Origin of the sequence: Achromobacter sp. UBA4530 (genome assembly GCF_002388205.1) — a bacterium.
Classification (GTDB): Bacteria; Pseudomonadota; Gammaproteobacteria; order Burkholderiales; family Burkholderiaceae_B; genus Achromobacter; species Achromobacter animicus.
Genome location: NZ_DGMA01000028.1, coordinates 1 through 54,157, shown reverse-complemented (window position 1 = coordinate 54,157; position 54,157 = coordinate 1). Strand labels below are relative to the sequence as shown.

General features: G+C 64.6%; 55 protein-coding genes and 2 pseudogenes. 33 read left to right on the top strand and 24 right to left on the bottom strand.

All coding sequences use genetic code 11. The annotated features are described in order from the left end of the window. Window positions 1-162: 162 nt before the first annotated feature. The 7 genes and pseudogenes from B2W22_RS20370 (at window position 163) to B2W22_RS20340 (ending at window position 3,877) form a co-directional block, all read left to right on the top strand. A complete protein-coding gene (locus B2W22_RS20370; protein WP_218343347.1) occupies window positions 163-561 on the top strand; it encodes a hypothetical protein in 399 nt (132 codons plus the stop codon). Beyond that, window positions 558-818: a hypothetical protein gene (locus tag B2W22_RS20365; RefSeq protein WP_286939364.1), complete on the top strand. Its 261-nt coding sequence runs from the start codon at window positions 558-560 to the stop codon at window positions 816-818. Before B2W22_RS20370 ends, B2W22_RS20365 begins: the two co-directional genes overlap by 4 nt. After that, window positions 805-2,358, top strand: coding sequence for an LPD38 domain-containing protein (locus B2W22_RS20360; RefSeq protein WP_218343349.1), 1,554 nt, complete (start codon window positions 805-807; stop codon window positions 2,356-2,358). The genes B2W22_RS20365 and B2W22_RS20360 overlap by 14 nt, the downstream gene beginning before the upstream one ends. A 58-nt stretch (window positions 2,359-2,416) precedes the next feature. Then, entirely contained in the window at window positions 2,417-2,629 is a 213-nt protein-coding gene (locus tag B2W22_RS20355) for a hypothetical protein (protein WP_286939363.1), read from the top strand. 12 nt (window positions 2,630-2,641) lie between these two features. Further along, window positions 2,642-2,827, top strand: a pseudogene (locus tag B2W22_RS20350) (M15 family metallopeptidase); the annotation flags it as partial. Then, window positions 2,824-3,309: an Rz1 family lipoprotein gene (locus B2W22_RS20345; RefSeq protein ID WP_255595388.1), complete on the top strand. Its 486-nt coding sequence runs from the start codon at window positions 2,824-2,826 to the stop codon at window positions 3,307-3,309. The pseudogene B2W22_RS20350 and the gene B2W22_RS20345, both read left to right, overlap by 4 nt. Window positions 3,310-3,514: 205 nt before the next feature. Then, a complete protein-coding gene (locus tag B2W22_RS20340; RefSeq protein ID WP_286939362.1) occupies window positions 3,515-3,877 on the top strand; it encodes a hypothetical protein in 363 nt (120 codons plus the stop codon). Between the two features lie 876 nt (window positions 3,878-4,753). Here the strand turns inward: B2W22_RS20340 and B2W22_RS20335 are convergent. The 3 genes and pseudogenes from B2W22_RS20335 to B2W22_RS20325 all read right to left on the bottom strand — a co-directional run bounded on the left by B2W22_RS20335 (window position 4,754) and on the right by B2W22_RS20325 (window position 7,153). After that, on the bottom strand, window positions 4,754-6,010 hold the full coding sequence (locus B2W22_RS20335; protein WP_218343352.1) for an ATP-binding protein: 1,257 nt from the start codon (window positions 6,008-6,010) through the stop codon (window positions 4,754-4,756). A 114-nt stretch (window positions 6,011-6,124) separates the two neighbouring features. After that, window positions 6,125-6,937, bottom strand: a pseudogene (locus tag B2W22_RS20330) (SOS response-associated peptidase). Window positions 6,938-6,976: 39 nt separating this feature from the next. Continuing rightward, the gene (locus tag B2W22_RS20325; RefSeq protein WP_255595390.1) at window positions 6,977-7,153 is read right to left on the bottom strand and encodes a hypothetical protein; all 177 of its coding nucleotides are present in this window, start codon (window positions 7,151-7,153) and stop codon (window positions 6,977-6,979) included. Window positions 7,154-7,291: 138 nt separating this feature from the next. Here B2W22_RS20325 and B2W22_RS20320 point away from each other — a divergent pair, with 138 nt between their 5' ends. Next, on the top strand, window positions 7,292-8,242 hold the full coding sequence (locus B2W22_RS20320; RefSeq protein WP_286939361.1) for a hypothetical protein: 951 nt from the start codon (window positions 7,292-7,294) through the stop codon (window positions 8,240-8,242). Between the two features lie 337 nt (window positions 8,243-8,579). Here B2W22_RS20320 and B2W22_RS20315 read toward each other — a convergent pair whose 3' ends face one another. The 4 genes from B2W22_RS20315 to B2W22_RS20300 form a co-directional block, all read right to left on the bottom strand. Further along, complete coding sequence (locus tag B2W22_RS20315) at window positions 8,580-9,851, bottom strand: putative Na+/H+ antiporter (protein WP_218343354.1); 1,272 nt, start codon at window positions 9,849-9,851, stop codon at window positions 8,580-8,582. A 171-nt stretch (window positions 9,852-10,022) separates the two neighbouring features. Then, the gene (locus B2W22_RS20310; RefSeq protein WP_286939359.1) at window positions 10,023-10,544 is read right to left on the bottom strand and encodes an anti-virulence regulator CigR family protein; all 522 of its coding nucleotides are present in this window, start codon (window positions 10,542-10,544) and stop codon (window positions 10,023-10,025) included. A 247-nt stretch (window positions 10,545-10,791) separates the two neighbouring features. Beyond that, on the bottom strand, window positions 10,792-11,016 hold the full coding sequence (locus tag B2W22_RS20305; protein ID WP_175185015.1) for a CrpP-related protein: 225 nt from the start codon (window positions 11,014-11,016) through the stop codon (window positions 10,792-10,794). A gap of 164 nt (window positions 11,017-11,180) precedes the next feature. Continuing rightward, window positions 11,181-11,423, bottom strand: coding sequence for a CrpP-related protein (locus tag B2W22_RS20300; RefSeq protein WP_279973418.1), 243 nt, complete (start codon window positions 11,421-11,423; stop codon window positions 11,181-11,183). A gap of 249 nt (window positions 11,424-11,672) precedes the next feature. On the opposite strand from B2W22_RS20300, the gene B2W22_RS20295 reads away from it, so the two are divergent. After that, the gene (locus tag B2W22_RS20295; protein ID WP_286939358.1) at window positions 11,673-12,587 is read left to right on the top strand and encodes a PhzF family phenazine biosynthesis protein; all 915 of its coding nucleotides are present in this window, start codon (window positions 11,673-11,675) and stop codon (window positions 12,585-12,587) included. 258 nt (window positions 12,588-12,845) lie between these two features. Further along, window positions 12,846-13,280, top strand: a complete 435-nt coding sequence (locus B2W22_RS20290) for a GNAT family acetyltransferase (RefSeq protein WP_239213821.1) — start codon at window positions 12,846-12,848, stop codon at window positions 13,278-13,280. A gap of 39 nt (window positions 13,281-13,319) precedes the next feature. On the opposite strand, the gene B2W22_RS20285 is transcribed toward B2W22_RS20290, so the two are convergent. Next, window positions 13,320-14,273 (bottom strand): succinylglutamate desuccinylase/aspartoacylase domain-containing protein, encoded by a 954-nt coding sequence (locus B2W22_RS20285; protein WP_175138537.1) that lies wholly within the window; start codon window positions 14,271-14,273, stop codon window positions 13,320-13,322. Window positions 14,274-14,515: 242 nt separating this feature from the next. Here B2W22_RS20285 and B2W22_RS20280 point away from each other — a divergent pair, with 242 nt between their 5' ends. Together B2W22_RS20280 and B2W22_RS20275 are read left to right on the top strand one after the other, a co-directional pair. Beyond that, entirely contained in the window at window positions 14,516-14,716 is a 201-nt protein-coding gene (locus B2W22_RS20280; protein WP_286939357.1) for a hypothetical protein, read from the top strand. Window positions 14,717-14,816: 100 nt separating this feature from the next. Then, complete coding sequence (locus B2W22_RS20275) at window positions 14,817-15,413, top strand: BPSL1445 family SYLF domain-containing lipoprotein (RefSeq protein ID WP_175124033.1); 597 nt, start codon at window positions 14,817-14,819, stop codon at window positions 15,411-15,413. A gap of 96 nt (window positions 15,414-15,509) precedes the next feature. Here the strand turns inward: B2W22_RS20275 and B2W22_RS20270 are convergent, their stop codons facing one another. Both B2W22_RS20270 and B2W22_RS20265 read right to left on the bottom strand, forming a co-directional pair. Continuing rightward, the gene (locus B2W22_RS20270; RefSeq protein ID WP_175124034.1) at window positions 15,510-15,743 is read right to left on the bottom strand and encodes a hypothetical protein; all 234 of its coding nucleotides are present in this window, start codon (window positions 15,741-15,743) and stop codon (window positions 15,510-15,512) included. A 125-nt stretch (window positions 15,744-15,868) separates the two neighbouring features. Further along, on the bottom strand, window positions 15,869-16,339 hold the full coding sequence (locus B2W22_RS20265) for an Lrp/AsnC family transcriptional regulator (protein WP_006226939.1): 471 nt from the start codon (window positions 16,337-16,339) through the stop codon (window positions 15,869-15,871). 160 nt (window positions 16,340-16,499) lie between these two features. On the opposite strand from B2W22_RS20265, the gene B2W22_RS20260 reads away from it, so the two are divergent. The 6 genes from B2W22_RS20260 (at window position 16,500) to B2W22_RS28460 (ending at window position 20,627) form a co-directional block, all read left to right on the top strand. After that, a complete protein-coding gene (locus B2W22_RS20260) occupies window positions 16,500-17,411 on the top strand; it encodes a DMT family transporter (RefSeq protein WP_175124035.1) in 912 nt (303 codons plus the stop codon). A gap of 63 nt (window positions 17,412-17,474) precedes the next feature. Continuing rightward, complete coding sequence (locus B2W22_RS20255) at window positions 17,475-18,221, top strand: sulfite exporter TauE/SafE family protein (protein WP_175185020.1); 747 nt, start codon at window positions 17,475-17,477, stop codon at window positions 18,219-18,221. 72 nt (window positions 18,222-18,293) lie between these two features. Next, window positions 18,294-18,518, top strand: coding sequence for a hypothetical protein (locus B2W22_RS20250; protein ID WP_175138534.1), 225 nt, complete (start codon window positions 18,294-18,296; stop codon window positions 18,516-18,518). A 327-nt stretch (window positions 18,519-18,845) separates the two neighbouring features. After that, window positions 18,846-19,058: a hypothetical protein gene (locus B2W22_RS20245; RefSeq protein ID WP_006218759.1), complete on the top strand. Its 213-nt coding sequence runs from the start codon at window positions 18,846-18,848 to the stop codon at window positions 19,056-19,058. 147 nt (window positions 19,059-19,205) lie between these two features. Continuing rightward, window positions 19,206-20,312, top strand: a complete 1,107-nt coding sequence (locus B2W22_RS20240) for an AGE family epimerase/isomerase (RefSeq protein ID WP_286939388.1) — start codon at window positions 19,206-19,208, stop codon at window positions 20,310-20,312. Between the two features lie 99 nt (window positions 20,313-20,411). Continuing rightward, a complete protein-coding gene (locus B2W22_RS28460) occupies window positions 20,412-20,627 on the top strand; it encodes a hypothetical protein (RefSeq protein ID WP_006388022.1) in 216 nt (71 codons plus the stop codon). 120 nt (window positions 20,628-20,747) lie between these two features. On the opposite strand, the gene B2W22_RS20235 is transcribed toward B2W22_RS28460, so the two are convergent. Then, on the bottom strand, window positions 20,748-21,683 hold the full coding sequence (locus B2W22_RS20235; protein ID WP_175138533.1) for a LysR substrate-binding domain-containing protein: 936 nt from the start codon (window positions 21,681-21,683) through the stop codon (window positions 20,748-20,750). Window positions 21,684-21,788: 105 nt separating this feature from the next. Here B2W22_RS20235 and B2W22_RS20230 point away from each other — a divergent pair, with 105 nt between their 5' ends. The 8 genes from B2W22_RS20230 (at window position 21,789) to B2W22_RS20195 (ending at window position 29,114) form a co-directional block, all read left to right on the top strand. After that, on the top strand, window positions 21,789-22,778 hold the full coding sequence (locus tag B2W22_RS20230) for a Bug family tripartite tricarboxylate transporter substrate binding protein (protein WP_286939356.1): 990 nt from the start codon (window positions 21,789-21,791) through the stop codon (window positions 22,776-22,778). A 2-nt stretch (window positions 22,779-22,780) separates the two neighbouring features. Continuing rightward, window positions 22,781-23,659, top strand: coding sequence for an N-formylglutamate amidohydrolase (locus tag B2W22_RS20225; RefSeq protein ID WP_175138531.1), 879 nt, complete (start codon window positions 22,781-22,783; stop codon window positions 23,657-23,659). A gap of 122 nt (window positions 23,660-23,781) precedes the next feature. After that, window positions 23,782-24,108 (top strand): hypothetical protein, encoded by a 327-nt coding sequence (locus B2W22_RS20220; RefSeq protein WP_175138530.1) that lies wholly within the window; start codon window positions 23,782-23,784, stop codon window positions 24,106-24,108. Window positions 24,109-24,271: 163 nt separating this feature from the next. Next, a complete protein-coding gene (locus B2W22_RS20215; RefSeq protein ID WP_175138529.1) occupies window positions 24,272-25,303 on the top strand; it encodes an ABC transporter substrate-binding protein in 1,032 nt (343 codons plus the stop codon). After that, window positions 25,290-26,306, top strand: coding sequence for an ABC transporter permease (locus tag B2W22_RS20210; protein ID WP_286939354.1), 1,017 nt, complete (start codon window positions 25,290-25,292; stop codon window positions 26,304-26,306). Before B2W22_RS20215 ends, B2W22_RS20210 begins: the two co-directional genes overlap by 14 nt. Next, window positions 26,300-27,103 carry an ABC transporter ATP-binding protein gene (locus B2W22_RS20205; RefSeq protein WP_286939353.1) on the top strand — a complete coding sequence of 268 codons (804 nt, stop codon included), beginning with the start codon at window positions 26,300-26,302 and terminating at the stop codon, window positions 27,101-27,103. Before B2W22_RS20210 ends, B2W22_RS20205 begins: the two co-directional genes overlap by 7 nt. Before the next feature lie 17 nt (window positions 27,104-27,120). Next, a complete protein-coding gene (locus B2W22_RS20200; RefSeq protein ID WP_286939352.1) occupies window positions 27,121-28,533 on the top strand; it encodes a cytochrome c in 1,413 nt (470 codons plus the stop codon). Between the two features lie 47 nt (window positions 28,534-28,580). Next, the gene (locus tag B2W22_RS20195; RefSeq protein ID WP_286939350.1) at window positions 28,581-29,114 is read left to right on the top strand and encodes an OsmC family protein; all 534 of its coding nucleotides are present in this window, start codon (window positions 28,581-28,583) and stop codon (window positions 29,112-29,114) included. Window positions 29,115-29,119: 5 nt separating this feature from the next. Here B2W22_RS20195 and B2W22_RS20190 read toward each other — a convergent pair whose 3' ends face one another. Next, window positions 29,120-29,962 carry a LysR substrate-binding domain-containing protein gene (locus B2W22_RS20190; protein WP_286939349.1) on the bottom strand — a complete coding sequence of 281 codons (843 nt, stop codon included), beginning with the start codon at window positions 29,960-29,962 and terminating at the stop codon, window positions 29,120-29,122. 111 nt (window positions 29,963-30,073) lie between these two features. Between B2W22_RS20190 and B2W22_RS20185 the strand changes: the two genes are divergently transcribed. Then, on the top strand, window positions 30,074-31,057 hold the full coding sequence (locus tag B2W22_RS20185; RefSeq protein ID WP_286939348.1) for a bile acid:sodium symporter family protein: 984 nt from the start codon (window positions 30,074-30,076) through the stop codon (window positions 31,055-31,057). Between the two features lie 55 nt (window positions 31,058-31,112). On the opposite strand, the gene B2W22_RS20180 is transcribed toward B2W22_RS20185, so the two are convergent. Both B2W22_RS20180 and B2W22_RS20175 read right to left on the bottom strand, forming a co-directional pair. Next, complete coding sequence (locus B2W22_RS20180) at window positions 31,113-31,499, bottom strand: Rieske (2Fe-2S) protein (RefSeq protein ID WP_175138524.1); 387 nt, start codon at window positions 31,497-31,499, stop codon at window positions 31,113-31,115. A gap of 51 nt (window positions 31,500-31,550) precedes the next feature. Beyond that, window positions 31,551-33,356, bottom strand: coding sequence for an ABCB family ABC transporter ATP-binding protein/permease (locus B2W22_RS20175; RefSeq protein ID WP_286939347.1), 1,806 nt, complete (start codon window positions 33,354-33,356; stop codon window positions 31,551-31,553). A 270-nt stretch (window positions 33,357-33,626) separates the two neighbouring features. Here B2W22_RS20175 and B2W22_RS20170 point away from each other — a divergent pair, with 270 nt between their 5' ends. Continuing rightward, entirely contained in the window at window positions 33,627-34,451 is an 825-nt protein-coding gene (locus B2W22_RS20170) for an aldo/keto reductase (protein ID WP_175124046.1), read from the top strand. A gap of 164 nt (window positions 34,452-34,615) precedes the next feature. Here B2W22_RS20170 and B2W22_RS20165 read toward each other — a convergent pair whose 3' ends face one another. After that, the gene (locus B2W22_RS20165) at window positions 34,616-34,813 is read right to left on the bottom strand and encodes a hypothetical protein (RefSeq protein ID WP_175124047.1); all 198 of its coding nucleotides are present in this window, start codon (window positions 34,811-34,813) and stop codon (window positions 34,616-34,618) included. Next, window positions 34,810-35,982, bottom strand: a complete 1,173-nt coding sequence (locus B2W22_RS20160) for a PepSY-associated TM helix domain-containing protein (RefSeq protein ID WP_286939346.1) — start codon at window positions 35,980-35,982, stop codon at window positions 34,810-34,812. Before B2W22_RS20160 ends, B2W22_RS20165 begins: the two co-directional genes overlap by 4 nt. 191 nt (window positions 35,983-36,173) lie before the next feature. Between B2W22_RS20160 and B2W22_RS20155 the strand changes: the two genes are divergently transcribed. Next, window positions 36,174-36,887: a metallophosphoesterase gene (locus B2W22_RS20155; RefSeq protein ID WP_175185029.1), complete on the top strand. Its 714-nt coding sequence runs from the start codon at window positions 36,174-36,176 to the stop codon at window positions 36,885-36,887. A 60-nt stretch (window positions 36,888-36,947) separates the two neighbouring features. Here B2W22_RS20155 and B2W22_RS20150 read toward each other — a convergent pair whose 3' ends face one another. After that, complete coding sequence (locus B2W22_RS20150; RefSeq protein ID WP_286939345.1) at window positions 36,948-39,566, bottom strand: penicillin-binding protein 1A; 2,619 nt, start codon at window positions 39,564-39,566, stop codon at window positions 36,948-36,950. A 97-nt stretch (window positions 39,567-39,663) separates the two neighbouring features. Beyond that, a complete protein-coding gene (locus tag B2W22_RS20145; protein ID WP_286939344.1) occupies window positions 39,664-40,479 on the bottom strand; it encodes an AraC family transcriptional regulator in 816 nt (271 codons plus the stop codon). Between the two features lie 184 nt (window positions 40,480-40,663). Between B2W22_RS20145 and B2W22_RS20140 the strand changes: the two genes are divergently transcribed. After that, a complete protein-coding gene (locus B2W22_RS20140; protein WP_218343367.1) occupies window positions 40,664-41,911 on the top strand; it encodes an MFS transporter in 1,248 nt (415 codons plus the stop codon). Between the two features lie 13 nt (window positions 41,912-41,924). Here B2W22_RS20140 and pgaD read toward each other — a convergent pair whose 3' ends face one another. From pgaD to pgaA, 4 genes are read right to left on the bottom strand one after another with little or no spacing between them, the layout of a single operon-like run. Continuing rightward, window positions 41,925-42,371: a poly-beta-1,6-N-acetyl-D-glucosamine biosynthesis protein PgaD gene (pgaD, locus tag B2W22_RS20135; RefSeq protein WP_175124053.1), complete on the bottom strand. Its 447-nt coding sequence runs from the start codon at window positions 42,369-42,371 to the stop codon at window positions 41,925-41,927. After that, window positions 42,368-43,705 carry a poly-beta-1,6-N-acetyl-D-glucosamine synthase gene (gene pgaC / locus B2W22_RS20130; RefSeq protein ID WP_286890071.1) on the bottom strand — a complete coding sequence of 446 codons (1,338 nt, stop codon included), beginning with the start codon at window positions 43,703-43,705 and terminating at the stop codon, window positions 42,368-42,370. The genes pgaD and pgaC overlap by 4 nt, the downstream gene beginning before the upstream one ends. Next, on the bottom strand, window positions 43,702-45,735 hold the full coding sequence (gene pgaB / locus B2W22_RS20125) for a poly-beta-1,6-N-acetyl-D-glucosamine N-deacetylase PgaB (RefSeq protein WP_286939343.1): 2,034 nt from the start codon (window positions 45,733-45,735) through the stop codon (window positions 43,702-43,704). The genes pgaC and pgaB overlap by 4 nt, the downstream gene beginning before the upstream one ends. 21 nt (window positions 45,736-45,756) lie before the next feature. After that, a complete protein-coding gene (gene pgaA, locus B2W22_RS20120) occupies window positions 45,757-48,159 on the bottom strand; it encodes a poly-beta-1,6 N-acetyl-D-glucosamine export porin PgaA (protein ID WP_286939342.1) in 2,403 nt (800 codons plus the stop codon). Between the two features lie 613 nt (window positions 48,160-48,772). Between pgaA and B2W22_RS20115 the strand changes: the two genes are divergently transcribed. Then, window positions 48,773-50,002, top strand: coding sequence for a GGDEF domain-containing protein (locus B2W22_RS20115; RefSeq protein ID WP_286939340.1), 1,230 nt, complete (start codon window positions 48,773-48,775; stop codon window positions 50,000-50,002). Here the strand turns inward: B2W22_RS20115 and B2W22_RS20110 are convergent. After that, on the bottom strand, window positions 49,992-51,908 hold the full coding sequence (locus B2W22_RS20110; RefSeq protein ID WP_175185036.1) for a S9 family peptidase: 1,917 nt from the start codon (window positions 51,906-51,908) through the stop codon (window positions 49,992-49,994). The genes B2W22_RS20115 and B2W22_RS20110 overlap by 11 nt on opposite strands. 155 nt (window positions 51,909-52,063) lie before the next feature. Here B2W22_RS20110 and B2W22_RS20105 point away from each other — a divergent pair, with 155 nt between their 5' ends. Continuing rightward, window positions 52,064-52,519, top strand: coding sequence for a BPTD_2524 family lipoprotein (locus B2W22_RS20105; RefSeq protein ID WP_175124059.1), 456 nt, complete (start codon window positions 52,064-52,066; stop codon window positions 52,517-52,519). Between the two features lie 17 nt (window positions 52,520-52,536). On the opposite strand, the gene B2W22_RS20100 is transcribed toward B2W22_RS20105, so the two are convergent. Next, entirely contained in the window at window positions 52,537-52,959 is a 423-nt protein-coding gene (locus B2W22_RS20100) for a PaaI family thioesterase (protein ID WP_175124060.1), read from the bottom strand. A gap of 75 nt (window positions 52,960-53,034) precedes the next feature. Between B2W22_RS20100 and dinB the strand changes: the two genes are divergently transcribed. Further along, complete coding sequence (gene dinB / locus B2W22_RS20095; protein ID WP_175124061.1) at window positions 53,035-54,132, top strand: DNA polymerase IV; 1,098 nt, start codon at window positions 53,035-53,037, stop codon at window positions 54,130-54,132. Window positions 54,133-54,157 lie beyond the last annotated feature (25 nt).

The following is a 54,157-nucleotide window of genomic DNA, read 5'->3' as shown; positions in this document are numbered from 1 at the left end:
TACCTTGTCCTCCATAGTGCCATTAAGTTGCAGGGCGGCGCACCAGATACCGCCGGTGGAAAAGGCGCAACCGAGATCCTGGCCTGTCTGAATGGCGAGCACGATCATTTCAAGGCCTGGATTGCAGCCTACTGAGCCGAGCGCCTGGCTGCGGAATGGCAGGTGCGATTCGACAATGGCGTGGCCGATTGCTTTGCCAACGAAGGCGCGGCGCGTGCAGAAGCGGCGAAGTGGCCGGGCGCCAAGGCCGAAGCTGCGTCGCGCGAGCGCCTGTTCACTCCCGAAGATATCGCGGCTGGCAAACGGCTCGCCGCCGGCAAGATGGCCGACGGCCGCGACCGCGCGGCGGTTTACCGTGAGGCGCTGGCCGAGTTCAATGCCCTTCAGCGCTCAGGGCTGAACGTGGCGCAGGAGGCCGGCTTGGTCAATCCCACCGCCCGCCATCTGGGGGGGAGCGAGTTTTACGTCCCGTTCTACCGTGTTATGGAGGACGATGCCACCGGCACGATGGGGCCTGACCAAATCGGCGGCCTAGTCGCCAGCACGCCTACAAGCGGTTGAAGGGCGGCACCGACAAGCTGGGTGACTTGGTCGCCAACACGGTGTCGAACTGGTCCCACCTGCTTTCGGCCAGCATGAAGACCCTGGCCGCACAGGGCGCCCTGCAAGAGGCGGAAAAGCTTGGCATTGCCACGCGCGTGCGCCAGGCCGAGCGCGGGAGCGTGCGGGCCATGTTCAACGGCCAGGAGCGTCACTACCTCGTGGACGATCCCCTGGTGATGAACGCGCTCGGCGCTGCATTACGTGGGGTCCAGTGACCCATTCACCAAGGCGGCCCGCAAGTTCAAGCAGGCTCTGACGGTGGGCGTGACGATCAGTCCGACGTTCCGCGTTCGCAACCTGCTGCGCGACACCATCCAGGCCATGTCGATCGACATCAATCTGTCCGTCAACCCGCTGCGCAACTTGGCCGAAGGCTGGAAGGCGACGGGGGCCGAAAGCGACACCCGGCGCCGGCTGATGGCGGGCGGTGGTGCGGTCCGGTTCGGATCCTTCAATGACGGCAACGCCCGCAACGTGAAGCGCCTGGTGGACGAGCTGGGCGCCCACCCCGACGACGTCATCACGTCGCCCGTCGGTATGGGACGGGCGTTACGCAAGGCCTTCGACTGGTACCAGGAAACGGGCGACAGGGCGGAGACAATCAACCGCGCGGCCATCTACCAGCAGGCGCGCAAAGCCGGGCGCAGTCACCTGGAGGCCAGCTACGCCGCGCGGGACTTGATGGACTTTACCGCTGGCGGTACGTTCTCGGCGATCCGCCTGTTGTCCCAGGTAGTGCCGTTCTTCAACGCCCGTCTGCAAGGCGTGTACAAGCTGGGCCGCGGCGCGGCCGCTGACCCCGCGCGCTTTGCCGCCGTGACGGGCGCGGTCGCGATGGCGTCGGCGCTGCTCTACCTGGGCATGAAGGACGACGACGACTACAAACAGTTGCCGGACTGGGCACGCAACACGTTCTGGATCACCAAGCTGCCGGGCACCAATCAGTTCGTCTACATCCCCAAGCCGTTCGAAATCGGCGCCCTGGGCAGCGTGGTCGAGCGCGGCACCGAGCTGGCGTTTGGCGGCGATGACTTCCGCCTGGGCGACTTCGGCCGCACGGTGGGCGCCATCCTGACGGAGCAGCTATCCATGAACCCCGTGCCCCAACTGGTGAAGCCCGCCATGGAAGCGGCGTTCAACTACGACTCCTTCCGCGAGCGCGACATCGACAGCGTGGGCCAGCAGCGCCTGCCTGCCGGCGATCGCTTCATGGCATCGACTTCCGCCGGCGCGGTGGCGCTAGGCCAGGCGCTGGGTGTCTCGCCACAGCGGGTCGAGCACCTGGCGCGCGGGTACTTCGGCTGGCTGGGCACACAGGCGCTGAACGTCTCGGACTATCTGGCGCGGCCACTGTCGGGCTTGCCGGAGAACCCCCGCCGCGACCTTGGCCGCGTAGACAACTGGATCGTTGTGGGCGATTTCGTGAAGGAGGCTGACCCACGAAGCAGCAAATACATCCAGCGCTTCTACTATGAGCAGCGGGAAGTGAACCAGGTCTATGCGGCGTATTCGCAGGCCCGTGAGCTGGGCGGCCTGGAGCGCGCGCGCGAGCTGGCCGGCGATGACCGGCAACGCGTGCGCGCTCTGTTCAAGGCTGCGGATAGCCAACTGCGGGACGTGAACACCAGGATCAAAGCACTGGGGTGCGCCGACCTGCAGTCGGAGGAGAAGCGCGCTCAGCTGGATCTGCTGTACCGCGCGCGCAAGCGGCTGGCCATGCTGGCGGACGAGCGTGCGCGGGCCGCGCGCCCCTGATGGAACCCGCCATTTCTGAGCAACACCGCCCTTCGGGCGCGTTTTTTTGGGAGCAACTATGTCTGGATTTGCCTTGTCGGCGCGCAGTCTACAGCGCCTTGAGGGGGTATACGCCCAGCTTGTCGAAATCGTCAAACTGGCGATTCAACGAACGGCGGTGGATTTCACAGTGGTGGAAGGCCTGCGGACGTCCGAGCGCCAGCGCGATCTGGTGGCCGCAGGCAAAAGCCAAGCCGCGAACGGCCTGCGCCTTCGCCAGGCGGATGGCTAAGGCCATGCCGTCGATCTGGCGCCGCTTGTCGGTGGCGCCATTCCGTGGAACGAATGGGCCAGGTTCAAAGAGTTGGCCGACGTGGTAAAGGCCTGCGCCGCGGAGCTAGGCGTGCCGGTGGAGTGGGGCGGGGACTGGAGGACGCTCAAGGACGGACCGCATTTCCAACTGCCCCGCGGCTGGCAGGCAGCAGCATGATGGCCGCCGGTGGGAAGCTGGTAGGCATTCTGGTTGATTGGCGTGGCTACGCGGCCGCGGCGCTTGCTGGCGCGCTGGCAGCCGGCAGTGCGGCCTGGACCGCACAGGGCTGGCGCTATGGCGCGGACATTGCCACGATGCGCTCAGATGAGTCCGACCGCGTGTCGGAGGCGCAGCGCCAGGCGCGCGAGATCCTGCAGCGGCGCTACGCCGCGGTGGGCGTAATCAATGAACGAAACGCGATGGCCGAGTGGGCCGCATATGGAGGGCTGAGCAGTGCGCAATCGAAGATGACGGCCTGCGGGCTGATATTGATGCTGGGCGCCCAACGGCTGCGCGTCCACGCGACCAGCAGCCCCCCACCGGTGGTAGAGTGCCCGGAACCGGAATCGCCACCGGCGTGGATCATGGAACCCGCCCCGAACTTGATCCCACTGCTCGATCGGATTATTTCGCCTTACGAGCCGGTATCCGGAAGCTGACCGCGCAGCTACAGGCTTGCCAGGCGCGCCTTCTCCCGTCTGTGCCGAGACACTGACCGTGGTGTATAAGCCCAGTTGTTGCCGTCTAGGATATGGAGGAGTCATGGGTTGGCTGCGGAAGTTCACGGAAACCGCCCCAGTGCGAGATAGCAGGCGGGCAGCAGAGGGAGCGCTTCTTATCAGAGAGGCTAGTAGGAAAAAAGCCGTGATTGAGTTGCAACTCCTCGATATTGCGGCACAACGGGCGCGGTTGGAGCAGCGCGCCATTGACCGTCTAGGGAATGACAGTATCTTCCAACTGTACGGCGGTGTCTTGATCGACTACCAAGAGTTTGCGCAAAATGTTGATCGCGGGGGACGATCCGCGCAACGTGAAATTGCAAAGCTGCAGGCGCAAGCCAATGACGTTGCTGGGTATGTAGCGCTCAAAGAATTCGAGCTTGAGTTCGCCAAAGCGCTTGATGAGGTGCTGGTGCAGGCAAAAAGGCTGTTGGATAATATTGCCGCAGTCCAACTGCAAGCCTACGAATTTTTCCGGGCTAACGGAGTAAACCCCAATGACTCTTGAGCGTAGCGAAGCGCCCAAAATCTAACGACACTTTGGGCACTTCGTTTCGATCGAAGTTTGTCGCCAGGGCTAAGGGAACGCGCTGGTGGCGACCCTTCGATCTATTTACCTACATGCTCGGCCCGGATAGCAGCCGAGTTGGAGAACTTGCGGGAACTGCAGGCCGCGCACGCATCGCGGGACTGATAGGCGGGCGTTCATACGATGATGTGCGGGCTGGCAACTCGTGAGCCAGGTGTGGTCACTCCGCGAAATAGCACCGCCTTCGGCCGTCCGCTCGAGCGGACACGGGGCGTGCGAAAACGCCCCTTCCCTGGAAAGGAAGGGGCGAGTTACGCGGCGTCTACTTCTTGGGCTTGGCGGGTGCCGGGCGACGAACCGTTTCAATCACGGTTGTCCTAGGGCGTTGCTCAGCCTTTTTCACCGGGATGAATTTGCCGGTTCCGGCATCTCGGCCAATGCGAACAGTTTTAGTAGCCATGACGGCTCCTTTCAGTGTGGATTGAGTGATTAAGCAAAGCGCTTGATCGCTTGGGGCGGGCCAGTCGAAGCCGAGCCCGCGCCTTCACGACAATGCGCCTATCGCGGCGCGGAGCGCCAGTGTTGGCATACGAGCTCAGGCTTGCCGAAGCGCACCCGGGTGTATGTCCGAACACGGACGAGGCGTGGACGGTTCAGAAAATGAGCCATCTTGCCCTCCTTGTAAGGAGTGCCTTACGTAACAACTCAGTCGTTGACCGCGCGATCTCGAAAGACCTACAATCCACAGGTTTCTCGTTCGAAACATCTGAGAGAGCGACCGAAGGCTTTGGTGCTCTTTTCCCCTGGGCTTCACGGCGTTGGCGCGCTGCGAGGCCCTTTCTATTTTGGCGACCGTCATAGTCGGTCCTGTAAATCCGCTTGCCGCAGGATGAAGTGCGAAAGAAGCGGTACGGCAAAAGCATATCGGCCATATCGATTCTTAAAAACAAGCCCCGCAGTCACAAGTGAGCCGAGCATTTGGTTTACGTGGCTGTTAGAAAATGATTTCATTCCAGCGGTTTTTGAAGCCTCGACAATTTCTTGGACCGAGAATTCCATTTCGGCGTTGGGTAAGTTCGCGATTACAGTCATCAGGTCTCGTTGCCGATCTGTAGCACGCGCCCATCGTCCCGAGAAAAAATCGTTGTCCAATTTGGCCACGATTGACGTAAATCGCTCATCGTCCAATGTCTCTCCGCGCAATACCAAGTCATAGCACTCACGACATATGAATTGGATGAAATACGGATAACCTCCGGAGACTTCGACAATTTTTTCGATCCCAGCCTGTGTGAATTGCATCGGAGAGTTAGCAATCGGCTTCGTAATAGCTGCTTCGGAATCGGCTGGCTCGAGTCGATCAAGGGTAATCACGTGGAACATACGTTCTGAGTATGTTCGAGCTTCTACAAGCTTGGGGAAAAGGGTCGGCAGGCCGGTTAGCAATAGCATGTACGGCACGCCTTTCCTTTGAATGGACTGAAACGTGTCCAACAACATCGAGAGAGGGTACTGCTCCTTTTGAGCATGGTCTGCAAGGTTCTGTGCCTCGTCGTAGGCGAAGACGATTCCGCGTCCCCCGGCTGCTTTTATAGCCTCCCAGGACAATTCAAGCACAGCTTTAAGCTTGTCGCCGATAAGGCCCGGGGTGTTTTGATAAACGCTCAGGAGATGTTGGTGGTCGAGTCGTCGTACGATGGTCGACGCGGGAGACACCAAGCTCGATGCTGGTCGTTGTTCGATAACCTGATATCCAGACGTGGCAACAGAAAGGTCGGCTAGTAGGCGGGTCACCATATTTTCTTCGGATACCGATGCGGATTCGGAGAGATCCGTGGAGACCCAGTGCCATCCCCTTTCCCGCGCGGGACGGCGCAGATCCTCCAGCAGGACCGTCTTACCCACACCGCGAAGCCCGGTGAGAACGACATTGCACAAGATCGTCGTTTGGTCGAAATAACGCTCCGCGTCTGCACGTTCATTCGCTCGGCCAGCAAGGAAAGGGGGTGAGTGCCCGGCGCCCGGCGTGTAGGGATTCACCATGCCCATATTTTCCTTCGGCACTTGAGGTGCACGCGAAGGGTACAAATCGGCGGCAGTGGGGCGCGTCATAAGAAAGGCCTGTAATGTGGATGGAGTGAATTTAGCCCAACGACTAATTCTAGTCAACAAGGTTATAAATTTAGTGTCTGGGCTAATAGTAGGATTTATGCAACAAACGGCTTCTTATTCGTTCCCTGCGCACCACTGCATCCACCAGCCCTGGTAATAGCGCCGCCCGTTAATCTCTTCGAAGCCGTACACCATCATTTCACGGTCGGAACAGAAGGTGAGCAGTTCCGGCTCCAGCAGGTCAGGTGTTGGCCCCTTCGCCGTCGCGCCGAACTTGGCGAGACCGTCCATTGTCATGACGCGCACCTGACGTCGCATGTCTTGGCGGGTGATGGAGTACATCCGCACGGTGCCGGTGACGGCTGGTGCGGGGTCATTGTCCCGGCGCTTTTGACCGAGGTAGTGGGTGCGTACGACCGAGCAAAGCATACTTCGGCGGGCGAAAAGCTGTATGTATGTACAGTATTTGAGGGGGCAGAATCGGGGGTAGGTCATCGGAGCTGCGACCAGCTTGTCGGAGGGGAAGGGTTCGAGGAAGTCGCGGCTTTGATCGGGGCTGGCGGTCAGCCAGTCGCCATACGCGCCCTCGGGAAGAATCACGACCATGCGTTTTTCTTTATTGGGCTGGTGGTAGTGGCGGAACAGCGGATCCTGGTCGGCGTTGATGGTGAGCATCGTGTAGCTCTCGTGCCACTGGCCGGCCGCGTCCCGGTAACGATCCCACAGCCCGGCTATCCCGAGCGGCGCGCCGTCGGCCCGCGTGAATCGCGTGGCCACAGCCTTGCCGGGTCGCTAGTTGGGTTCGAAGATGGCTTCGGCAGGAACAATGCAATGCTGCGCGCGGCGCCAAGCGTTGCGGAAGGTGAAGGCGCTGGCAACGCGGTCGTCGCGCGCGTTAAACGTGGAAAGCTCCTCCGCGACAGCCAGCGCGTCTGGTGGAACCAGATATCAGGCCCCAGCGGCCCGTCACAGCTCGATACCGGTCACGGCCTCGTCGCCGGAGTCATGCTCTGGCGGCCGGCGGACAAACACGCTCTGGTACCGTGGCCACATGTCGTACTTGCCGAGCACCCCTGGCCTGGTCACGCCGAATTTCTTCAGCAGCAACTCGGCGTCTTTGAGGGTTTGGTAGTGGGTGCACATGGAACACTCCAGAGGCAGTCGAGAGTGAGATCTCCGATGAACTCGAATTATGGGCGCGTCATTCTGGCTCGCAGAACTTTCGCGCCTTATGTTACATAGTGTATATGCTGCAAATCTGTGTCAACAGTGAAAGAGAGGATGATGGATTTTGCCGATACATTGATGGCCGCAGGCCAGCGGTTTGCCCCTGCGTGGACCGACTATCTTGCTTACGTAGATGCGGTAAAAAGCCTCATTACTGTAATTCCACATCAGGTCGTAACGACTGCGATTTGGGCGGGCTTGATTTTTTGGGCAGCCAAGAGGTATGAGGGGCCGATGACCCGCCTTATCGTTGCCCTTCATCATCGAATAATGACCGGGAGCGGTGTCAAGCTGGGGGTGTTGGAGATTACGCCAACTCCAGATAGCGTGGTTCAGATGCAAGCAGCTGCTGACGCGGCGACAGCTTCTTCAGTGCCCCCGCAAGAGGAGTCTGGGGTTGATGACACAGACGGCAGAACACAAGATAGTGACGAACCGGCCGCCAAACCGTCAGCGCAGGCCTCGCCGGAGGGACGTGCGGAGGCTACTGCGGCAGTTGCAGAGAATGATGCTCCTACACGAACGTATCGTAGTAACTGGATAAAAACGCGTCGTGGCAGGTTCGTTTTGGAGCAAGGCGGCGATATGCTTGCGCTCTACTACCACGCGGAGGACTTGGTCTTCCAGATGCTCCAAAATCAATATGGTGAAAAATTACAGCGTCACGTCACTCTCGGTGGTGTTTTCGCAGTCGACGCTGTAATTGGGGATCCCTGGCAATTGACCGTCGTAGATGTCCTTTTGGCCGGGCCAAGTTCGGGAGCGAATTTGCCTTTTAAGCTACAGAACATGTACGCAAATCTCCAGGTCCCGGAGCTCGCCCATTGGGGCATTACGGAAGTGCGGCAGATCGTCGTCTATACAGAAGATACCAATCAGGACGAACTCAAAAGACATGTGGCACGCGCCCACCGGAAATGGAGCTCATTCCAGACGAGTATTAACTTGGTAGTGCAGGTTTGTGCAATGGCCGATTTGGAGGCGCAATCTGGCGGTGAAGGGTAGCCCTGAGTGTCGCCCGCCCACCATTGTTTCTGCGGAAGATTTGCGGGACGTTGTTGACCATCACAGAGCGGTGTTGCGCATGGTTTTCAGCGAGCCAACCGCCTAAGTTGTTGAAATTCTTGGAATTTCTATAATTCTGCTTGCATGAGGTGCAAGGGGTCGCGAGTTCGAATCCCGCCATCTCGACCAAGAGTTCCAAGGCCGTTAGTGAGAAATCACTGACGGCCTTTCTCATTTGCGGGCTCAGGTTCCTGGTTCTAGCCAAATTCACAAGATGCCGTGGAGTACGCGCGTTTCGTGGCGCCCGCGCGTACCGTTCTAGCCCCCTCTTTGCATCCTATAAAAACAGCAATGCGCCAGCCGCAACGGCTGTGGGCCCCAACGCACCCAGCAATAACCCGCCAACGCTGATCGTCTCGTCCGAAAATCCGCGTTTCAGCAGCGCTACGCCCGCAGGGTTCGGTGCGTTCGCGATAACCGTCAAGCCGCCGCCCGCAACCGCGCCCGACACGAGCATGTACTTCGATTCGTCGGATATGCCCTCAATCAGCGAACCCAGGTAGGTCAACGCGGCATTGTCGGTGATCGCGGTGAGCGACAGAGATCCGAAAAACAACGCTAGCGGTTCCAGGCTCGAGATGATGGGTTGCAGCCACCAGCCCTGCATGCCTCCCAGGATGACCAGCCCAGCCAGGAAGAAACCAACGAGCAACGCTTCTTTGATGATCAGCGGATTCTGATGCCGTTCGTACGCCTGGGTGTAACCCAGGAACAGCAGAAAGAGGCCGATGAACGCGACAGGGTGGTGCGCCAGTGCCACGACCGCCGCCAGCACGGCCAGATGGACCAGAACAACCGAGAGCGGCACGGGAGGCCTTTCCGACCGGCCTACGCTTTCAGTCGGCAATTGCAGCAGATACTTGCGCATCATGAGTGTCGCAACGGTCGCGTTCACGATGACGGCAATCGCGGCTTTCCAGCCAAAGGTTGCCAGCATGAAAGCGGAATCCCATTGCCAGGTTGCAGCAACCATCAAGACGGGAGGGGCGGCATAGGCCGTCAAGGTTCCTCCGATCGAGATGTTGACGAACAGCACGCCAAGCGCGAAGTACTTGGGAACAGCCGGGATTACGGGCCGGAACAGTTGCGGCGCCAGCATCAGGGCAGCGATGGTCATGGCGGCCGGTTCCGTGATCAGCGATCCCATCAGCGGTACCGCGGCCAGGCCCAACCACGCCGTCGCAACGGAGGTATGAAAGGGCACCTTCCTGGCAATGAGGTTGACTGCGGCCATGACAGTCTGGAGTACCGGGCGGGACGCCGCCACTACCATGACGACAAATACAAACAGCGGTTCGGTGTAATTGCGAGACTCGGCGTACGCGAGCGCTTCTGCGCCGCCGGCGGCCATCGCCATGACGATAAGCAGCACAAATGCCCAGAAGCCGAAGACGATTTCGACTTCGCCCAGAAGATGGAACAAACCGGCGTGGCGAGGGTAGCGGTGCGATAGCCGCTCGAACTGCTTGACGGTGAAGGTGTGGATCAGCGCCAGCGCAAAAATGATGGCGGCTGCAATGTCGAGGGCGTGGGTGGTGCTGGTCTGCATGGACGTGGGGGTTCCGCGCGGCGGCCCGACCAGCGCTTTGACCTGCCAGCGCGAAGGAAGACGCCTGACACCCAGTCAGGCAGTGTATCAAACTGAAGGGACCGGACCGTGCAATTCGAGGGGGCGATATTGAACCTCACGGACCTCCAGTCCGACCGCCGCCGTACTCAATCAATTGAACACATCAATCAGCACATCCGCGACTACAGCCGTCGCAATGGCAACAAGTACAAGATCCGAGCCGGCGATTCGCCATTCGTACCCGGGATAGGCGGGGAGGCGAGCGAGCATTGGGCCGGGGACCATTTTTTTGGCGATACCTGGAGGCAGGGGCTTTCCGCGTGCGAGGTTTTTGCGGATGCCGGGCGGCAGTTGGCTGTAGCCCGACAGACCGTACTCATGTGCGTAGGTTCTGGCGGTTGAGACCGTGATGCCTGCAAAGCGCAGCGTGACGCTGGAACTATCGGAATTGCCGGTTTTGCCGTTTGATCCGCCGCCGCTACCGGAATAGCCTTTTCCAGCGCCGTTGCCGTTGTTATTGTTTTTTCCGCCGCCCTTGTTTTGGCCCTGCCCCTGACTCTGGCCTGGGTTGTCAGGTTTGCCTTTGCCCTCTGGCGGCGCGGCGAATGCGCCGGTGTTCAAAAAAATACAGGAAATGGCTGCAATAAATCCCGGCTTGGCCCTGAATGTCATGACTCGCTCCTACTCAGCCTGAGGCTGGCAGGCTGATTCTAGGGCGGGCAAACATTTTTAGGGTTTGCGGACCTGATCATTTGTAAGCGACTGCGTGCGCAGGGGGGAAGGGGCCGCAGCGGCGAGAGGGAGGGAGTGTGCGTAACCGCCCTCTGCTTGATCGAAAGACAATCACGCCGCTGCGGTGTCAGTTCCGTAGCAAACCGCGTTCCCGACGACGGTGGACGCAATGCCCGCAACCACGTCTTTAATCGAACGATTGCTGTATCAGCCGGCGGCGTTGCAGTTCAGCGAGGCGGGCTTCAGTTTCTTCGCGCCAGCCTGCTTCCCAGGAGGCCAGCCTGGCGCGCCATATCGGTAGCGATTCGCCCGTATGGCCTGGCATGTTGGCTTCTTTCATGAGGGGGCAAGCGGAAAGCGGCACGCCATATCGGGCGGCTTCCTGGCCGGCTTTGTGGACGGGGTCATCCATTTTGCGCCTCCTGCAGGGAAAGGTCCTAAGCCGAAAGATGAGCGCGATCAGGATTCGTGTCCAGAAAAGTTACGCGAAGAAATAGCGGGATGGATCAGACATGCGCCAACGTCCCCGCATCGCCAATGCAAAGCGCCCCGTTTCCCGGGGCGCCTTTCACTTCATCAAATAACCAGCAGCGACATGGTGCGCGGCACAAAACGTGTCCGGATGCCGGGTGGGGCCTGGCCGCCGCCGGTGGCTTCCATCCATCCGGCTTCCCAGGCCTCGACCTTGCCGCGCCATTGCGAAATCGATTCGCCGGTGTGACCCGGCATGGCGGCAGCACGGTAATACGGGCAGTCCCACAAGCTCAATCCGTCGCGGGCCGCTTGAGCGCCCAGCTTTTGGATGTCTTCGCGTTGCATGGCAATACTCTCCAAAAGTAGATGCACGGGACGCAAAGTATTCCGTAGGCATCTGCGATTTTCAATAGTCTGCGCGCATCAACCGAGGCGGTGCGGGTGTCATGCAGACCGCGCGCGTGATCGTCCCGGACACCCCGCGCCTCGTCTGTTATGCGCGCAATTTCGCGGCTCTGTGCCTTTCGCGACCGCCTTGCGGCACGCACAATTTCCGCTTCCCGCCGGCTTCAGGCGGATCTTGAGGATGCTTGGATGCGCTACCGCTACGTCACCGCCGATGTGTTCACCGGCCACGCCTATCAAGGCAATCCGCTGGCTGTTGTATTGGACGCGCAGGGGCTGGACACCCGCCAGATGCAGTTGATTGCCCGCGAATTCAATTATTCGGAAACCAGCTTCGTGATGCCGCCGCAAGACCGCGCCCACACGGCGCGTGTGCGCATCTTCACGCCGGACCGCGAGGTGCCGTTTGCCGGTCACCCGAATGTCGGCACGGCCGTCGTGCTGGCGCGCGAGCAGATCGCGGCAGGGCTGTCTGCGCCGCAAGCCTTCGTATTTGAAGAAGAAGCCGGCCTGGTGCGGATTGCGTTGGCGTACGGCGAAGACGGGTTGCAGGGCGCGGAGCTGCGCGCGCCGCAGCCGTTGTCGTGCGGCCGTGAGGCGCCGTTGGATGCGGTGGCAAGCGCGCTGCGGCTGGAGGTTGCGGACATTGACGTGTCGACGCACGCACCGATGGTGGCGTCGGTGGGCCTGCCGTTTCTGGTGGTGCAGCTTGCCAACCGCGACGCGTTGCGGCGCGCGGTGCCGGACTTGGGCGGTTACGCGGCCCTGATGCCGCAGCTTGGCGCAAAGTCCATCTATGTCTACACCACCGACACGGCGGGCGAGGCGATGGACGCGCCCACCGATATCCAGGCGCGCATGCTCACCGGCCGGATGACCGAAGATCCCGCCACGGGTAGCGCGACAGCCGCGGTCACGGCGCTGCGGGCATCGCTGGCGGGCAAGGGCGTTCTGCGGTTACGGGTGGGGCAGGGCGTGGATATGGGGCGCGCAAGCTTGCTGCTGGCGCATGCCGAACCGCGCGAGGACGGCGTATGGGCCAGCGTGGCGGGGCAGGCCGTCGTGGTGATGGAAGGCACGCTGCCTGCACCCGCGGCGGACTGACGGCGATGCGCGTTGCTGGCGGAAGACGGCCTCGTGTATGCTGCTGCGCATGAACACTTCGCATATCGCTGCCGCAACGCGCGCAGATTTCCGACGAATCACTCGACGTCTACGTTGAGTGGCCAGCCGTGTTCGGGCGCCGATTTTCCGGCGCTTATTTCAGAAGGCCACGATACCCTCGTGGCTTTTTTGTTTGCCGTATTTCCCCCGCCGAGGCGTGTCGCAAGGCCTTCATTCTTTCATCACAAGGAATGAAGCATGTCTCATCAAGACCTCGCCATCCGGCCTTTTCATCCGACCGACGAGACGGCGCTTATCGCGCTGTGGCACGCCTGCGGGCTGACGCGTCCGTGGAACGATCCGCGCAAGGACATCGCGCGCAAGTTGACGGTGCAGTCCGATCTGTTTCTGGTAGGCGTGCTGGACGGCGAGATCGTGGCGACGCTGATGGGCGGCTACGACGGTCACCGCGGCTGGATCAACTATCTGGCCGTTTCGCCCGAGCATCGGCGGCGTCAGTTCGCCACGGCGCTGATGCGGGCCGTGGAGCGCAAGCTGCTGGAGATGGGGTGTCCGAAAATCAATCTGCTGATCCGTTCGGACAACATCGCGGTAAAGCGCTTCTACGACAGCCTGGGGTTTCAGGAGGACGCGGTGATCAGCATGGGCAAGCGCCTGATTCCGGATCTTTGAAGATGGCGGGTACGAAATACCCGCCTCGAATCATCGGTCTTAAATCGCCTGCGTCAAATACACGGCTTCACGTCCGACGATCGGCATGCGCGTGGGCATGAAGATCGTGCACGCATCGCATGGGGAGCGGATTTCTTCCGTGCCGTTCATGGCAATCAGCTCGCCCTTGTCGAAGGTCTCGAAGCCGATCACGGGTCGCGTGAAGGTGAAGTCTTCGGACTTCACCATGTGGACCTCCAGCAGGCGATAGCGTTGCGGGGTGGGCGGGGGCGGCGTGCCGGCCGGGGTGTCGATGAGACCCAGATGCGCCAGAAAGCGCAGGGTGACGTCGGTGGCGAGGTCGGCGGCGGAGCGGGCGAAATGCTGGCCGCATTCGACGACGAGCGCGCCGCCACTGTTCGACAGCGGGTCACCGTGATGGCCGTAGCCCATGACACCGGTTCCCGGAAACTTGTCTTGCGGCATGACCAGATGGACCTGCGGTGATCCGACAGCCGCGGCCAGCGCGGTGTTGCGGTCCATCTCGTTGTAGACCCAGAACGGTTGCACGGGCGCGCGCGTGGAATGGATGTCCAGCACGAAGTCGGCGGCATCCAGGATGGGGCGCATTTCGCGTGCACGGCGCAGTTCGGGGCTGTCTTCCGCGCCGTCAAGCATGGCGGCGGACCAGATGCGATTCAGGTTGTGGACGAGCTGGCGGTTGTCGTAGGGCCGGTCGATGTCGAAGGCCTCGTAGGCCTCGACGTGGGCAAAGCTGACCGTCAGTGTGCCGATCTTCGGGCGCACGCCCGTGTCCAGCAGATGGGTGGCGGCCACCATGCCACAGATCTCGTTGCCGTGCGTGATGGCGTTGATGAGCACGTGCGGCCCAGGCTTGCCGGATTCAAAGCGGTGCACATAGGGAATGCCGGTGTTGCCCTCGCGGTAGGCAGAGAGGTCACGCGGCAGGACTTCCAGCGGAGCGGTATCAGGTTCGAAGGCAGGTGTGGTCATGAGAGTTGGTTGAAGGTGGATGTTGAAGACAAAGCGGGAAAACAGCGTTTTTGATCGCATTTTTGCGATCTTCAAGATGCCTCAGCACTAGGTGGATTAGTACGTTTTTACCCCTAAAAAAGTTCGCTTTCCAAGCCTTTTTCTTTGGGGCATATTGCGGCCGGGCAGTCGGAATTCATAGGTGCAGCATGAGTGGGTGGCCACAGCGTCATATCAATGGTTTTCAAGTGCAGTGCGAAGTCGTGGACTTGAATACCGGCGTGTTGGCTATTGAAATACTTGTGAGCCGCGACGGCAACGAGACCGTTGCGCGGCGCTGGTCACTGCCCCGCTTCGTGACCTTCAACGACCCCGTCAGTGCACGGCGCCATGCCGAACTGGTGCTCTCCGGCATCCTGTCCGTGGACGAGTACACCGGTGAACCTCGCTACGGAATCCTCTAGCGCTCGCTAGTGTTTTGTTTCGTTTATCACATTCGTCTGACTTGTCGGATCTGGAATGCCCGGTACAGTTGTCCCTGTATGACAACAAAAGGAGAGCTCCATGTTCGACACTTTTCCTGTTCTGCGCCGCACCGGCATGGCGATCGCGATTGGCGCCGCCGGTCTCGTTTTTGCGGGTTGCACGACGACCACGCCCAGCAAGTCGCCGGCCGCCTCGACGTCCGAGCAGCGGCAGTCGATGAACAGCGCGGCCAACGCGACCCTCGCCAAGCTTTATGAAGCCGCTCCCCAGTCCAAGGATCTGGTGGCACGCGCCAAGGGCGTGCTGGTGTTTCCGGACGTGCTGAGCGGCAGCTTCATCGTGGGCGCCGAACATGGCAAGGGCGTGCTGCGCGTGGGCGGGCAGAATGCCGGCTACTACAGCACGACCGCGGGCTCGATCGGCTTCCAGGCCGGCGCGCAATCGAAGGCGATGATCCTGCTGTTCATGACGGACGACGCCTTGAACAAGTTCCGCAACAGCAGCGGCTGGACCGTTGGCGCGGACGCCACGGTGGCGGTGGTCAACATCGGCGCCAATGGCCGCATCGACACCAACACGGCTCAGCAGCCGGTGGTGGGCTTTGTGATGAACAACGGTGGCCTGATGGCGGGCGTGTCGCTCGCGGGCACGAAGATCTCGAAGCTCGATCGCTGATCGGGCAAGCGCCCAGTTAAAACGCCGCGGATTCTTCCGCGGCGTTTTGTTTTATGCGGGGCACGTTGGACCCGCCCCGCGCGGTGTGCCGGCCGTTCAGCCGATCACGTTGTCGCTGTTGTTGCGCAGGGCTGCTTCGCGCTCGATCTCGGCTTGCTCGATGTGCGGATCCAGCCCGCGCCAGCGCAGGATGTGGCCGCGCTCTTCTTCGGGCTCCCAGCCCAACATGCCATAGCGCGTGATTTCGGTTTCGCCGCTGGCGAACTCCACTTCAAAGTAACCCTGACGATCGGGTAGCGAATTGCCGGGGAACCATTCGGTTTCGGGCATGGTTTGCTCCTTGCTAAGCGATGGGAGGGGTGCTGACGCCGATCAGGAAAAGCCGGCGTCATGCGTTTTCATTGTGGGCCGGCCCCCGCAATCCCGCAAGCGCCGGATGGATACGAAATGCGGCGTCAGGCAAGCGGCACGGCGGTGGTGTAGAGCACCTGCTTGAGGGCAAAGCTGGAACGGATGCTTGCCACGCCGGGGATGCGTGTGATGTGTTCGACGATCAAACGTTCCAGCGCATCGACATCCGGCACGAGCGCGCGGATCAGGTAGTCGGCGTCGCCCGACATCAGGTAGCACTCCATGATTTCGGGCAGCACCGCGATCTCGCGTTCAAACACGTCGAGTGCGGCCTTGCGCTGCTTGTCCAGCGAGATCTGGATGAAGACGTTGACCTTCAGGCCCAATTTGCGCGCATTCAGCAGCGTGACACGCCGATCGATGAGGCCTTCGGTTTCCAGTCGCCGCACGCGCGCCAGGCACGGCGAAGCAGACAGATTGACGCGCGCGGCCAGCTCAACGTTGGTGAGCCGGGCGTCGCGTTGAAGTTCATTCAGGATGCGGATGTCGGTGGCATCCAGGTTGATTTCCGGCATAAGTGACCTTCAAGCGGCAGGTTGGCAGTGCATCTGTGCTGAGTATGCCGGTTATTGGCGCAGAAAGCGGTCAAAAATGCTGGGGTTTACCCTATAGACTGTTCCGTCCTTCGGTCATAGGGCCGAAATGCAGAATAATCAGCGGCAGAGCAGGGTAGTAATGAGTCAGCACGGCAGTCTTCGCAAGTTCCTCCCGCTCGCGGGTGCGGTTGCCATTTGGGGCGGAAACTGGCCCGTCATGAAGCTGGGCCTGGCGCACATGAGTCCGTTGTGGCTTGCCGCCAGCCGCTTCGGCTCCGCCGCGCTGATCAGCGTGCTGGTGCTCGCGGCGCTGGGCCGCTTGCGCTTACCCACGCGTCAGGAATGGCCACTGGTGGCGGGCGTGGCCTTGCTGCAGATGGGCGCGTTCACGGCGTTGGCGCTTTGGGCCCTGCAATACGTGGCGCCTGGCCGCGCCTCGGTCATTGCCTATGCGACATCCATCTGGGTGATTCCCTTGTCATCGATGATCTTGAAGGAACGCCTCTCGATGGGCCAATGGCTGGCGACGGCGCTCAGCTACGCCGGCATCGGCGTCATCGTCGCGCCCGCATTCAGCCCGTGGCAGGCGCATACCGTCATCGGTCTCGTGATGCTGTTGGGCGCGTCGTTTGCCTGGGCCTGCAACATCATCCAGTTGCGCGCCAATCGCCATGTGCGGCTGGGCGCGGACATGATTCCCTGGCAAACCGCGATGGCCACGATCCCGCTGGCCGCGCTGGCATGGCTGCGCGACGGCGCGCCGACCTTTCTGGGCGATGCGCAGGCCTGGCCGCTGATCCTGTACACCGGACCGCTTGCCACGGCGCTGACGTTCATCGTCGTGCTGGGCATGACGCAGAAACTGCCGCCCGCCGCGACGTCCATCGCAATGCTGTGCGTGCCGGTGATCGGTTTGATCGTGTCGTCCGTCGTGTTCCACGAACGCATCTCGGCAGACCTGGCGCTCGGACTTGCGCTGATCGCCGCCAGCGTCGCGGCTTCCGCGTTGGCCACGCGCCTGCGGCGGCCGCTCGCGCTGCGTCCATCCTAGAACGCACTAGAATGGCGTGCGCCGGAAATGGTCCCGGCCGGTGATGCGGAACGCGCTGCAGATATGGACTCGTTATACGTAGTGGTCGTGTTGGGGGCGATGGCCGCGGGCTTTGTGCAAGGCCTGTCGGGCTTTGGCTTCGGCATGGTGGCCATGTCGTTCTGGGCCTGGACCGTGGACCCGCGGCTTGCTGCGGCGATGGCCGTGTTCGGCGCATTGACCGGGCAGTTGCTGGCGGCTTTCACCGTGCGCCGCGGCTTTGCCATGGCGCATCTGCTGCCGTTCGTTGTCGGCGGATTGCTCGGTATTCCGCTCGGCGTGAAAGTGCTGCCGCATCTGGACCCCGTGGTGTTCAAGGCCTTCATCGGCGGACTGCTCGCCATCTGGTGTCCGATCATGCTGTTTGCCGCGCGCATGCCGCGCATCACGGTGGGGGGCAAGGTGGCCGATGGCGTGGCCGGCGCGATCGGTGGCGTCATGGGCGGGCTGGGCGGATTCACCGGCGTGATTCCCACGTTGTGGTGCACCTTGCGCGGCTTTGATCGCGACGTGCAGCGCGCGGTGATCCAGAACTTCAACCTGTCGATGCTGGCGGTGACGATGGCCAGTTATGTGCTGACCGGTGTCGTCACGCGCGACATGTTGCCGCTGTTTGCATTGATCGTGCCCGCAATGCTGGTGCCGACGATATGGGGCACGCGCGTCTATGTAGGCATCAGCGATGTCGCGTTTCGCCGGGTGGTGCTGGGCTTGTTGACGATATCCGGCATCGCGTTGCTTGCGTCGTCAGTGCCCCGCCTGCTTGCCTGAGTGCCTCCGCCTGAGGGGCGGAAAGGGCTTGACGGCCGTGCTATCGTTGATAAATTCAAGAGAGAATCACGCATGGCATTGCATCGTTTCGAAAAGGGCGAACTGGGACATTGGCTACGCGTCGTGGCCGACAACAACGAGCCCGGCGCGGTCCAGACCGAAGTGCCCGCGCATGTCGCGCAGGCGCTGGAAACCTTGCGCTGCATTGAATCCGGCGCCGATGGCCGCTGGGTCATCACTGACAAGGGCAGGCTTTCGCTGCGTATGGAAGAGCCGGGCGCCATCCATTTGCGCTAAGCCATTTGCGGTCTTCGCGGCGGTAAGACAATCGCCCGATTACGCAGTTCACCATATCCGTCATTTGAACAGCCGCAGGCAAAGTACTGCATGGTTGCGAATGTTTTCGCAGTATTTCGTGCTGGATGCCATCCCTACAGTGCGGCAAGGCATATCCTGAGACGGAATGTGGGAATTGACATCTTTCGGACGTATTCCACCCTGCGTCCGACCAGTAAGATGAACTTTGCGTGACGGATGCAGGTCTATTGTTTTGCGCGGGTAATTTTGTCCTGTCGCACGTCACGCGTGGTTCGCGCGTTTAGGTAACCGACTGGGAGGTAGCACATGCAGCATCGTGACCAGGAAGTACTGATCGACGTTTCCACAGCGGCCATGGATACCGGCGGATATGGCGTATTGCTGACGGTTACGGCTGAGGGCGGCACCGAAGTGGATGCCGCGTTTTCCCACTTGGGCAACTGCGCTTCGTTGGACGAAGCACGTGATCGCGCGGAAATCTTCGCGCAAAACTGGGTAGAGGAAAATATCTTCCGATAGGGCTTGCACCCTGGACGGAGCTGATCGGCACGACCGATCTGTGTGTGCATGAGCACGTGGCGCATACCTTCGAGATGGCGACGACGATTTCGGTTATCGTTGCTGCTCCAAAACCTGGGGCCCTCGTCGGGTATGCGTCGTTCCAAGATGACTGCCGCACAGACCAATTCCTTTCTAGCGGATGATATCCGCGCGCTGCGGGCGCATTTTGATTCGGTCGTGTTGCCCATGTGGTTGGGCCGCGGTTTCAACGAAACGCTCGGCCTGCCTTACGAATCTCTGAATTCCGCCAGCGGTGAACCGTTGCCAGCAACGCGTTATCGTGCGATGGCTTGCGCGCGCCAGTTGTATGTTTTTGCGCAGGCGCCGGACGAGGCGGCCGCGCAGCATGCGGACCGGTTGTTCGAATCCCTGCGCCGCGTGTTCCAGGACGAGCACGGCGGTTGGCGATACAGCGTCGATGCAGCGGGTCAGCCGCTGGACGATACGCAGGACTTGTACACGCACGCGTTCGTCGTACTGGCAGCTTCCGCCTATTTCCGGCGTAGCCGCAACGCGCAGGCGCGCAAGCTGATGCTGGCCACGGCGCGCACGATCGAGGCGCGTTTCAAGACCACAGATTCGCTGTATCACGCGGCGCTCAGCGCGGACTTCGCACAGCCGCTGAAACCGCCGGCGCAAAATCCGATGATGCATCTGACCGAAGCCTATCTGGCGGCGGCGCAGGTTGCCGAACCCGCCTGGTTTGCGCAGCATCTGCGCGAACTTGCGCAAGGCATCAGCCAGTTCTTCGTGCATGCGCCGACGCAATGCGTATCAGAGGCGTTGCAGGGCAGTGCTGCAAACCGGCTGGAGCCCGGCCATCAATTCGAATGGCTGTCTCTCGTGCACGAATCGGCGCAGGTGTTCGAAGGTCTGGACCTTGTCGAGTCCCTGCCGCGCGCCGTGCAGTGGTCGCGTGATCATGGCGTCGATGCCGCGGGCGTGATCGCCTCGCTGGACGAGTCCGGCAAGGTGGCGGACAACACCCGCCGAATCTGGGCGCAGACGGAATATCTGAGGGCCCTGGCAGTGATGGGCGATCTACCCGCGCTGCAACCGGCGCTGGCAAATTTCCGCAGCCGCTTCCTGCACCCCACAGGTTGGAACGAATGCCTGGATACAAACGGAAACGTGATACGCGCCGATATGCCCTCCACATCCCCCTATCACCTGGCAACATGTTTGGCGGCGTTACAAAACGTTGTTTGCTAATCACGTTAACAATTTAGTTCCTCCTATGAAGGCGATTTAATAGAAAGACATTGGTGAAATCCCTTACAATTTGCTAACACTGTTTGTGGGGAAGCATCAATGAGCGTTATGTGTTTGGCTTGCCAACGCATTAATCCAGGACTTGCAGGCGTAGCGCCGCATTCGCACCTGGGACATCAAGGATTTACCAACCCAACGCAGAAAGGCCGGGAGGAAAGCCGCGAAGACCACTTCCGCTGCCTGAATTGCGGCGCGAAATGGCTGCGCGAGACCGACAAATGGGGCGTGGACCTGGGCTTCAAGCTCGCGCCTTGATCGGATTTCACCGGCACTCGTACGACACGGGCCCCTTTATGGGGCCCGTTGCTTTTGGAGCGGAATTCGGCGTGCGGAAAGGTAAGGACGATAGCCGGCGCGGCGCGATGCGCGGGGCGTTCAGCAAGGGGCGCGTGCCGCCATGACATCGGGATCGCGGCTGGCGGTTTCCAGCAGCCATTGGCGGAAACAGGCGAGGGCGTAGTGATCGCGCCGCTGTGCGGGAGCGCACAGGTGATAACCGCGGTCGATGCGGATGACCAGTTCTGGAAAGGGCGCGGCGACCCGGCCCGCCTGCAGTTCGTCCCGGACCAGGCAGCGTTGCAGCACCGCGATGCCCATGTCGGCCATCACCGCGCGTATCAGGATGGATACCTGATCAAACCCGTTCGACAGCGCGACGCTGCCGCGCGCCACGCCAGCCGCACTGAACCATTGCGACCAGTTTTCCTGGCCGTTGGTATGAAACAGCAGCGGCTCGCCGAGCAACCCCTGCGGCGTGCTCCACAGACCTTGGGCGTGACGTTTCGCCAGTCGCTCCGGATGGCAGATCACCACCATCTCGCGACCGATGACGTAGTCCGCGTGCCAATTGGGCCATTGCGCCGGCGTGCCAGACAGGATGCTGGCATCCGGCGTGGCGCCGGAAAAGTCTTCGTTGCGGCGGTAAGCCGAGAAGCCGAGCTGGATGTCAGGGTGGCGCTGGTGGAAGTCCGGCAGGCGCGGCACAAGCCACGCGCTGGCTAACGTGGGAACAGAAGAAAGCGTCAAGCGCAGCCGCCGGTCGTCGGCGCGTAACTCCGTGCTGAGCGTTTCGATCGCCTGCAGCGGCGCCCGCGCGCCATCGTAGAGCTTGCGGCCGGTGTCGGTCAGCGTGAGGCCGTGCGCATTCCTGTGCATGAGCGGCTGGCCGAAGTGCGCCTCCAGGCGCGAGATGGCACGGCTGATGGCACCCTGCGTGACGCACAGCACTTGCGCAGCCTGAGTGAAGCTGCCCAGCCTGGCCGCCGTCACGAAGGCATGCAGCTCGGACATCGACGGCGAATGCAAACGCATCTAGCATGACCTTTGGTAATGAAGGAGTGCAATATAGTCGTTTGAAAGGGGATCGTAAAGTTTGGACACTGGCGGCCTTCAGAACAACAACCCAGGAGTCGCCTCATGTCCCGCCGTCTTTTTGGCCGGTCCGCGCGCTTTGCGCTAGCCGGCATGTTTGCCACGTTGTCCTTCTGCGGCGTCACGCATGCCGCCGACTATCCCGCGCGTCCGATCAAGCTGGTGGTGCCGTTCGCGGCGGGCGGTTCGACGGACATCGTGGCCCGCCTGGTGGCTGAGTACGCAGGGCGGGATCTGAAGCAAACCATCGTGGTGGAGAACAAGGCTGGCGCTGGCGGATCGCTGGGCATGGAACAGGTGGCGCGGTCGACGCCGGACGGGTACACCATCGGCATGGCGACCATGAGCACGCACGGGTCGAATCCGGCCGTGTTCCGCAAGATGAACTATGACCCCGTGAAGGACTTCGTGCCGGTGGCCAATGTGCTGGCCGTGCCCAGCATCTTTGCGATCAATCCGAACATTCCGGCAAGGAACATGGCCGAATTCGTGGCGCTGGCCAAAGGCGCGCCCGAGCGTTACAGCTTCGCGTCGCCGGGCGTGGGCTCGCTGGGACACGTGAACATCGAGAACTTCATGATGCTGTCCGGCATCAAGTTGCTGCACGTGCCTTATCGGGGCGCGGGCCCGGCGCTGAACGACGTGATGGGCGGGCAAGTGGATGCGATCACGGACAATCTGTCGTCGACGTTGCCGCAGGTGCTGGGCGGCAAGCTGCGTCCGCTGGCCGTGCTAGGCGCCGAACGTTCGCCCTTGCTGCCCGACGTGCCCACGTATATCGAACTTGGCTATCCCGACATGGGCACGGGCGGCTGGTTTGGTCTGGTGGCGCCCGCCGGCACTCCGCAAGCGGTGGTGGAGCGTCTGAACAAGGCCGTTCGCGTGGCGATGGAAAACCCGGAATTCCGCAAGAAGGCCGAAGACGTGGGTGGTACGCTGATGCCCACGACGCCGCAAGAATTCCAGGTGCAGATCGACCAGGCTTTGGCCCGTTATGCAAAAGTGGCCAAGACCGCCAACATCCAGGCTGATTGACGATGACGACCGCCGACTTCCCCGCTGTTTCCGTTCATGAACCCATCGGGCCCGCGTTGCCGTTGGTCTGTGATTCGCCGCATAGCGGCGAGCGTTATCCCGACGATTTCGGGGCCTCGGCCACGCTGGCGCAATTGCGCCAGGGCGAGGACACGCACGTGGACGCGTTGTGGTCGGCGGCGCCCGCACTGGGCGCCACGCTGGTGGCTGCCAATTTTCCGCGCGTCTACATCGACCCGAATCGCACGTTGCAGGATCTGGATCCGGAACTGCTGGCCGAGCCCTGGCCCGAGCCGCTGGATCCTGGCGAGAAGACGCGGCTGGGCAAGGGACTGATCTGGCGGCGCATGGACAAGGCCACGCCGATCTATGACCGCAAGCTGACGCTGGCGCAGGTGCGCCATCGGATCCAGGCGTACTACGAGCCTTATCACGCGGCGCTGGCCAAGGCGATCCGGCACGTCGAGGAACGTTTTGGCGCCGTGTGGCACCTCAATCTGCATTCGATGCCGAACGATGCCTACGAGCGGCTTGGACGTCACAGCGAGCATCCCCTTGCGGACTTCGTGCTGGGCGATCGGGACGGCACGACGTGCGAGCCGGAGTTCATTGCATTGATTGAGACGGCGCTGCGCGACAAAGGCTATACCGTGGCGCGCAACGATCCGTACAAGGGCGTGCAACTCATCGCGCAGATCGGCCAGCCAGCGTTGAACCGGCACAGCCTGCAAGTCGAGATCCGGCGTCCGCTTTACATGGACGAGGCGACGCGCGAGCGCAATGCCGGCTTCGATTCGCTGCGCGCCGATCTGTCGCACGTGCTGGAACAGGTGGCGGCCTTCGTACGGGTACGCGCACAGGCGATCGCGTCGACAAAATAGAGTCGCTTGCATAACGGCGCGCGGACCGGCATTTTGCGGACGTTGCGCCCTTAAGTTTCCTTGCCGCAGGCCGTTGTGCAACGTGTCGGTGCGCTTGCATGAATGCGCTCAAGGAAACCGCAATGTCCGAGAAGATCATCAATGGATTTTCAGTGGTCGCGTATGCGACCCAGCCCGAAGGGCGCATCCCGCCGCGCGCGTTTCTGGAGACGCGGCGTCTGCCTGTAAAAGCCGCCGCGCCTGCAAACACTTCCGTAACGGCGACGACCGCCGAAGACGCGGATCCCACCGCGGAGCAGGCTGCGCCGGAACCCGAAAGCCTGGCGTTCGAGATTTTCGTGAGCCGGCGTTTTCGCAGCACGATCGAAGCGATGTCGGCTGCACGCAACGCGCTGGACCGCGTGAAATCCGTTGATGCGGACGGCGTTCCGGAGCCGTTGCCGGAGTAGCTGCACGGGGCGTTTCTCGCGTCGTTGCACGAGCCAATTTGCACGCGCCGGGAGCCCGCTCCCATATTGTTATCCCGACTTTGTATTTGTCTAACGCCTGAGCCCAGGCCGATGATGCCCCCTGGCAATCGTCGCCATTCTGGGTCTCTCAAAAGGAAGGTTGATGAATACGAAAGTCCATTCGGGCGCCGCTTCGGCGCACGGGATTTCTCGCCGCGCGCTGTTGCGCGCGGCCGGTGCTGCGGGCTTGGCCGCGCCGCTGGGCATGCTGGGCTCGCGCGTGCTGGCGGCCAATGCCGCGCCGCGCACGTTCAAGATCGCGTGGAGCCAGACCGCGGTGTGCCAGTCGCCGGTGTCGGTGGCGCTGGAGCGCGGCTTCTTTGATAAATACAACCTCAAGGTCGAACGCATCAATTTCAGCGGGTCCACGGATCAGTTGCTGGAAGCGATCGCGACGGGTCACGCCGATGGCGGCATCGGCATGGCGCTGCGCTGGCTCAAGCCGCTGGAGCAGGGGTTTGACGTGAAGCTGGCGGTCGGCACGCACGGCGGCTGCATGCGGTTGCTGACGGCAGAGGATTCGCCCATCAAGTCCGTGAACGATCTGAAGGGACGCCGCGTGGCCGTGTCCGATCAGGCCAGCCCCGTGAAGAATTTCTTTGCGATCCGCGTGGCGCAACTGGGGATTGATCCGGAGTCGGTGGATTGGCGCCAGTATCCGCAGGACCTGTTTGGCGAGGTGCTGAGAAAGGGCGAGGTCGATGCGATCGCGGGCGATGATCCGCTGATCTACACGCTGCGCGAGGACAACAAGCTGCGCGAGATCGCCACCAACATCGAGGGCGATTACGAGAACCGCACCTGCTGCGTGCTGGGCCTGCGCGGGGACCTTGTCCGCAAGGATCCCGAGTCGGCGGCGGCCATCACGCGTGCGGTGATCGATGCGCAGCGCTGGACGGCATCGAACCCCGACGAGACCGCGCGCATCTTTGCGCCTTACGTACCCGGTAAGGTGCCGCCGGAGCGCGTGGCCGCGATCCTGCGCAGCCATAGCCACGGCCACGCTTCGACGGGCGCGGCGCTGCGCGAGGAGATCGTGGGATACGCCAAGGACCTGAAGACGATCAAGGTCCTCAGCGCCAGCCTGGACATCAACAAATATGCGCAAGCGGTGGTGCCCAATGTCCTCGGCTGATGCGTTGACGGTGGGGACGGCTGGCCAAGCGTCCGGCGCCGTGGGTTGGCGGCTATGGAAGACGGGCGTGGCCGCCGCGGCGCTGTGGGCGGCCGTGGGCGGCATCACGCTCGCGTGGCCCAACGTGGAAGTCGGTTTCACGTCGTGGGGTTACACGCGGGAGTTCGGCGTTGCGGCTTTGGCGCTGGCCATCTTGCTATTGCTGGCCGCCGTGTCGGGCGCGGAGCGGCTGCGGCCGATCCGCGCGCTGCATCGGGCCGGGCCGTGGCTGCTGGCGTCGGCGGTGGCGGTGGGCGCATGGGAGGTCGCGACGGCCAAGCTCGCACTGCTGCCCAGCCCGTTTTTCGCGCCGCCGCAGTCGTTGATCGAGGTCTATGTGTCGGACTACAAGCGTCTGGCAGACAGCCTCGTCAATTCGCTGTGGCTGCTGGCTAACGGCTTCGTGCTGGGCGCGGCGGCCGGGTTTCTGACCGGCGTCGCGATCGGGTGGTCGCGCGGGCTGGGGTACTGGGTGCATCCGGTGCTGCGGTTTCTGGGACCCGTGCCGTCGACGGCGCTGCTGCCGATGGCGTTCTTCTTCTTTCCCTCCAGCTGGTCCGCAGCGGTGTTCCTGATCGCGCTGGCGACGTGGTTTCCAGTGACCGTGCTGACGTGGTCGGGCGTGGCGGGCGTGAACCGCGCGTACTACGACGTGGCGCGCACGATGGGCGCCAATGAATGGTTCCTGGTGCTGCGTGTGGCTATTCCGGCCGCCTTGCCTCAGGTGTTCGTGGGCCTGTTCATGGGCCTGGGCGCGTCGTTCTCGGTGCTGGTGGCGGCCGAGATGATGGGTGTGAAATCGGGATTGGGATGGTATCTGTCGTGGGCGCAGGGCTGGGCCTCGTACGCCAACATGTACGGGGCGCTGATCGTGATGGCGCTGGTGTTTTCCGGGCTGATCACATTGCTGTTCCTGGGCCGCGATCGTCTGCTGGCCTGGCAGAAGGGAGTCGTGAAATGGTAGCCACAGCAACGGCGCACGCCAGCGCCCAACCTGCCGGCGCGCGCGGGGCCGCGCTGGCGGTGCGCGGCGTGAATCATCATTTCGATCTGGATGGCGCGGCGCTTCCCGTCCTTGACGACATCGACCTGGAGGTCAAACCCGGCGAGTTCGTCGCGTTGCTGGGGCCCAGCGGGTGCGGCAAGTCGACGCTGCTGCGGCTGGTGGCCGGGCTGGAACCGCCCGCGCAAGGCGATCTGCTGGCCGACGGCGCGGCGATTGAAGGCCCGTCGCCGTCGCGCATCGTTGTCTTTCAGGATCCGACGCTGTACCCGTGGCGCACGGTCTGGAACAACGTGGCGCTGGGGCTGCAGGCGCGGGGCCTGTTGAAGACGCAGCGGCACCGCGTGGACGATGCCTTGCAACGCGTGGGGCTGACGGCGTTCAGCCAGGCCTATCCGCATCAGCTCTCGGGCGGCATGGCGCAGCGCGCGGCGCTGGCGCGCGCGCTGGTCAACGATCCGTGCATCCTGATCCTGGACGAGCCTCTGGGCAAGCTGGACTCGCTGACGCGCATCGCCATGCAGTCGGAGCTGGTGGAGCTGTGGCAGCGCACGGGCTTTACCGCCTTGCTGGTCACGCACGACGTCGAGGAGGCCTTGTTCATGGCGTCACGCATCGTGGTGCTGAGCGAACGGCCCGCGCGCATCAAGGACGAGATCGTCAATGACCTGCCATACCCGCGTCATCGTGGCGATCCGCGGTTGGCGGCATTGCGGCATCGCGCGCTGGCCCTCTTGGGGCTGGACGCGACGTGGTGAGCGCGGCGGCGCTTGCGTTGGCTGCCGCAGGGGCGGGCGGTGCATTGATGGCGTGGTCGGCGGTGGCGGGCAATGCGGGAGCGGCGGGGCGAGGTGCGGAACGAAGCCTGCCGTGGGTCGCGGCGGGGGCGCTCGCGGCGTGCGCCGTGCTGCTGGCGTTGGCATGGCAAGCGGTGCCGGGCCTGCCCGGATTGCTGGGATCTCGTGTGGGGCATCTGGCGCTGGGGCTGACGGCCCTCCTGCTCGTGGCCAGCCTGGCCGCGGCATGGCTGCACAGCCGCGCGGGGGAGGTGGCAGCCGGCGCCAGACCGGCGTGGCGGCGCGGCGTCGCGGCGGCGCTGGGCGCACTGGGGCTGTTGGTATTGCTGCTTGCCCTGTCGATCTGGCGCCAGCCTGCGGACGCGCTGGCGCTGGTGTCGTGGCCGTTTGCGTGGCGGTATGACCCGGACCTGCCCGTCAGTCCGTATACGTGGAGCCGGCTGTGGCTGGCGCTGGCGCAGAGTGCGGTGGCATTGGGTCTATTGGTGGCCGCCGTGTTTTTGCGGCGATGGCAGCTTGCGCTGCTGGCGGTTGCCGCTGCGCTGGTGCTGGCGACGAGCTGGCCCCAGCCGCGCCTGCTGCTGACCGAGGCGCGGGACACTTCTTATCAACGTTCGCCGCTGGCGTTTTCGGACACGAACGTGCTGCAAGGCGGCCGGCTGTATGCGCAGCATTGCGCGTCGTGCCACGGCGCGGCGGCGGACGGACGTGGGCCGCTGGCGGCCGGTTTGCCGGTGTGGCCGAGCGTTCTGGGCGCCGCGCTGTTCGACAACCGGCTGGAAGGCGAGCTGTATTGGCGGCTGGCCCACGGCGGACACGCGTCCGCCGGACGCACCATGCCTGGCCCGGACGCCGCGCTGCGGCCGGACGAGATATGGCAGGTGCTGGACTTCCTGCGCCTGCACGCCTACGGGACGAGCGGCGGGGCAGGCATGCCGGCGATTCCCGCGCCAGGGGTGGCGCTGACCTGCTGGGATGGCCGCGCGAGCCGTCTCACCGGCCTGCGCGGATTGCCCGTGCGCGTCGTGGCGCAGGCGGCAGGCACGCCGGCTGAACCGCAGGATCCGCGCCTGTTGACGGTGGCGCTGACGCGCGGCCGTGCGGGCGCAACGGATGCCGATTGCGTGGCGGCGGATCCCGCGGCGTGGGACGCCTATGCCTTGGCCGCCGGCGTGCCGCCGGACGACCTGGCGGGCGCGCAGTTCCTGGTGGACCGCCGCGGCTGGCTGCGCGCGCGCCTGCTGCCGCATGCCGCGCCGGCGTGGACCAGCGCCGACGACGTCTGCGGGCCGGGCGGGCGCATGGAGGCCAGCAACGCGCGCGGCCTGGGCGAGATTCTGCTGGCGATGGACCGTGCACCCATTGCCATGACCGACCTGCGGCGCAACTGAATGCCGCGCGTCCTTCGCACGTTTTTCTTCCAAGCGAGGTCTGCAAGATGAGTACGTTGAACGAGTATCTGGACCAGAAGCGCGCCGCCGTATTGCTGCGCAACGGGCGCGACCCGAAGACGGTGGAGCCGGTGAAGCTGCGTGCGCACGTCAGCGCGGAAGGGCGCAGCGGCGTGCGGCGCATCCGCATTCGCGATCATCAGGTGGTGAGCGACAGCCCGGCCGATTTTGCGGGCTACGACCTGGGGCCGAGTTCGCCCGAGTTGCTGCTGGGGTCGCTGGGCAGCTGCCTGACCCACATCTTTCTCATCAAGGCGGCGGAGCTGGAACTGCCGCTGGAATCGCTGGAGGTGACGATCGAAGGCGACCTGGACCCGCGCGGCGGCAAGCCGGGCTATGAAGCGGTGCCATTTTTTCCGCACAACATCCGCTATACCGCGCACATCGTGTCGCCGGCGGACGAGCACGCGGTTCGCGCCGTGCACGAGGCGGTGGAGGCGTGGTGCCCGATCCTGAACCTGCTCAAGCAGCCGCAAGCGCTGCACGGCAGCATCGAGCACACGCGCTCCGCGCCGCAATAGGGGCGTCAGGTCAGGGTGCTGCGCATCAGGATCTCGGTCAGCGCGCGGGTGGGTTTGCCGGGCGACGGGGCTGAGATGACGATGAATTCCACCGGGGGCAGCGCGGGCAGGTTGGCGGCGCCCGCGGGCGCCGACAGGCCTGCGGTGGACAGGTGCGAGGGCTGCACGGTGATGCCCAGTCCCGCGCGGGCTGCTGCCTGGCAGCCCGCGTAGCTGGTGCTGGTGCAGACGATCTGCCAGCTCCGGCCCGCGCGGGCCAACGCGTCAAGCGCCAGCGTGCGCGTCACGCTGGGCTCGCGCAACAGGATCAACGGCAGGGGCTCGTCGGGATCCACGCGCAGACCTTCCTTCGCGCGCCACAGCAGCGCCTCCTTGTGCAACGTCTGGCCGCGCCGGTCGCCGCGCCGGCGCTTGCCGATCATCACGTCCAGGCGGTTGTCGTCCAGCAGCTTGTAGAGGTCGGTGGTGACGCCGATGGTCAGGTCCAGCTCGACTTCGGGATGTGCCAGGCGAAACGCCGCCAGCACATCGGGCAGGGGACCCATCGCCAGATCGTCGGAAGTGCCCAGCCGGATCCGTCCGCGCAGGCGGGGCGCATCGAAGAGGCGCTCGGCCTTTTCATGCGCGGCCAGGATGATCTCGGCATGCACGAGCAGGCTGCGGCCGTCGCTGGTCAGTGCGAGTGAGTGGGTGTCGCGCTGGAACAGGCGGCGATTCACGGCCTGTTCGAGTTGGCGGATGTGCTCGCTGACGGTGGGCTGGGTCAGGCCCAGCCGGCGCGCGGCTTCGGTGAAGCTGGGCGCGCCTGCGGCGGCGGCGAAGGTCTTGAGCCAGAGCGGGTTCAGCATGGGCGGGATGCGGTCATAGGGATTTCCAATGACAGTTAAAGTACTCAGTGGCCTTCACGATGGCAAGGGCCGCGCTTATAGTGGGCGCAACTTTCTGAACACGTCTTTGCCATGCGCCGCTTCCTGCCAGACCAATTCACCCTCATCCTGATCGCCACGGTGGCGTTCGCCAGCTTTTTCCCGGCGGTGGGCAAGGGCGCCACGTTCATGATGGTGGCGAGCAACGTGGCGATCTCGCTGCTGTTCTTCCTGCACGGGGCGCGGCTGTCCACGGAAGCCATCGTGTCCGGCGTGAAGGACGTACGTCTGCATGGGCTGATCCTGGCCTGCACCTTTTTGCTGTTTCCCGCGCTGGGCCTGGGACTGCGCGCGCTGTTTCCCGGGCTGCTGACGCCGTCGCTGTGGATCGGCGTGCTGTTCGTCTGCACGCTGTCGTCCACCGTGCAGTCGTCGATCGCCTTCACGTCGATGGCGCGCGGCAACGTGCCGGGTGCGATCTGCGCGGCGACGGCCTCCAATCTGCTGGGCACCGTGCTGACGCCGCTGCTGGTGGCGGTGCTGCTGCATCGGCAGGGCGGCGGGCATGGCCTGGCCGACGCCGGCCGCATCCTGCTGCAACTGCTGCTGCCGTTCGCGGTGGGCAGCCTGCTGCGGCCGTGGATCGGGGCGTGGGCGCTGCGCAATAGCCGCACGCTGTCCAAGGTGGATCGCAGCTCGATCCTGCTGGCGGTCTACACCGCGTTCAGCGAGGCGGTCGCCCAGGGCATCTGGCATGCGTTCCCGGCCATCGACCTTGCAACGATGGTGCTGGTGAATGCCTTGTTGCTGGGATCGGTGCTGTTGATCACGACGTGGGGCAGCCGCAAGCTGGGGCTGAGCAAGGAGAACGAGATCACGCTGGTGTTCTGCGGATCGAAGAAGTCGCTGGCGTCAGGCATTCCGCTTGCCACCGTGCTGTTCGGCACGTCGCAGATGGGCGTGGTGGTGTTGCCGCTCATGATTTTCCACCAGATGCAGCTCATGGTCTGCGCGGTGCTGGCGCGGCGTTATGCCGAGCGGGCGGAGCCGGGGCAGGCAGTGGCGGTCCGGGCGTAATCCAGGATATGAACCCGGGCGTTGAGCCCGACGCAGCGGGCCGCCCGGGATGCGTTCAGGCGTCGGCGTCCGCGGGGCGAATCTTGCCCGCGGGCTGCCAGTAGACGCTGCCGTCGCGCTCGGTCACGTCCAGCGCGGTCAGGCGTCCGTTTCTACAGGGGCCGCCCACGCACAGGCCCGTGTCGGGTTGGTAAATGGCGCCGTGGCGGGCGCACATGATGAGGTCGCCGGCGCGGGTGAAGAAGCTGCCTTCCCAGTCCAGTTCGACGCCGACGTGGGCGCAGCGGTTCAGGTAGCCATGCACCCGGTCCTGGTAGCGCACAAAGAAGGCGGTGGTGCGGCCCGCGCCATCGGTCACGGGCACCTTCACGCCGAGGCCGCCGTTGACCAGATCGCCGGCGGCGCAGACGCGGACTTCAGGGAGGGTGGGGGAATCCTGCATGGGAGACCTGGGAATCAAAGGGTGCGATGTTCGGATAGGGGGCGCGGCTTGTCAATCCGCCGGCGCCGCCCGGGCGCTTTCCTGCTGGCGGGCCCACATGCCGGCGTAGATGCCGGCCTGGGCCAGCAACTGCGGATGGCGGCCGCGTTCGACGATGCGGCCATCGGCCAGCACGATGATCTCGTCCGCGTCCGCCACCGTGGACAGGCGGTGCGCGATGATCAGCGTACTACGGCCCTGGCTGACTTCGCGCAGGTTGGCCTGGATCTCGCGTTCCGTGTGGGTGTCCAGCGCGCTGGTGGCCTCGTCGAACAGGAATATGGCCGGATTCTTGAGGATGGTGCGGGCAATCGCCACGCGCTGCTTTTCGCCGCCCGACAGCTTCAGGCCGCGTTCGCCCACCATTGTGCCGTAGCCGTCCGGCATGGTCAGGATCAGGTCGTGGATGTGAGCAAGGTGCGCGGCGGCCTCGATTTCAGCGTCCGTGGCGCCCGGCCGGCCGTAGCCGATGTTGTAGCGGATGGTGTCGTTAAAGAGCACCGTGTCCTGCGGCACCACGCCGATGGCCGCGCGCACGCTGGCCTGCGTGACGTCGCGCACGTCCTGGCCGTCGATCAGGATGGCGCCGCTGTCGGTGTCATAGAAACGGAACAGCAGCCGCGCGATGGTGGATTTGCCCGCGCCGGACGTGCCTACCACGGCCACCGTCTTGCCGGCGGGAATCGAGAAGCTGACACCTTTCAGGATGGCGCGGCGCGGGTCATAGCCGAAGTGCACGTCGCGGAACTCCACCGCGCCGCCCGATACCTGCAGCGGCGCGGCGCCGGGACGGTCCGCCACTTCGCGATCCTGGCCCAGCAGCTCGAACATGCGCTCCATGTCGATCAGCGCCTGCTTGATCTCGCGGTAGATGAAGCCGAAGAAGCTGAGCGGCGTGTAGAGCTGCAAGAGATACGTGTTGACCAGCACGAAATCGCCCAGCGTGTAGCGGCCCTCGGCGATGCCGTTGGCCGCCATCCACATCACCAGCGTCAGTCCCGTGGAAATGATGAGGGCCTGGCCGACGTTCAGGATCGACAGGCTGACCTGGCTGCGCACGGCGGCGCGTTCGTAGCGGGTGAGCGAGGCGTCGTAGCGCCGGGCCTCGTGTTCTTCGTTGCCGAAATACTTGACGGTCTCGTAGTTCAGCAGGCTCTCGATGGCCTTGGTGTTGGCCTCGGAGTCGGTTTCGTTCATCTGGCGCCGGAACTTGGCGCGCCATTCCGTCACGGCAAGCGTGTAGGCCATGTACAGCACGACGGTGGCGCCAGTGGCCAGCGCCAGCCAGCCGTCGAACATCATCCACAGCACGATGCAGACCAGGCTGATCTCGAAGAACGTGGGCAGGATGTTGAACAGCAGGAACGACAGCAGTGTCTGGATGCCCTTGGTGCCGCGTTCGATGGCGCGGTTCAGCCCGCCGGTCTGACGCGCCAGGTGAAAGCGCAGCGCCAGACCGTGCAGGTGGCGGAAGATCTGCAGGCCAACCGAGCGGATCGCGTGCTGGCCGACGCGCGCGAAGATGGCATCGCGCAGTTCCGAGAACAGCAGCGACAGCACGCGGGCGGTGCCGTAGGCGAGGATCAGGCCGAGCGGCACCGTCACCGTGCCGGGCGCGCCCTTGCCCAGTTCGTCGACCGCCTGCTTGTACAGCAGCGGCACGTAGACGGTTGCGGCCTTGGCGGCGAACAGGCACAGCAGCGCCGCCACGACGCGGACCTTCAGGCCGGTCTTGCCGGGCGGCCACAGGTAGGGAAACAGCGTGCGAAGCGTGGCAAGTCCGCCGCCCTTGCCGGGCCGCGTTTCAGGAGAATTCATGATCGGGATGCTGGGTTTGGGGCCGCCTCCGACAGGGGAGTTAGGCCGTTTGCAGGGCATTATGAGGCACCAGCGGTAATATTTGAGGGATAACCCCTGGTACGGAAGCACCAGCATCGGGGGATTGAAGGCTGTATTGCGACACGGGCGCAGCACGTCGGGCCCGTTTCTTTCTCTTCCAACCGGGGGTCCGGCCGGCTGCTCCCCTGGTTGCGCGACCGGGCGCGTTTTCGCCGCGCCTGGATCGCGTCGCTTGCTACGGAGGGTCTTATGGCGAAGGTACCCGCAGTGAAATTGAACGACGGAGGCAAGATTCCGCAGTTGGGCCTGGGAGTCTGGCAGGTGCCGGACGATCAGGCAGCGTCCAGCGTGAAGGAAGCGCTGGCGGCAGGTTACCGGTCGGTGGACACGGCGGCGATCTACGGCAACGAGGCAGGCGTGGGCGCGGGCCTGCGGTCGGCCGGCGTGGCGCGCAAGGACCTGTTCATCACCACCAAGCTCTGGAACGACAAGCACGGCTACGACGACGCGCACAAGGCGATGGACGAAAGCCTGGAGAAGCTGGGGCTGGCGTACGTGGACCTGTACCTCATCCACTGGCCGGTCGCGGGCAGCGAGAAGTTCCTGGACGCCTGGCGCGCCATGATCGAAATGAAGGAAGACGGCCGCGCGCGCGCGATCGGCGTGTCGAACTTCACGCAAGCCAATCTGGAACGCCTGATCGACGCGTCCGGCGTCACCCCCGCCGTCAACCAGATCGAGCTGCATCCGGGGTTCACGCAGAATGCGCTGCGGGCCTTTCATGCGCGGCATGGCATCGTGACCGAGTCCTGGAGTCCGCTGGCGCAAGGCAACATCACGAAGGAAAAGGTGATCCTGGACCTGGCGCAAAAGCACGGCAAGTCGCCCGCGCAGGTGACGCTGCGCTGGCATCTTCAGCACAACCTGGTCGTGATACCGAAGTCCGTCACGCCCGAGCGCATCCGCGAGAACATCGACGTGTTCGACTTCGAGCTGTCGGCGGCGGACATGGCGGCCATCGACGGCATCAAGGAAGGTCCGCGCCTGGGCCCGGATCCCGAGAAGTTCGCGTAGGGGAAGCAGCCCCGGCGGGTGGCGCGGCGAGCGGGGCCGCGCAGCCGGCCGGGGTAAGTGTCCGGCCTTGATCGGCGGGGCCGTCATTGGCCGAGCCGCGATTGGCGGGGCCGCCATCGGCCGGGCGGCGGTCTGCGGGACCGCCGTCCGCCCAACCTGTTCGGCTAGTGCTTGAGCGGGAACACCCAGTACCGCACGATGACCACGAGCAGGATGCTCAGCGCGGTCCAGGACGCCCAATGCCAGGCGCCGGTGCCCAGCAGGGCCGCCAGCAAGCCAAAGATGCTGAGCACGCCCAGCAGGATCGGCACGCCCCACACGAACAGGAAGCCCCGGCTGCCTTTACTCGTTGAGCGGCTCATGCGGGCGTCCTTTGCGGGGCGGTAGCCTGGTGTTTCTTGATGAGTTCGTTGATGCGCGCTTCGGTGGCGCGGCGGCGGGCCAGCCACAGATACAGTCCGCTCACCAGCACGACGATGGTGACGAGATCCAGCAGCGCCCAGATGATCTTGAGCGGCAGGCCGCCGTAATCGCCGAAGTGCAGCGGCCGCGAGACTTCCAACGCCGTCAGATACCACGGCATTTTCGCCACCGTCGTCAGGTTGCCGGTCCGGCCGTCGATCAGCACGGGCGTGTTCAGCTTGGACGTCAGGGGCGAGTCGCCACGCATCCACGCAATGAAGTGCTGCGGGCTGCCGAAGGCATTGCCGGGGAAGGAGATGAACGACACTTCATTACCCGGCATGGCCTTGCGCGCGGTGTCGGCCACCAACTGCGCCGACGCGAGCTGCGTGGGGATGGGCTGACCCTTGTAGGGTTCCAGTACGCGCGGCAGTTCGGTGGATTGCCACAGGCGGAAGAGCGGCGTGGACAGTTCGTTGATGACGCCGGTCAAGCCCACCACCGTCGCCCACACCAGCGTCACGATGCCCAGCAGGTTGTGCAGGTCCAGCCATTTCAGGCGCGTCGAGCGTGTAGCGCGCACGGTGCCGAATTCCAGCTTCTTCATGAAGGGGCCGTACAGCACGACGCCGGACACGATGGCCACGCAGAACAGCAGGCCCATGAATCCCAGGAACAGCTCGCCGGTCAGGCCCGCGAACAGGTCCACGTGCAGCGCCAGCATGATGCCCATGAACGAAAACTTGTCTTCGGTATAAAGCGGGCCATCGAGCAGCACATCGCCCGTGCGGGCATCCATGCGGATCGCGTGGCCCGAGGCCAGTCCGTCGCCGGGCGTCTTCGCCATGCCGACGAAGACCTGCGGCTCGTCCGGGTCGAATGACAGGTAGTCGACGACTTCGTTCGGGTACATGGCTCGCGCGTTGGCCACGAGTTTGTCCAGATTGGCGGGCGGGGTGTCCGCAGGCACCGCGGACAAGGGCTTGCCGTCGTCGAGCCAATGCTCGATCTCGTGATGAAACACGAGCGGCAAACCGGTCAGACAGATGATGAGCAGGAAGATCGTGCAAACCAGGCTGGTCCATTTATGGACGAGATACCAGGTCTTGATGGTGGACGCGGCGGTCATGGCGACGGCGGGAAGCGGCTTGGCGCCACTCCTTTTCAGGGCAGTACGGGAAAGGAGAAAACATTATCACGAACAAGTTCGATTCTCGTAACGCTATTTGACCCTTTCGATAACGAGGCTGGCTGTGGGGACGGACCAAAGCGGGTTAAAAAGAAGGGTCAGATTTTTCCTTGCGGTATTCCCGAATCATCATGGAGCAGCGTTTTCTCAAGGTTCCGCGCAACGAGGCCGGCCGCGATTTTGCGGTAGGCGATGTGCATGGACATTTTTCACGCCTGCAACAGGCGCTGGATGAATTGGGGTTCGACCCCACCCGCGACCGGCTTTTTTCCGTGGGCGATCTGGTTGACCGTGGACCCGAGAACGAGGCTGCGCTGGACTGGCTGGCCAAGCCCTGGTTCTACGCGGTGCAAGGCAATCACGAGGACTACGCGATTCGTCACGTGCGCACCGGCAAGGTGGATGTGACGAACTGGCGCGGTTATGGCGGTGGCTGGTTTCTGGATCTGCCCGCCGAGCGGCAGCAGGTGTTTGCCGAAGCCTTTACCCAATTGCCGATTGCCATCGAAGTGGAAACGTCGTCCGGCGCCGTCGGACTGCTGCATGCCGACTGCCCGGTGTTGTTCTGGCCCCGGCTGGAGTCCGCGTTGCAGGACCGCTACAAGCGCACCAGCGCGGCGTGCCAGTGGTCGCGCGACCGTCTGCGCCAGATGGACCGAACCGGCATCCTGGGCGTGCGGGCGGTGGTGGCGGGGCACACCCCGGTGGCGTCGCCGCTGGCGCTGGGCAACGTGTATCACATCGATACCGAAGGCTGGAACGGCGGCTATTTCACGTTTCTGAATCTTGAATCCCTGCAGGCGTGGCCTCGCGAGGTCGTGACCGAGGCCGCGGCCGCCGAGTAGGGCGGACGGAACAAAGCAAAACGGGCGCCGAGGCGCCCGTTTTTGCGAAATGCGCAGCTTTTACAGCGGCCGGGCAGTCACCGCGCCGGGGGCGGTGACGGCGCTGGCGCTGACGCCGGCCGAATCGGCAGGCGCGGCTGCGGCAGGGACGGCTGGCGTCTGCACGCCGCCCGCAGCGGGCATGGCCTGCGCCTGCGGGACGGGGGCGGCGTCTGCGCGGGGCACGGGGATCGGCATCAGCGGCGGCTGGATCGGACTGCCTTCGGGAGCCGCGGCGCCGCCGGGAGGCAGCGGCTTGACCGAGGTGTCGACGCCGTCGGTCGAGCGGTTGTTGTTCAGGAAGTCGGTCAGCGCGTCGCCGGAAGACAGGTCCAGCGAGGCCACCGCCTGGCCGGGCGGGAATTCGGAGAAATAGTATTCGCCGTTGTCGACCAGCAGGCCGTCGGGGCGCGGCGCCGGCTTGGCTTGCGGCACGTCCTTCAGGACGGGCTGCATATAGTCCAGCCAGGTGGAGAGCGCCAGGCCGCTGCCGAACTCGTTGGTGCCCAGCGACTTCGGCTGGTCAAAGCCCATCCAGACGGTGGTGGCCAGCGTCTGCGTGAAGCCCGAGAACCAGACGTCCACGGCGTCGTTCGTGGTGCCGGTCTTGCCGCCGATGTCGTTGCGCTTGAGCACCTGATGCGCACGGGCGGCGGTGCCGTTGACCGTGACATCGCGCAGGATGTCGTCCATGACCCATGCCGTGCGCGGGTCGATGGCGCGCGCCTGCGCGTCGCCGGCCACGACGGGCTGGGTCTTCATCAGCACATTGCCGGAGCGGTCCGTGACGTGGTCGATGAGGTAGGGCGTGACGCGGTAGCCGCCGTTGGCAAACACGCTGTAGCCATTGACGACCTGCAGCGGCGTCGCGCCACCCGCGCCCAGCGCAAGCGGCAACACGGCCGGCCAGCGTGATTTATCGAAGCCGAAGCGCGTCAGGTAGTCCTGTGCGTACTGCGGTGAAATCGCCTGCAGGATGCGGATCGACACCATGTTCTTGGAGCGCATCAACCCCTGGCGCAGGGTCAGCATGGGTTCGTACTTGTTGCCGTCGTTCTTGGGCTGCCAGGCCTTGGAACCGGTCTGCTCGGCCGTCAGCATGAAGGGCTGATCGGAGATCTGCGTGGCGGGCGTCAGGCCCCGTTCCAGCGCAGCCGCATAGACGAACGGTTTGATGTTCGAGCCCGGCTGGCGCCATGCCTGCGTGACGCGGTTGAAGTGGCCGCGGTTGAAGTCGAAGCCGCCGATCATGGCGCGGATGGCGCCATCCTGCGGCACCATCGACACCAGCGCAGCCTGCAGCGCCGGCATGTTGATGATTTCCCAGTTGTCGCCGTTCTTGTGGATGTAGACGACCGAACCGCGCCGGATGCGCTGGGTGTCGCTGGCCTTGGGATTGAGCGCGCGGGCGACGACCGCCAGGGCCTTCTTGTCCGAAATGGTGATGATGTCGCGCCCGCTGCGCGCCACGGTGACTTCAGTGGGGCTGGCGGCCAGCACGACGGCGGCAAGCAGGTCTTCGCTGTCGGGCGACTTTTCCTGCACGCCGTCCAGGATCTCGTCGAGCGCCTGGGGGTCCTGTTCCACGCCGTCGGGCAGCTCGACCTGGTCTTCCGGGCCCGGATAGACGGCGCGGCGGGTGTAGTCGATGATGCCGTCGCGCACGGCGCGGTAAGCCGCTTCCTGCGCCTTGGAATCGATCGTGGTGTAGACGTCGATGCCCGACGAGTAGGTGTTCTCCTGGAACACGCCATACATCAGCTGGCGGGCCAGTTCTGCCGGATAGTCGCCGTGCACCGCAAAGCCGCGCGTGCTGCTGCCGTCCGCGCCGCGGATCGTGATGCGCTGTTGCAGGGCTTCGTCGGTCTGCTCCGGCGTCAGGTAGCCCAGCGTCTTCATGCGGCCCAGCACGTAATGCTGGCGGATCTCGGCGCGCGGGTAATTGGTGATCGGGTTGAAACGCGAGGGCGCCTTCGGAATGCCGGCCAGCATGGCGGCTTCGGCGGGCGTGACCTCCGACAGCGGCTTGCCCAGGTACGTGCGCGAGGCGGCCGCGAAACCATAGGCGCGATGGCCCAGGTAGATCTGGTTCATGTAGAGCTCGAGGATCTGGTCCTTGGTGAGCTCGGATTCGATCTTGAACGTCAGCAGCAGTTCATAGAACTTGCGCGAATACGTCTTTTCCGACGACAGATAGAAATTGCGCGCGACCTGCATGGTGATCGTGCTGCCGCCCTGGGACTTGGAACCCTTGACGATGTTGGTCAGCACGGCGCGTGCGACGCCCATCCAGTCGACGCCGCCGTGGCTGTAGAAACGGTCGTCCTCGGCCGCCAGAACGGCCTGCCGCATTACCGGGGGGATTTCGTCGAAACGCAGCACGTTGCGGTGTTCTTCGCCGTATTCGCCGATGAGCACCTTGTCCGCGGTGTAGATGCGCAGGGGCACGCGTGGCCGGTAGTCGGTCATCGCGTGCAGGTCGGGCAGGCTGGGCCACGCCAGGGCCAGTGCGAGGCCAAGCACGACGGCGCTGCACACGGCTGCGCCGGCGGCGGCGATGCCCGCTTTGACCAGGAGAGGTTTCCAGGGGAGGCCCGATTTGCCGCCCGGGTTGGCGGAGGATTGCTGGGGATTGCTCATTGCAGGCGATTCTAGGGCAGAACGCTATAGACCGCCCAGGGCGCAATAAGGTTTCGGTAACGAAATCTGCCCATGTGAGAGGATATTCAGCTTTTGTTCAGGTTGGCGAGGCCCCGGGGACGGATTGCAGATAACGCTGGGGTGGGGCGCCCAGTGCCCGATGAAACATGGCGGAGAAGGCGCTGGCGCTGCGGTAGCCGAGGTCCGCCGCAATACGCGCCACTGGCACGCCCATGGACAGCCGACACACCGCATCAGCCAGCCGCACCTGCTGCACCCACTGTCTGTAATTCAGTCCTAGTTCGGATTGAAACAATCGGATCAGCGTGCGCGCACTGGCGCCGACTTCGCTTCCCCAGTCCTCGATGCCGCGTCGCAGGCCGGGCTGGTCCAGAATGGCCGCGCAGATGGCTTGCAGGCGCCGGTCGCGCGGCCACGGGATCTGAATGGGCACGATGCGCGCGGCGGCCAGCTCAGCCAGGATCAACCCCGCGATCTGCTCGACCCGTCCCCCGAGCGGGTAGTCGATGGGCTCGGCCGTCAACGCCAGGATCAATTCCCGCAGCAGGCCGCTGACCTCGATCACCTGGCACTCGGGCCAGTAGTCCCGGGCCGCGTCGGCCTGAATGTAAAGGGAACGCATCGAGACCGCGCCGACCATGTCGACGCCGTGCGGCACGCCCGCCGGCACCCATAGCGCGCGCAGCGGAGGCAAGGCCCAGAAGCCGCTGGGCGTGGTGACGCGCATCACGCCTTCGACGGCATAAATGAGCTGGGCGCGCGGGTGCGTATGGGGACCGGTCTGCGCGCCGGGGGAAAATTCCTTGGCCATCGCCGTGACGACGCGCGGACGATGCTGGTAGTCCTGCGCGTTGATGCTGCGGGCGGGATCGGGGGGAGGGCGGACGACCATGGTGTCACTTCCGACAAAAGGATGAGGAGGCGCCCGGAAGCGCATGGCGCCTATTTTGCCATTGGGTTGGCATAGCGGTTGTCACTTTTTCGACGAAAAATGGCAGATCACGCCGGCGCCGGATTTCTACACTGATGCCTGGTTCCGGCGAGTGGCCGGCTTGTCCATTTTCTTCGTGCGACTCATGAACTCCGCCCAGAATCCCGCTGCCGGCCTGTCCGCCTCGACCTCTGCCGCACCCGCCGCGGCATCGCCCGCCGCCTCCGATCCCTCCACCGCCTTCAAGGTGCTGGGCGCGATCAGCGTGGCGCATCTGATGAACGACATGATCCAGTCGATCCTGCTCGCCATCTATCCCATGCTCAAGGACTCGTTCAGCCTGACGTTCACGCAGATCGGGCTGATCACGCTGGTCTACCAGCTTGCCGCGTCGCTGCTTCAGCCGTTCATCGGTTTCTATACCGACCGGAACCCCAAGCCGTACTCGCTGCCCGTGGGCATGGGGTTCACGCTGGTGGGCTTGTTGATGCTGTCGATGGCGCCGTCGTTTGGCTGGCTGCTGGTGGCGGCGGTGCTGGTGGGCACGGGCTCGTCGGTGTTCCACCCGGAATCGTCGCGCGTGGCGCGCATGGCGTCGGGCGGGCGGCACGGGCTGGCGCAGTCGCTGTTTCAGGTGGGCGGCAATGTGGGGTCGGCGCTGGGGCCGCTGCTGGCCGCGCTGTTCATCATTCCGCACGGGCAGGGCAGCGTGGCGTGGTTCTCGCTGGCGGCGCTGTTCGGCATCGTGGTGCTGATGTGGATCGGGCGCTGGTATGCCGCCAACCGCGTGCTGCTCAAACCGCGTGCGCGGCGCGAGGGCGCGGGCAATGGGTTGACGCGCAATCAGGTGCTGGGCGCGTTGGGCGTGCTGGGCGTCCTGGTGTTCTCGAAGTATTTCTATCTGGCCAGCCTGAACAGCTACTTCACGTTCTACCTGATCGACAAGTTCGCGCTGTCGGTGCGCGAGGCGCAGCTGTATCTCTTCCTGTTCCTGGCCGCCGTGGCGGTGGGCACCGTGGTGGGTGGACCGGTCGGCGACCGCATCGGCCGCAAGATCGTGATCTGGGTGTCGATCCTGGGCGTGGCGCCTTTCACGCTGATGCTGCCGCACGCCAATCTCTTCTGGACGGGCGTGCTCGTCGTCATCATCGGCGTGGTGCTGGCGTCGGCCTTCTCCGCGATCGTGGTCTATGCCCAGGAGCTGGTGCCGGGCAAGGTGGGCATGATCGCGGGCCTGTTCTTCGGCTTTGCCTTCGGCATGGGCGGCCTGGGCGCTGCGGTGCTGGGCAGGGTGGCCGATGCCACCAGCATCGGCTACGTCTATCAGTTGTGTGCGTATCTGCCGCTGTTGGGCGTGGTGGCGATTCTGTTGCCGAAGATGCGGCGGGTGTAGGCCCGCCGTCCCGTCAGCCCGCCCGCAGCGATTGCAGGCGCGGCAGGCGGTGCTCGATGCCGTCGATCTGCCCCGCGCTGCCGTGGTGGATCACGGCGACGCGGGTGGCGCGCAGTTGCGTCAACTGGTCGGCGCTGACTTCAAAGCTCTTGGCCAGGCGCTGGTCGGTCAGCGGGCGGATCGGCTTGCGGCGGTCCTTGCCGCCGAAGCGGCGGTGGTTGTACACCGCCCACGCCACCAGCACCGCCGCGTTGACCACGGCCAGCACGGCGTAGCCCCACAAGGTCTGCACCGTCGGCAGAAAGACGGGCAGCAGCGGCGCGTCCGGGCCGCTGGCGGCCCCGCGCAGAATGGCCAGGATGCCGGCGCCAAACAGGTAGACGAACGCGAACCAGCCAAAGGCGGTCAGCGCGAAGTCGAACAGATAGCCCGCGCGCGAGCGTTGCGTGGTGATGATCATGATGCCTCCGGTGATTTGATGCCGCGGTCGGGACTGGTCCAGCGGGCGCGCTGGGCCTGCTTGCGCAGCATGACCTTGGGGAAACTGACCAGCGTGGTGAAGAGACTCACCATCCAGTAGGCCAGCGGATACCAGATGACCCAGTAGAGCGCGCGCGCCAGGCCCGGCTCATAGCGGCGGTCGATCAGGATGCTGACGGCAAACTGCAGCAGGCACACGACCGCCAGCATCATGCCGGTGAAGGCGGGCGGCAGCAGGCTGGCGATCTGCATGTTGTTGGGCAGCGCGACGACCTGGCTGACCAGCCACAGCACCACCGACAGCCCGAACGCGAATGCCCAGGCGGTCGACAGGCAGAATTCGGCCATCAGCGGCCACAGCCGGCGGTGGCGCCAGTTCCAGATCGAGCGCAGGTTCTTCAGGAACACCTCCGCGCCGCCCTGCGCCCAGCGCAGCCGCTGCTTCCACAATCCGCGCAGGGTCTCGGGCATCAGGATCCAGCACAGCCCGCGCGGCTCGTAGAAGATGGACCAGTGGTCGCGCTGCAGCTTCCAGCTGATGTCGATGTCCTCGGTGATCATGTCCAGGCTCCAGTAGCCCGCGCGGTCCAGCGCCACGCGGCGGAACGCGGCGACGACACCCGACACCGTGAAGACCTGCCCGTACACGCGCTGCGTGCGCTTGATGAGTCCGATAATCGAAGAGAACTCGCCAACCTGGATGCGCCCGATCAGCGTGGAGCGGGTGCGGATGCGGGGGTTGCCGGTGACGGCGCCGACGCGCGGGTTGTCGATCAGCGGCGCCACCAGATAGGCGGCGGCATCGGGATCGAGCAGGGCGTCGCCGTCGATGCACACCAGGTATTCGCTACGGGCCGCCAGCGCGCCCATGCGCAGCGCCATGGCCTTGCCCTGGTTCTGCGCCAGATGCACGACGCGCAGGCGCGCGTGTTCGGCGGCCATGCGGTCCAGCAGCGCGGCCGTGCCGTCGGTCGACCCGTCGTTGATGGCGATGACCTCGATGTGCGGATAGTTCTGGTTCAGCGCCGCAAGCAGGGTTTCTTCGCCGTTGTCGGCTTCGTTGAAGCACGGCACCAGAATCGACACCAGCGGCGAGCCGGCCAGTTCGGGCGGGGTGCGTTCAGCCCCCCATGCCCAGTGGCGCTCCCAGTGCCACCAGAAGTAGATGCCGCCCGCCATCCACATGCCGGACATGAATAGCGGATAGAAGAACACGAAGCCCAGCAGCGCTTCGCCGGTCAGCATCAAAGTGAATCCAAACGGCGCGCCGAGCACCGCGCAGAGAATCAGCAGGGCAATCAATCGATCAGTCATTGGAGGGGATACCAGGCTTCGGAGATGGCGGGCCGGATGCCTTGCAACCGGGGCTGGTCTTGCGAGAAGTCGTCGGGGTAGTAGCCGAAGCTGCGGGCGCCGCGCAGTTGCAGGCGGCGCATCCAGCCGGCCAGCACGTCGGTGTCCACCGGTGTGGCGTCGGGCCGGCCGGGGCCGGTGCGCCAGTCGCGGCTTTGCAGTTCGAACACGGTCCTGGACAGCGCGCCGGGCCGGCGGGCGACGGTGTCGACCAGTGCGTCCAGCCACGCGTTTTCCTTGCCGGGCGCCACGTTTTCCATCAGCGGCATCGCCATCGGCGCGGTCCAGTCGTAGGCGGCCAGAAAGTCGTCCAGGTTCTGGGCGAACCAGGTTTCGCTTTCCGGATTCAGGATGGGCTGGGCGTAGATGTTGCGGGCCGTCTTGATCTGCGGCCCACGCACGGCGCGCACCTTTTCTGCGAGCGCCATGGTGAATTCCACCAGATGGCGGCTTTTGTAGCGGGTCCAGCGCTGCATCGTGTCCGGATCCGCACGAAGTTCCGCGATGCTGCCCGGCAGTCCGGCCGCGCGGTACGCGGCCAGTGCGCCGGGGCTGGCGTCCTCGAAGTCCGACAGCAGCGCGTCGTCGTGGAACAGGATGCCGTCGAAGATCGCCTGGCGCGCCAGGTCTTCGTACAGATCGCCGATGCGCGCGCGCACGGTGGCGTCAAAGGGCGACAGGCGGCGGTACTGGTCCGGGTCGGGCGCCACCTGTCCGGTGTCCGGATCCCAGCGCTCGACGCGCGGCAAGGCCGGGTCCATGTCGAAGGCCAGCACGGGCATCCAGGCGTAGACCATCACGTTGGCGCGGTTGTGCAGTTGCCAGGCGGCACGGTTGAAGAGGTCTGCGCGCATCGGCAGCCAGCGGTTCGGGAAGTACAGCGACTTCACCAGCCCATCGCCCTGCGGGTCGGAATAGGCCTGCAGGAACACCGTGTTGATCTGCATGTCCAGGATGCGCTGCACCAGCACGCCCAGGTTGCGGTCGGTCTGTTCCGGGTCCGGGTCGTAGACGTAGTCCAGGTCGATGTGCGCGACGCGCATGAAGGGGTCGGCCTCCATGCCCACCACGCTGTTGGCAAAGGACTTGAGCGCCGGATCGCTGGCCAGCAGCATGCGCGGCGTGGACATCAGGCGGGACAGGCGCCCGGGGCCGTCTTCCAGCGTCAGCGCCATCTCGTAGCCGTTCTCGGCGGTGATGCGCAGCGTGGAGCCGCCTTCCGCGCCATACGGCCAGACCCACACGCGCGGCTTCTTACCGGTGGCCGCGCGGATCTTTTCCGTGATGGCGGCCACGTCGCGGCCCATGCGGGCGTCAAACTGCGCCTCGGTCTCGTACTGGCCGGTGCGCGCATCAAAGGCGCGGATGGCGGCGGCCGGCTCGGTGTTGCCCTGCGGATTGGCCAGCGCGCCATAGTGCGAGGCGTCCGTGTGCGCGGCGATTTCCACCAACCCGGAGCGCGAGATCTCGCGGATCTCGTCCCAGTTCAAAAAGCGGTTGCGGGCCTCGGGCGTGCCGCCGAAATCCACCGGGCGGTCGGACGGGGTGTCCATCCAGACGCCCACGGGCGCCAGCAGCGCCGGCCATCCGTAGGCTTTCAGGATGGGCAGCACGCGGGTATGGAAGCTGCGATAGCCGTCGTCGAACGACAGCAGCACAGCGCGGTCGGGCAGCGGCTTGCCGCCTTGCCGGGCGGCCAGGATCTGGTCCACCGACACGGCCTGGTAGCCGTTGGCGCGCAGCCAGGCCAACTGTTCGGCCAGCCGGTCCGTGCGCACGCTGAGAAAGGCCTGATCGGGGTCGTCGTCTTCAACGTCGTGATAGGCCAGGGCCAGGAACTGGCCATTGACCCACGGTTTGTCGATGGCCGCGACTGGGCGTTCGGCGGGCGGCGTGTAGACGGGGATGTCCTTGGCGCAGGCGGTCAGCGCCAGAATCATGAGGAACAGGATGCCGGCCAGGAGCAGCCGGGTATGCAGTTTGAGCATCATGTCGTTTCCGGAAAAACCAGGTCAGAAGCGGTAGGCAAGGTCGAAGACGACGCGCAGTTCACGCTCGCGCTCGCCGTCATAGGGCCGGCTGGTGCCGGTGACCATGAAGCCCATGTCCAGAACGTCGTTCGCGCGGTAGCGCTGGCCGTAGCCCAGCGCGACGACGCCGCCCGTGCCGTAGCCCTGCTGGCTGTAAGTGCCGGCGCCCAGCGTGCCGATCTGTTCCCATGCGGTTTCGTAGCGGCGGTGCAGCGTGTGCGTCAGCCGCACGCCGGGCAGGGCCAGGAAATCGGCGCTGGGGTTGAAGTAGGGCGCGTCGTCGCGGTTGTTGTGCTGGGTGGACAGGCCCAACTCCAGGTCGGCCTTCAGGTGCGGCGCGGTGTAGACACGCTCGCGGCCAGTCAGTCCGAATGCCCAGCGGGTGTTGCCGTCGCTGAAACGGGACGGGGCGGCCGACAGGGTCCATTCGCGCCGCTCGTCGGCGCGCCAGCGCACGTACATCGACAGGCCGTTGGACGAGACGTCGTTGGTCAGCGCGCGCAGCGGCGTGTCGCGCGACAGGATTTCGGCCGAGCCGCCCACCTGCCAGTGGTCGTTCAGGTCGTAGGCGGCGGACAGCCGCGCGCCGGGCTTGACGCCGTGGCCGTAGTCGTTGGTGGAGACTTCGCCTTCCACCGTCAGATCGCGCACGCGCCATTCCACGCCGGTGCGCAGCCAGCGGTAAATGCCGCGGCCTTCCTCGAAGTCACCCGATGCGTAGCCGCCGCCGCCAAAGGCGCGCCAGTCGTAACCCATGGGCGGGGAATACAACACGGCGTCGATGCCGAAATCGCCGTTGCCGGTGACCGGACTGTCCGAGGCCAGGCCGCGGTAGCCGGTGATGCGCAGCTCGGCCTTGCGGTGGACTTCCCACTCGCGGGCCAGCCGCCGGCTGGTCAGGTTTTCGGGCGAGCGGGCCAGCGTGTCGGCGGATAGCGCTTCGGCCTGACGCCATTCCTGCAGGTCCATCGCCGTGAAGCCCTGGCCGTTCTCCACCGCCAGGTCGCGCGGCGCCAGCGTTTCGGCCAGCTTCAGTTCTATTTCCGACGCGCGGGGCTGCGAGCGGGCGCGGTGGACGGTGGCCAGATCGCTGCGCAGCGCGGAATTGTTGGGCGCCTGCTGCACCATCTGCGCCAGGCGCTGGTGGGCCTCGATGGTGTCGTCGGCCTGAAGGTGCGTGGCGGCCAGCGTCTGGCGGCTTTCCAGGTTCAGGTCGTTGGGCATGCGCGTGGCCTGGCCCTTGTAGTAAAGCCAGGGGGCGTAGCCGGCCTGGACGGCGTCCGTGATCGGGGGCGTTTCGTCGAATTGTTCGCCTTCGGCCAGCGCGTAGTACAGGCCGGTCTGCGTGGCCAGACGCTGCGCCGGATCGTCGCCGGGCGCGCTGTCGCTGGCGGCCACCTGCCGGTACAGGTCGCGGGCGCGCTCGGGCTGGCGCAGGTACAGATAGGCGGAGGCCACGTCGCTCAGCGCGTAGCGCGGCACGTCGACGCCTTCGGCCAGCAGCGCCTCATATTCCTGGATCAGCATCTGCATCTGCACCCGGGCGTGCAGGGCGTGCAGGCGGTCGATGCGGGCGCGCAGCACGTCGGCGCGGGCGTCTTCGCCCAGTTTGCGCCAATCGGCAATCGCGGCGTCGTAGCCGGCCAGCGCGCGGTCGGCGATGGCAAACCGTTCGGCCTCGCCGCGCGCGGGCATGGCCGCCAGCCGCGCCTCCTGCGCCAGTGCGTCGGCCTGCAGGGCGCGCATCTGGGCGGGGGTAAACAGCGTTTCATGGCGACGCGCCCAGTCCAGCGCCACGTCGGCCATGCGGGCGCCCTGAAGCGCCCGGATGTATTCGCGCAGCACGTAGGGCGTGGCGGGCGCCAGCGCCAGTGCCTGGTCGGCCTGATGCAGGGCTTCAAATGGTTGGGACTGGCGCGCGTAGACGTAGCTGAGCGCCAGCCGGGCGTCGGCGTCGCGCGGCTGACGGGCGATGCGTTTCTCGCCTGCGGCGATCGCGGCTGGGAATTGCCCGGCGTCCGCCAGCGTCATGATCTCGCCCGCCGCGAAGGCGGCTTCGCCCGGATGGCGGCGCATCCCCTGGCGGTAGGCGTCGAGCGCCTGCGGCCAGCGCTGCTGGTCGCGGTAGGCCCGCGCCACGGCCAATTGGACGTTGGCCGGCAGCACGGCGCCGGCCGGCAGCGTCTCGTACGCGACGATGGCTTCGTCCGGCTTGCCCGCCCAGCCGGCGATGACGATCCGGTCGTAAACGGGCCGCATGCCCGCGGCGCTGCCCTGCGCGCGCAGCATTTCCAGCGCAGGTTCGTAGTCGCCGGCGCGAGCGCGCTCGATCAGCGCGTCGTAGTGGCTTGACGGGGCGGCCAGCGTCAGCACGGGCGCGAGCATTGCGCTGGCCGCCATCAAGTTCAGTCTGGGTCCAACGGCGTTTGACCGCCTGGTTCGTTCGATTGGCATCTGTATGACATCCGCAGTGGCAATTCGGGGCGTCCATGGCTCCGCCACGCCGGACGGGCGCGAGCACCCGGCAAGGGCGGCCGCAGGCGAACCAGGCGCCTGCAGCGCGGAAATGAACGTTTGATTGGGACTTGCGCGGCGCCCGCTACGGGGACCTTCGCACTCGCGCTATCGGAGTGCATGGCTAGTACGCGCCACGCCCGTGGGGCGTGATCGCGGCGCTTATGCTGCGCCGTCGACGGATGGAACTTTACGGAAAATTGCGCGGGTTAACTGTCAATTACTGCAAAGGGGGCGTCACGGCGAAGGCGCCTTGGCGTATTCTCTCGTCGCAGGCCGTGCAATCGTCTTGGCGCGGCGGTAAAGGTTCTGGTCCGACGGACGCGCGTTGCCCGGCAGGGCAAACGTCATGCGCGTCCTTTCGCCATTCTCGTAACAAAAAGCATCAAGAATGCTGACGTGTAACGCGCTTTGCTTGCGCGAACCCAGTGCAACTGCAGTCCCAACGGCGGGGCGGGCCGACAAGCCTGAGCCCGAGCGAACCATGACGACTAGCTTGTTTTTCCTGATGTGGGGCCTGGCCACGGCGCTGGCGTTGCCGTTGCTGCTGCCCTTTCACGTCCGCGGCGTCGAAGGCGTGCCTGCGTTCATGGCGGCCAACGCGCTGGCCGTGCTGTCTCTGCTGGCCTACGCGTCGGCCGAGATGATCCCGCCCGCCGCCTATGTGATGGTGTCCAACGCCGCCTGGGCCTGTTCCGCCGCGCTGGTGTACATCGGCGTGCGCCAGTTCTTCGGCATGCATCCGCATATCCTGCGCACCACCTTATTGTGCTCGCTCTGCACCTTCGGCTTTGCCCTGCTGCTGTACCGCAGCGACAGCCTGGTGTGGCGCATGGTGCTGTATTCCGTCTACACCTGCGTGCTGATGGCAGCGACCGGCGCCGTCATCTTCCGGCAGCGCAGGCGCATCAAGACGAAAGGCGTCGTGCTGTATCTGCTGCTGGCATTTTTCGGGGTGGTGGCGTTGCACGCGCTGCGCGGATATGTCTACGGCGCGGGCGTGGAGACGCCGGTGTCGCTGCTGCAGCCGTCGGCGTGGAGCCTCTTTTTCATTGTGTGCGGCTCGGTCACGGTGCCCGGACTCTTCCTGGCGCTGCTCTTCATGATCCAGACCAGCCAGGCGGAAAAGATGCAGGCCGCGCTGACATTCGACAGCCTGACGCAAGCCTATTCGCGGCGCAGCATCATGGACGCGCTTGAACACGAGCTGCTGCGCTGTGAGCGCACGGGCGGCAAGCTGGCGGTGCTGGTGCTGGACATCGATCACTTCAAATCCATCAACGACCGCTACGGCCATGCGGGCGGCGACACCGCGCTGCGTCACTTCGCGCGCGTGGTGCAGAATGCGGTCCGGTCGAGCGATCGCTTCGGCCGCCTGGGCGGCGAGGAGTTCGTGCTGCTGATGTACGACTGCGATCCGGCGAGCGCGCTGGTGCAGGCGCAGCGCGTCTGCGACGCCTTGCGCGACATGCCGCTCTATCTGCAGGGGCTGGAAGTGCAGCTGACCACAAGCGGCGGGCTGGCGTCCTATCAGCCGGGCGACAGCGCCGACGTCATCCTGGCGCGGGCCGACGTGGCGTTGTACCGGGCCAAGGAGCAGGGGCGGGACCGCGTGGAAATGGCCTGGAGCGGCCGCGGCGTCGTCAAGACAAGCGGCGGCCTGCCGGCCGCCGCGAATGCCCTGGAAGCGGAAACCGCAGGGACTACGGCTTGAGGTGTTCCGTCAGGAACTTCTCCATGGCCTCGTAGAACTCGAACTTGTTCTCGTCGTTGTGAAAGCCATGGCCTTCGTTGTCTTTGACCATGTATTCCACGTCCACACCGCGGGCCTTGAGCGCTGCCACCATCTGGTCGCTCTCGTCCTTGTTCACGCGCGGATCCTTGGCGCCCTGCGCGACGAGCAGCGGCGTCTTGATCTTGTCCGCGTGCAGCGCCGGTGAAGTTGCGGTCAGGCGGTCGCGGTCGCGCACCGGGTCGCCCACCATGTCCTGCATCTTGTCCAGCATGGGTTTCCAGTACGGCGGAATGGACTTCATGAACGTGAAGAGGTTCGATACGCCCACGTAGTCCACGGCCGCGGCGTACAGGTCCGGCGTGAAGGCCACGCCGGCCAGCGTGGCGTAGCCGCCGTAGCTGGCGCCATAGATGCCGATGCGCTTGGGGTCGGCGATGCCTTGCTCGACCAGCCATTGCACGCCGTCGGTGATGTCGTCCTGCATCTTCAGGCCCCATTCCCCGAAGCCGGCTTCCCAGAAGTCGCGGCCGTATCCGGTGGAGCCGCGGAAGTTCATCTGCAGCACGCAGAAACCGCGGTTGGCCAGGAATTGCACTTCGGGGTTGTAGCCCCAGCCGTCGCGGGCCCACGGGCCGCCGTGCGGATTGACGACGCAGGCCAGGTTCTTGGGTTCGCGGCCGGCGGGCAGCGTGAGGTAACCATGGATGGTCCGGCCGTCGCGACTTTGATAGCTGATGGGCTGCACCCGCGACATGTCAGCTTCGGGGATGGCCGGGTTCAGGTCCGCCAGCTTGGTCAGCGTGCCGGCCACGGCGTCGTAGATGTAGCGCGCGCCGGGCGTGCGGTCGTTGTAGGCCGCCACGATGAACTTGTTCTCGTCGCGGTTGCCGCCCTGGATGACGACGTCGTAACCCGGCAGGAGATCGGCAAGCGTCTTGTACAGCGCTTCGGTTTCCGCGTCGAAGAACTTGTATTGCGGCTTGTCGGTCTGGTAGGACGCCACGGTCAGCACGCGGCGCTTGCGCGAGAACGCGGCGCCGTCCAGGTCGACGGCCTCGGGCGTGAAGATGACATCCTCGGCGTCCGGCGTGGCCGGGTCGATGACGACCAGCGAGAGCTTGTCGCGATTTCGGTTGCTCAGCGCGTAGAACTTCTTGTCGTCGAACGTGAAGAATGCGGGGCTGACGCTGGTGCGGTAGTCGGTGGTAATGAGCGGGCGGAAGTCGGACGCTTCGTCGTCGCGGTAGAGCAGGGTGGTGTTCAGCCCGTCGCTGGCGACGGCGGCGCGCACCTTGCCCGCGTGGTCGGTCTGCCAGCCGACGATGTTGCCCGGATTCTGCGCCACCAGCACAGCCGCGCCGGTGTGGACGTTGACGCGGTAGACGTCGAAGACCTCGGGGTTGCGCTGGTTGTGGCTGATCAGCACGTGGTCGGGGTCGTCTTCGAGGTCGTCCTCGATGCCGGCGCGCACGCCCTCGTACGGGGTCAGGTCCGTGATCTTGCCGGTCTTGGCGTTGACGGCCAGGACGTGGAAGTTTTCGTCGCCGCCAAAGTCCTTCTGGTACAGCACCACGTCCGGGCCTTTCCAGAAATAGCCGCTGATGTCGCGCGCGGTCTCGCTGGTCAGCTGGCGCGGCTCGCCCACGAGCTGGCTGCCTTGCAGCGGCTGCACGTAGATGTTCATGCGGGCGGGGTTGCCGTCCACGCTGGTGGGCTGCATGAACGATAGCGTCTGGCCGTCGTCGGACAGCCGGAAATAGCCGCGCTCAGGATTGCGGAAGAAATCTTTCAGGGGATAGGCGCGGGGAGGCGGCTGCGTGGCGCAGGCACCCAGGGAGGCGCCGACGATGCCGGCAGCCAGGACGGTGCGCAGAAATGAGAACAAGGGGAAACCTCCGTGATGTCGATCCGCGTTGCAAATAGGCTGGTCGATAATGCCATAGCCGCGCAAGGGGTGTCGAACCGGCCCCGCCGATCCGGCGCCACTTATGCCGCCACGCGGTTTGCGGGATAATCGCGGCACTTCTTCTGGAGATTTACATGTACAGGAATCTGGTCGCGGCCTCGGCGCTGGCCCTGGGGCTGGCCGGCTGCTCGCTCGGCATTTCGCCGGACAGCGCGTCGCCGCACAGCGAATTCAAGGCGCCGGTGGCCTTCAAGGACGCCTACGATGCGGTCATCCGCCAGTCCAACGCGTGCCTGCGCAGCACCGACAACGCCTACCGCGTCGTTTCCGACCTGAACGAAAGCGCGCAATCCGGTGTGGTGCGCGTGCTGGCGCCGTATTCCGATCGCGAGATGTCGCGCGTTGACCTCAAGTCCGAGGGGCCCAAGTCCACGGACGTGCGCATCGTGATGTGGGGCAAGGGCACGTGGGACCCCGCTGCCATGCGCGCGATGCAGGACGCGGTGTATTACGGGTTGGTGTCGTGCAGCACGTACATGCCGCTGGATCCGCGCCCGCCCGTCAAGCCGACGCGCGACCTGCCGAAATAAGGCAGGACGAAAAAAGATCAGTCGCCGCCCGGACGGCGGCGGATGATCTTGAAGGTGGCGGTGGCGCGCGCCACCAGTTCACCGTCGGCACGGCGGATGTCGCCCTCACAGAAGGCGATGGACGCGCCGCGGCGCAGGCAGCGCGCTTCGATGACCAGGTCGCCCGTGCCGGGAGACAGGAACGTGGTGTTCATGTCGATGGTGGCCATGCCCTCGGTGGCGTCCGCGGAGCCGCGTGCGGCGGCGCTCAGGGTGAAGTCCAGCACGCTCATCAGCGTGCCGCCGTGCACGTCGCCGCGGCTGTTGGTCAGGTCTTCGCGCCACGGCAGCGTCGTGCGGGCATAGGCCGGCGCGATGCTTTCCGGCACCAGGCCGATGAAACTCATGAAGGGAATGGTCAGGCCGAAATAGTCGGTTTTGGCGGAGGCGGGTGCAGTCATGGAACCGTCGTGGGCGAGAAGGGATAGCGGATTGCCGCCGGTCATAATATATGTTTTTGCCACGGGATTGAGGTCATGACGGGGCAGGCGTCGGCGCAGTCTGCGCGCAAAATCGTGCATGTGGACATGGATGCGTTTTACGCGTCCGTGGAGCAGCGCGACAATCCCGACCTGCGCGGCAAGCCAGTGGTGGTGGCCTGGACCGGACCGCGCTCGGTCGTGTGCGCGGCGTCCTACGAAGCGCGGCGCTACGGCATCCATTCCGCCATGTCGGCCATCAAGGCCGAACGCCTCTGTCCGCACGCGATCTACGTGCCGCCCGATTTCAACCGCTACCGCGACGTGTCGCGACAGGTGCGGCAGATCTTCGCCCGACATACCGACCTGATCGAACCCTTGTCGCTCGACGAGGCCTACCTGGACGTGACGGTCAACAAATGCGGGCTGCCATCGGCCACCGAGGTGGCGCAGGTGATTCGCCAGCAGATCCGCGAGGAAACCGGACTGACCGCGTCGGCCGGTGTAGCCCCGAACAAATTCCTGGCCAAGATCGCGTCGGACTGGAACAAGCCCGACGGCATTTTTGTGGTGCGGCCCAGCAAGGTGCTGGCGTTCCTGGAGCCCTTGCCCGTGCGCAAGGTGCCGGGCGTGGGCAAGGTCACGCAGGCGCGCCTGGAGCAGCTTGGCATCCAGACCGTGGGCGACCTGGCCACGCACAGCGCGCAGGAGCTGGAGCACTACTTCGGCCGCTATGGCCGGCGGCTGTACGAGCTGGCGCGCGGCATCGACGAACGCGAGGTCCAGACCGACCAGCCGTTGCAACAGGTGTCGGCCGAAACCACGTTTTCCAACGACGTCCGGCTGGAGGCCGTGGGCGACGCCCTGGACCGCATGGCGGAAAAGGTGTGGGATCAGGCGCTGAAGAAGGGCGCCTTGGGACGCACGGTGGTGCTCAAGCTGAAGACCGACCGCTTCCGCATCCTGACGCGCAGCCAGACCTGCGCCCAGCCGCCAACGTCCGCCATGGAGCTGGCCGCGCTGGCGCGGCTGCTGTGCGAACGCGTGGAACTGCCGCCGGACACGCTGTACCGGCTGGCGGGGGTGGGGATGAGCAACTTCGCAGATCCGGGCGAGCAGTCGCGCCAGCCGGATCTGTTTGGAGGGGCGTTCTAGGTCTCGCCGCCGGGCCGCCCCAAGG

What these genes read in the sequence shown, in the direction of transcription:
- B2W22_RS28460 (WP_006388022.1), top strand. Translation starts at nt 20,412, where the DNA reads ATGAGCGTTATGTGTTTGGCTTGCCAACGCATTAATCCAGGACTTGCA.
- B2W22_RS20325 (WP_255595390.1), bottom strand. Translation starts at nt 7,153, where the DNA reads ATGTGCACCCACTACCAAACCCTCAAAGACGCCGAGTTGCTGCTGAAG.
- pgaB (WP_286939343.1), bottom strand. Translation starts at nt 45,735, where the DNA reads ATGATGCTCAAACTGCATACCCGGCTGCTCCTGGCCGGCATCCTGTTC.
- B2W22_RS20115 (WP_286939340.1), top strand. Translation starts at nt 48,773, where the DNA reads ATGACGACTAGCTTGTTTTTCCTGATGTGGGGCCTGGCCACGGCGCTG.
- B2W22_RS20265 (WP_006226939.1), bottom strand. Translation starts at nt 16,339, where the DNA reads ATGCCGGAAATCAACCTGGATGCCACCGACATCCGCATCCTGAATGAA.
- B2W22_RS20250 (WP_175138534.1), top strand. Translation starts at nt 18,294, where the DNA reads ATGGCATTGCATCGTTTCGAAAAGGGCGAACTGGGACATTGGCTACGC.
- dinB (WP_175124061.1), top strand. Translation starts at nt 53,035, where the DNA reads ATGACGGGGCAGGCGTCGGCGCAGTCTGCGCGCAAAATCGTGCATGTG.
- B2W22_RS20185 (WP_286939348.1), top strand. Translation starts at nt 30,074, where the DNA reads ATGCGCCGCTTCCTGCCAGACCAATTCACCCTCATCCTGATCGCCACG.
- B2W22_RS20105 (WP_175124059.1), top strand. Translation starts at nt 52,064, where the DNA reads ATGTACAGGAATCTGGTCGCGGCCTCGGCGCTGGCCCTGGGGCTGGCC.
- pgaD (WP_175124053.1), bottom strand. Translation starts at nt 42,371, where the DNA reads ATGATCATCACCACGCAACGCTCGCGCGCGGGCTATCTGTTCGACTTC.
- B2W22_RS20165 (WP_175124047.1), bottom strand. Translation starts at nt 34,813, where the DNA reads ATGAGCCGCTCAACGAGTAAAGGCAGCCGGGGCTTCCTGTTCGTGTGG.
- B2W22_RS20355 (WP_286939363.1), top strand. Translation starts at nt 2,417, where the DNA reads ATGTCTGGATTTGCCTTGTCGGCGCGCAGTCTACAGCGCCTTGAGGGG.
- B2W22_RS20205 (WP_286939353.1), top strand. Translation starts at nt 26,300, where the DNA reads ATGGTAGCCACAGCAACGGCGCACGCCAGCGCCCAACCTGCCGGCGCG.
- B2W22_RS20160 (WP_286939346.1), bottom strand. Translation starts at nt 35,982, where the DNA reads ATGACCGCCGCGTCCACCATCAAGACCTGGTATCTCGTCCATAAATGG.
- B2W22_RS20270 (WP_175124034.1), bottom strand. Translation starts at nt 15,743, where the DNA reads ATGCCCGAAACCGAATGGTTCCCCGGCAATTCGCTACCCGATCGTCAG.
- B2W22_RS20285 (WP_175138537.1), bottom strand. Translation starts at nt 14,273, where the DNA reads ATGACCACACCTGCCTTCGAACCTGATACCGCTCCGCTGGAAGTCCTG.
- B2W22_RS20335 (WP_218343352.1), bottom strand. Translation starts at nt 6,010, where the DNA reads ATGACGCGCCCCACTGCCGCCGATTTGTACCCTTCGCGTGCACCTCAA.
- B2W22_RS20290 (WP_239213821.1), top strand. Translation starts at nt 12,846, where the DNA reads ATGTCTCATCAAGACCTCGCCATCCGGCCTTTTCATCCGACCGACGAG.
- B2W22_RS20145 (WP_286939344.1), bottom strand. Translation starts at nt 40,479, where the DNA reads ATGGTCGTCCGCCCTCCCCCCGATCCCGCCCGCAGCATCAACGCGCAG.
- B2W22_RS20215 (WP_175138529.1), top strand. Translation starts at nt 24,272, where the DNA reads ATGAATACGAAAGTCCATTCGGGCGCCGCTTCGGCGCACGGGATTTCT.
- B2W22_RS20260 (WP_175124035.1), top strand. Translation starts at nt 16,500, where the DNA reads ATGAGTCAGCACGGCAGTCTTCGCAAGTTCCTCCCGCTCGCGGGTGCG.
- B2W22_RS20100 (WP_175124060.1), bottom strand. Translation starts at nt 52,959, where the DNA reads ATGACTGCACCCGCCTCCGCCAAAACCGACTATTTCGGCCTGACCATT.
- B2W22_RS20310 (WP_286939359.1), bottom strand. Translation starts at nt 10,544, where the DNA reads ATGACATTCAGGGCCAAGCCGGGATTTATTGCAGCCATTTCCTGTATT.
- B2W22_RS20245 (WP_006218759.1), top strand. Translation starts at nt 18,846, where the DNA reads ATGCAGCATCGTGACCAGGAAGTACTGATCGACGTTTCCACAGCGGCC.
- B2W22_RS20305 (WP_175185015.1), bottom strand. Translation starts at nt 11,016, where the DNA reads ATGGATGACCCCGTCCACAAAGCCGGCCAGGAAGCCGCCCGATATGGC.
- B2W22_RS20300 (WP_279973418.1), bottom strand. Translation starts at nt 11,423, where the DNA reads ATGCAACGCGAAGACATCCAAAAGCTGGGCGCTCAAGCGGCCCGCGAC.
- B2W22_RS20180 (WP_175138524.1), bottom strand. Translation starts at nt 31,499, where the DNA reads ATGCAGGATTCCCCCACCCTCCCTGAAGTCCGCGTCTGCGCCGCCGGC.
- B2W22_RS20275 (WP_175124033.1), top strand. Translation starts at nt 14,817, where the DNA reads ATGTTCGACACTTTTCCTGTTCTGCGCCGCACCGGCATGGCGATCGCG.
- B2W22_RS20150 (WP_286939345.1), bottom strand. Translation starts at nt 39,566, where the DNA reads ATGAGCAATCCCCAGCAATCCTCCGCCAACCCGGGCGGCAAATCGGGC.
- B2W22_RS20315 (WP_218343354.1), bottom strand. Translation starts at nt 9,851, where the DNA reads ATGCAGACCAGCACCACCCACGCCCTCGACATTGCAGCCGCCATCATT.
- B2W22_RS20140 (WP_218343367.1), top strand. Translation starts at nt 40,664, where the DNA reads ATGAACTCCGCCCAGAATCCCGCTGCCGGCCTGTCCGCCTCGACCTCT.
- B2W22_RS20195 (WP_286939350.1), top strand. Translation starts at nt 28,581, where the DNA reads ATGAGTACGTTGAACGAGTATCTGGACCAGAAGCGCGCCGCCGTATTG.
- B2W22_RS20210 (WP_286939354.1), top strand. Translation starts at nt 25,290, where the DNA reads ATGTCCTCGGCTGATGCGTTGACGGTGGGGACGGCTGGCCAAGCGTCC.
- pgaA (WP_286939342.1), bottom strand. Translation starts at nt 48,159, where the DNA reads ATGCTCGCGCCCGTGCTGACGCTGGCCGCCCCGTCAAGCCACTACGAC.
- B2W22_RS20345 (WP_255595388.1), top strand. Translation starts at nt 2,824, where the DNA reads ATGATGGCCGCCGGTGGGAAGCTGGTAGGCATTCTGGTTGATTGGCGT.
- B2W22_RS20235 (WP_175138533.1), bottom strand. Translation starts at nt 21,683, where the DNA reads ATGCGTTTGCATTCGCCGTCGATGTCCGAGCTGCATGCCTTCGTGACG.
- B2W22_RS20170 (WP_175124046.1), top strand. Translation starts at nt 33,627, where the DNA reads ATGGCGAAGGTACCCGCAGTGAAATTGAACGACGGAGGCAAGATTCCG.
- B2W22_RS20220 (WP_175138530.1), top strand. Translation starts at nt 23,782, where the DNA reads ATGTCCGAGAAGATCATCAATGGATTTTCAGTGGTCGCGTATGCGACC.
- pgaC (WP_286890071.1), bottom strand. Translation starts at nt 43,705, where the DNA reads ATGACTGATCGATTGATTGCCCTGCTGATTCTCTGCGCGGTGCTCGGC.
- B2W22_RS20295 (WP_286939358.1), top strand. Translation starts at nt 11,673, where the DNA reads ATGCGCTACCGCTACGTCACCGCCGATGTGTTCACCGGCCACGCCTAT.
- B2W22_RS20175 (WP_286939347.1), bottom strand. Translation starts at nt 33,356, where the DNA reads ATGAATTCTCCTGAAACGCGGCCCGGCAAGGGCGGCGGACTTGCCACG.
- B2W22_RS20225 (WP_175138531.1), top strand. Translation starts at nt 22,781, where the DNA reads ATGACGACCGCCGACTTCCCCGCTGTTTCCGTTCATGAACCCATCGGG.
- B2W22_RS20190 (WP_286939349.1), bottom strand. Translation starts at nt 29,962, where the DNA reads ATGCTGAACCCGCTCTGGCTCAAGACCTTCGCCGCCGCCGCAGGCGCG.
- B2W22_RS20240 (WP_286939388.1), top strand. Translation starts at nt 19,206, where the DNA reads ATGACTGCCGCACAGACCAATTCCTTTCTAGCGGATGATATCCGCGCG.
- B2W22_RS20155 (WP_175185029.1), top strand. Translation starts at nt 36,174, where the DNA reads ATGGAGCAGCGTTTTCTCAAGGTTCCGCGCAACGAGGCCGGCCGCGAT.
- B2W22_RS20320 (WP_286939361.1), top strand. Translation starts at nt 7,292, where the DNA reads ATGATGGATTTTGCCGATACATTGATGGCCGCAGGCCAGCGGTTTGCC.
- B2W22_RS20230 (WP_286939356.1), top strand. Translation starts at nt 21,789, where the DNA reads ATGTCCCGCCGTCTTTTTGGCCGGTCCGCGCGCTTTGCGCTAGCCGGC.
- B2W22_RS20255 (WP_175185020.1), top strand. Translation starts at nt 17,475, where the DNA reads ATGGACTCGTTATACGTAGTGGTCGTGTTGGGGGCGATGGCCGCGGGC.